At 73.6% G+C, this 57243-nt stretch carries 48 protein-coding genes (2 of these 48 cut by a window edge); 29 read left to right on the top strand and 19 right to left on the bottom strand.

Annotated features, from left to right (window positions below; translation table 11 throughout):
* From ACN27A_RS05285 to ACN27A_RS05275, 3 genes are all read right to left on the bottom strand, one after another.
* Window positions 1–2677, bottom strand: partial view of an ATP-binding protein gene (locus ACN27A_RS05285; protein ID WP_421450148.1) — the 5' portion only. 161 nt of this gene lie to the left of the window's left edge; only the first 2677 of its 2838 coding nucleotides appear in the window; its start codon is at window positions 2675–2677; its stop codon lies off the left edge, out of view.
* Window positions 2678–2850: 173 nt separating this feature from the next.
* Window positions 2851–3879, bottom strand: coding sequence for a T3SS (YopN, CesT) and YbjN peptide-binding chaperone 1 (locus tag ACN27A_RS05280; RefSeq protein ID WP_421450147.1), 1029 nt, complete (start codon window positions 3877–3879; stop codon window positions 2851–2853).
* Window positions 3866–4225 carry a hypothetical protein gene (locus ACN27A_RS05275; RefSeq protein ID WP_421450146.1) on the bottom strand — a complete coding sequence of 120 codons (360 nt, stop codon included), beginning with the start codon at window positions 4223–4225 and terminating at the stop codon, window positions 3866–3868. The genes ACN27A_RS05280 and ACN27A_RS05275 overlap by 14 nt, the downstream gene beginning before the upstream one ends.
* 205 nt (window positions 4226–4430) lie before the next feature.
* Here ACN27A_RS05275 and htpG point away from each other — a divergent pair, with 205 nt between their 5' ends.
* From htpG to ACN27A_RS05215, 12 genes are all read left to right on the top strand, one after another.
* Window positions 4431–6344: a molecular chaperone HtpG gene (htpG, locus tag ACN27A_RS05270; RefSeq protein ID WP_421450145.1), complete on the top strand. Its 1914-nt coding sequence runs from the start codon at window positions 4431–4433 to the stop codon at window positions 6342–6344.
* A gap of 670 nt (window positions 6345–7014) precedes the next feature.
* Window positions 7015–8286, top strand: a complete 1272-nt coding sequence (locus tag ACN27A_RS05265; protein WP_421450144.1) for a cytochrome P450 — start codon at window positions 7015–7017, stop codon at window positions 8284–8286.
* Between the two features lie 254 nt (window positions 8287–8540).
* Window positions 8541–9014, top strand: coding sequence for a helix-turn-helix transcriptional regulator (locus ACN27A_RS05260; RefSeq protein ID WP_421450143.1), 474 nt, complete (start codon window positions 8541–8543; stop codon window positions 9012–9014).
* 253 nt (window positions 9015–9267) lie between these two features.
* Complete coding sequence (locus ACN27A_RS05255) at window positions 9268–11667, top strand: nitrate- and nitrite sensing domain-containing protein (RefSeq protein WP_421450142.1); 2400 nt, start codon at window positions 9268–9270, stop codon at window positions 11665–11667.
* A 17-nt stretch (window positions 11668–11684) separates the two neighbouring features.
* Window positions 11685–12089 carry a roadblock/LC7 domain-containing protein gene (locus ACN27A_RS05250; RefSeq protein WP_091094994.1) on the top strand — a complete coding sequence of 135 codons (405 nt, stop codon included), beginning with the start codon at window positions 11685–11687 and terminating at the stop codon, window positions 12087–12089.
* 46 nt (window positions 12090–12135) lie between these two features.
* Window positions 12136–13329, top strand: coding sequence for an ABC transporter substrate-binding protein (locus ACN27A_RS05245; protein WP_421450141.1), 1194 nt, complete (start codon window positions 12136–12138; stop codon window positions 13327–13329).
* Window positions 13326–14219, top strand: a complete 894-nt coding sequence (locus ACN27A_RS05240; protein ID WP_421450140.1) for a branched-chain amino acid ABC transporter permease — start codon at window positions 13326–13328, stop codon at window positions 14217–14219. The genes ACN27A_RS05245 and ACN27A_RS05240 overlap by 4 nt, the downstream gene beginning before the upstream one ends.
* Window positions 14216–15229 carry a branched-chain amino acid ABC transporter permease gene (locus ACN27A_RS05235; protein ID WP_421450139.1) on the top strand — a complete coding sequence of 338 codons (1014 nt, stop codon included), beginning with the start codon at window positions 14216–14218 and terminating at the stop codon, window positions 15227–15229. Before ACN27A_RS05240 ends, ACN27A_RS05235 begins: the two co-directional genes overlap by 4 nt.
* Window positions 15226–15969 carry an ABC transporter ATP-binding protein gene (locus tag ACN27A_RS05230; protein ID WP_421450138.1) on the top strand — a complete coding sequence of 248 codons (744 nt, stop codon included), beginning with the start codon at window positions 15226–15228 and terminating at the stop codon, window positions 15967–15969. The genes ACN27A_RS05235 and ACN27A_RS05230 overlap by 4 nt, the downstream gene beginning before the upstream one ends.
* Window positions 15969–16742, top strand: coding sequence for an ABC transporter ATP-binding protein (locus ACN27A_RS05225; RefSeq protein ID WP_421458373.1), 774 nt, complete (start codon window positions 15969–15971; stop codon window positions 16740–16742). The genes ACN27A_RS05230 and ACN27A_RS05225 overlap by 1 nt, the downstream gene beginning before the upstream one ends.
* A gap of 30 nt (window positions 16743–16772) precedes the next feature.
* Entirely contained in the window at window positions 16773–17573 is an 801-nt protein-coding gene (locus ACN27A_RS05220) for a methyltransferase domain-containing protein (protein ID WP_421450137.1), read from the top strand.
* Window positions 17574–17648: 75 nt separating this feature from the next.
* Window positions 17649–18581: a diacylglycerol/lipid kinase family protein gene (locus tag ACN27A_RS05215; protein ID WP_421450136.1), complete on the top strand. Its 933-nt coding sequence runs from the start codon at window positions 17649–17651 to the stop codon at window positions 18579–18581.
* 72 nt (window positions 18582–18653) lie between these two features.
* Here ACN27A_RS05215 and ACN27A_RS05210 read toward each other — a convergent pair whose 3' ends face one another.
* Window positions 18654–19466, bottom strand: coding sequence for a helix-turn-helix domain-containing protein (locus ACN27A_RS05210; protein ID WP_421450135.1), 813 nt, complete (start codon window positions 19464–19466; stop codon window positions 18654–18656).
* Between the two features lie 35 nt (window positions 19467–19501).
* On the opposite strand from ACN27A_RS05210, the gene ACN27A_RS05205 reads away from it, so the two are divergent.
* Window positions 19502–19891: a nuclear transport factor 2 family protein gene (locus tag ACN27A_RS05205; protein ID WP_421450134.1), complete on the top strand. Its 390-nt coding sequence runs from the start codon at window positions 19502–19504 to the stop codon at window positions 19889–19891.
* 80 nt (window positions 19892–19971) lie between these two features.
* Here the strand turns inward: ACN27A_RS05205 and ACN27A_RS05200 are convergent, their stop codons facing one another.
* Genes ACN27A_RS05200 through ACN27A_RS05170 form a run of 7 tightly spaced genes read right to left on the bottom strand, consistent with a single transcriptional unit; the run spans window position 19972 to window position 27399 of the window.
* A complete protein-coding gene (locus ACN27A_RS05200) occupies window positions 19972–20667 on the bottom strand; it encodes an N-acetylmannosamine-6-phosphate 2-epimerase (RefSeq protein ID WP_421450133.1) in 696 nt (231 codons plus the stop codon).
* The gene (locus ACN27A_RS05195; RefSeq protein ID WP_421450132.1) at window positions 20664–21623 is read right to left on the bottom strand and encodes an ROK family protein; all 960 of its coding nucleotides are present in this window, start codon (window positions 21621–21623) and stop codon (window positions 20664–20666) included. The genes ACN27A_RS05200 and ACN27A_RS05195 overlap by 4 nt, the downstream gene beginning before the upstream one ends.
* On the bottom strand, window positions 21620–22462 hold the full coding sequence (locus ACN27A_RS05190; RefSeq protein WP_132239790.1) for a carbohydrate ABC transporter permease: 843 nt from the start codon (window positions 22460–22462) through the stop codon (window positions 21620–21622). Before ACN27A_RS05190 ends, ACN27A_RS05195 begins: the two co-directional genes overlap by 4 nt.
* The gene (locus ACN27A_RS05185; protein ID WP_421450131.1) at window positions 22452–23399 is read right to left on the bottom strand and encodes a carbohydrate ABC transporter permease; all 948 of its coding nucleotides are present in this window, start codon (window positions 23397–23399) and stop codon (window positions 22452–22454) included. The genes ACN27A_RS05190 and ACN27A_RS05185 overlap by 11 nt, the downstream gene beginning before the upstream one ends.
* A 12-nt stretch (window positions 23400–23411) precedes the next feature.
* Entirely contained in the window at window positions 23412–24695 is a 1284-nt protein-coding gene (locus ACN27A_RS05180; protein ID WP_421450130.1) for an ABC transporter substrate-binding protein, read from the bottom strand.
* 23 nt (window positions 24696–24718) lie between these two features.
* Complete coding sequence (locus ACN27A_RS05175; protein ID WP_421450129.1) at window positions 24719–26314, bottom strand: FAD-dependent oxidoreductase; 1596 nt, start codon at window positions 26312–26314, stop codon at window positions 24719–24721.
* Window positions 26315–26373: 59 nt separating this feature from the next.
* On the bottom strand, window positions 26374–27399 hold the full coding sequence (locus ACN27A_RS05170; RefSeq protein ID WP_421450128.1) for a LacI family DNA-binding transcriptional regulator: 1026 nt from the start codon (window positions 27397–27399) through the stop codon (window positions 26374–26376).
* 474 nt (window positions 27400–27873) lie between these two features.
* Between ACN27A_RS05170 and ACN27A_RS05165 the strand changes: the two genes are divergently transcribed.
* The 3 genes from ACN27A_RS05165 to ACN27A_RS05155 all read left to right on the top strand — a co-directional run bounded on the left by ACN27A_RS05165 (window position 27874) and on the right by ACN27A_RS05155 (window position 31570).
* Complete coding sequence (locus ACN27A_RS05165) at window positions 27874–29232, top strand: hypothetical protein (RefSeq protein WP_421450127.1); 1359 nt, start codon at window positions 27874–27876, stop codon at window positions 29230–29232.
* Between the two features lie 168 nt (window positions 29233–29400).
* Window positions 29401–30228: a DUF72 domain-containing protein gene (locus ACN27A_RS05160; protein ID WP_421458372.1), complete on the top strand. Its 828-nt coding sequence runs from the start codon at window positions 29401–29403 to the stop codon at window positions 30226–30228.
* 136 nt (window positions 30229–30364) lie between these two features.
* Complete coding sequence (locus tag ACN27A_RS05155; RefSeq protein ID WP_421450126.1) at window positions 30365–31570, top strand: peptidoglycan DD-metalloendopeptidase family protein; 1206 nt, start codon at window positions 30365–30367, stop codon at window positions 31568–31570.
* Window positions 31571–31658: 88 nt separating this feature from the next.
* Here the strand turns inward: ACN27A_RS05155 and ACN27A_RS05150 are convergent, their stop codons facing one another.
* Window positions 31659–32354, bottom strand: coding sequence for an ElyC/SanA/YdcF family protein (locus ACN27A_RS05150; RefSeq protein WP_421450125.1), 696 nt, complete (start codon window positions 32352–32354; stop codon window positions 31659–31661).
* 200 nt (window positions 32355–32554) lie between these two features.
* Here ACN27A_RS05150 and ACN27A_RS05145 point away from each other — a divergent pair, with 200 nt between their 5' ends.
* Window positions 32555–33715 carry an epoxide hydrolase family protein gene (locus ACN27A_RS05145; RefSeq protein WP_421450124.1) on the top strand — a complete coding sequence of 387 codons (1161 nt, stop codon included), beginning with the start codon at window positions 32555–32557 and terminating at the stop codon, window positions 33713–33715.
* Window positions 33716–33845: 130 nt separating this feature from the next.
* Window positions 33846–34937, top strand: a complete 1092-nt coding sequence (locus ACN27A_RS05140) for a hypothetical protein (RefSeq protein WP_421450123.1) — start codon at window positions 33846–33848, stop codon at window positions 34935–34937.
* On the opposite strand, the gene ACN27A_RS05135 is transcribed toward ACN27A_RS05140, so the two are convergent.
* Window positions 34921–35664, bottom strand: a complete 744-nt coding sequence (locus ACN27A_RS05135) for an N-acetyltransferase (protein ID WP_421450122.1) — start codon at window positions 35662–35664, stop codon at window positions 34921–34923. The genes ACN27A_RS05140 and ACN27A_RS05135 overlap by 17 nt on opposite strands.
* A 460-nt stretch (window positions 35665–36124) precedes the next feature.
* Between ACN27A_RS05135 and ACN27A_RS05130 the strand changes: the two genes are divergently transcribed.
* The gene (locus tag ACN27A_RS05130; protein WP_421450121.1) at window positions 36125–36487 is read left to right on the top strand and encodes a hypothetical protein; all 363 of its coding nucleotides are present in this window, start codon (window positions 36125–36127) and stop codon (window positions 36485–36487) included.
* A gap of 125 nt (window positions 36488–36612) precedes the next feature.
* Here ACN27A_RS05130 and ACN27A_RS05125 read toward each other — a convergent pair whose 3' ends face one another.
* On the bottom strand, window positions 36613–36885 hold the full coding sequence (locus ACN27A_RS05125; protein WP_121398573.1) for a GlsB/YeaQ/YmgE family stress response membrane protein: 273 nt from the start codon (window positions 36883–36885) through the stop codon (window positions 36613–36615).
* Window positions 36886–37072: 187 nt separating this feature from the next.
* The gene (locus ACN27A_RS05120; protein WP_421450120.1) at window positions 37073–38335 is read right to left on the bottom strand and encodes an NAD(P)/FAD-dependent oxidoreductase; all 1263 of its coding nucleotides are present in this window, start codon (window positions 38333–38335) and stop codon (window positions 37073–37075) included.
* A 135-nt stretch (window positions 38336–38470) separates the two neighbouring features.
* On the opposite strand from ACN27A_RS05120, the gene ACN27A_RS05115 reads away from it, so the two are divergent.
* Entirely contained in the window at window positions 38471–40033 is a 1563-nt protein-coding gene (locus ACN27A_RS05115; RefSeq protein WP_421450119.1) for a helix-turn-helix domain-containing protein, read from the top strand.
* A 52-nt stretch (window positions 40034–40085) separates the two neighbouring features.
* On the opposite strand, the gene ACN27A_RS05110 is transcribed toward ACN27A_RS05115, so the two are convergent.
* The 3 genes from ACN27A_RS05110 to ACN27A_RS05100 form a co-directional block, all read right to left on the bottom strand.
* On the bottom strand, window positions 40086–42290 hold the full coding sequence (locus ACN27A_RS05110) for an ATP-dependent RecD-like DNA helicase (RefSeq protein ID WP_421450118.1): 2205 nt from the start codon (window positions 42288–42290) through the stop codon (window positions 40086–40088).
* A gap of 133 nt (window positions 42291–42423) precedes the next feature.
* Window positions 42424–44772: an AbfB domain-containing protein gene (locus ACN27A_RS05105; protein ID WP_421450117.1), complete on the bottom strand. Its 2349-nt coding sequence runs from the start codon at window positions 44770–44772 to the stop codon at window positions 42424–42426.
* Window positions 44773–44901: 129 nt separating this feature from the next.
* Window positions 44902–48357, bottom strand: coding sequence for a discoidin domain-containing protein (locus ACN27A_RS05100; RefSeq protein WP_421450116.1), 3456 nt, complete (start codon window positions 48355–48357; stop codon window positions 44902–44904).
* Window positions 48358–48607: 250 nt separating this feature from the next.
* Here ACN27A_RS05100 and ACN27A_RS05095 point away from each other — a divergent pair, with 250 nt between their 5' ends.
* The 9 genes from ACN27A_RS05095 (at window position 48608) to ACN27A_RS05055 (ending at window position 56933) form a co-directional block, all read left to right on the top strand.
* Entirely contained in the window at window positions 48608–49096 is a 489-nt protein-coding gene (locus ACN27A_RS05095) for a GNAT family N-acetyltransferase (protein WP_421450115.1), read from the top strand.
* A 169-nt stretch (window positions 49097–49265) separates the two neighbouring features.
* Entirely contained in the window at window positions 49266–49448 is a 183-nt protein-coding gene (locus ACN27A_RS05090) for a hypothetical protein (RefSeq protein ID WP_421450114.1), read from the top strand.
* A 134-nt stretch (window positions 49449–49582) separates the two neighbouring features.
* Window positions 49583–51232 carry a glycoside hydrolase family 10 protein gene (locus ACN27A_RS05085; RefSeq protein WP_421450113.1) on the top strand — a complete coding sequence of 550 codons (1650 nt, stop codon included), beginning with the start codon at window positions 49583–49585 and terminating at the stop codon, window positions 51230–51232.
* A 46-nt stretch (window positions 51233–51278) separates the two neighbouring features.
* On the top strand, window positions 51279–51833 hold the full coding sequence (locus ACN27A_RS05080; RefSeq protein WP_421450112.1) for a hypothetical protein: 555 nt from the start codon (window positions 51279–51281) through the stop codon (window positions 51831–51833).
* 128 nt (window positions 51834–51961) lie between these two features.
* The gene (locus tag ACN27A_RS05075) at window positions 51962–52714 is read left to right on the top strand and encodes an alpha/beta hydrolase (protein WP_421450111.1); all 753 of its coding nucleotides are present in this window, start codon (window positions 51962–51964) and stop codon (window positions 52712–52714) included.
* 102 nt (window positions 52715–52816) lie between these two features.
* The gene (locus ACN27A_RS05070) at window positions 52817–54397 is read left to right on the top strand and encodes a phenylacetate--CoA ligase family protein (protein WP_421450110.1); all 1581 of its coding nucleotides are present in this window, start codon (window positions 52817–52819) and stop codon (window positions 54395–54397) included.
* 3 nt (window positions 54398–54400) lie between these two features.
* Window positions 54401–54841: a DUF4188 domain-containing protein gene (locus tag ACN27A_RS05065; RefSeq protein ID WP_132239827.1), complete on the top strand. Its 441-nt coding sequence runs from the start codon at window positions 54401–54403 to the stop codon at window positions 54839–54841.
* On the top strand, window positions 54838–55947 hold the full coding sequence (locus tag ACN27A_RS05060; RefSeq protein WP_421450109.1) for a hypothetical protein: 1110 nt from the start codon (window positions 54838–54840) through the stop codon (window positions 55945–55947). The genes ACN27A_RS05065 and ACN27A_RS05060 overlap by 4 nt, the downstream gene beginning before the upstream one ends.
* Window positions 55948–55949: 2 nt before the next feature.
* Window positions 55950–56933 (top strand): nitroreductase, encoded by a 984-nt coding sequence (locus ACN27A_RS05055; protein WP_421450108.1) that lies wholly within the window; start codon window positions 55950–55952, stop codon window positions 56931–56933.
* Window positions 56934–56998: 65 nt separating this feature from the next.
* Here ACN27A_RS05055 and ACN27A_RS05050 read toward each other — a convergent pair whose 3' ends face one another.
* Window positions 56999–57243 carry the final stretch of an MFS transporter gene (locus ACN27A_RS05050; RefSeq protein WP_421450107.1) on the bottom strand. The gene runs 1045 nt beyond the window's last position, so only the last 245 of its 1290 coding nucleotides appear in the window; its start codon lies off the right edge, out of view; the stop codon is at window positions 56999–57001.

Raw genomic sequence — 57243 nt, 5'->3', positions numbered from 1 at the left:
AGATCCGTACCGTGCCATCGGCCACCCGCAGTCGCACCCGCACCTCGGGGCGGGTGGGGCGTTGGGCGTGCTCGACGGCGTTGTTGACCGCCTCGGAGGCGGCCAGCAGGAGGTCGGCCACGGTGTCCGGATCGACGTCCAGGTCCTCCAGTGAGGCCCGCACGTCCCGGCGCATCGCGGCGGCGGAGGTGGGTTGTGCGGGGTACGTCCAGCCCGTTTCCAGCGCGGCCGGCTGCTCGGGAGCCGGCCGCCGGTCCCCGTCATGGGCGTACTCTCCGTCCCCGCCGACCGACGGTTCGGGGCCCGGCGCGGCAGGCGGGCCGCTCACCGGAGGGCCACCCGCGTCCACGGGACCGTCATCCGAGGCCGGTGACCTGGCCGGGACGGGGCCGTCCGCCCCGCGTGCCGTGTCGCCGGGGCCGTCCGCGTCGTCCCGGTGGTGCCGCCGGGTGCCGTGCAGGGCGGAGCGGACCCGGGCGATCAACTCGGCGGCGGCGAAGGGCTTGACGACGTAGTCGTCCGCGCCCAGGTCGAGTCCCTCCACGCTGGCGTCGCCGCCGGCGCGCGCCGAGAGCACCACCACCGGCAACGTGCGGGTGCCGGCCTGCCCACGCAGCCGACGGACCAGCTCGAAGCCGTCGATCCCGGGCATCATCACGTCGGTGAGCAGCAGGTCGGGCTGTTCCCGGCGGATCGCCTCCAGGGCCTGCCGGCCGTCGCCGACCGTCTCCACCCGCCAGCCCTGCTCGCCCAGCAACCGGGCCAGGTACGCGCGCATGTCGGCGTTGTCGTCGGCGACGAGGATCCGCGCGCGCCGCAGCGCGTCCGTGGCACCGTACGCCGGCACCGGCGGCCCGGCCGGCGCGGACGCCCCCGCCTGCGTCGGATCGGCCAGCCAGCCGACCGCCTCCTGGACGGCGGCCCGGGCCGCGTCCCCGGCCCCGGCCAGGTCCGCGGCCGGACCGGCGCGCCGCCCGGCGGCGGACCAGGGCAGCGCCACGGTGAACGTCGTTCCCGTCCCGATCCGGCTCTCCACCCGCACGTCGCCGCCTTCGAGGCGGGCCAGCTCGCGGACCAGGGCGAGCCCGATGCCGGTGCCCTCGTGGCTGCGCGACCGGGTGCCCTGCACCCGGTGGAAGCGTTCGAAGAGCCGGGGCAGATCCTCCTCGGCGATACCGATGCCCGTGTCGGCGACGGTCAGCCGTACCTCGTCGTCGTCGGCGGTCAGCCCGACCCGGATCCGGCCGACGAAGGTGTACTTCAGCGCGTTCGACAGCAGGTTGGTGACGATGCGTTCCCAGTTGACCGGGTCGACGGAGACCGCGCGGGGCAGGGGCGGGCAGTCGACCTCCAGGCGCAACCCGGCGCGTTCGACGGCTGCCCGGAAGACGCTCGCCAGCTCGGTGGTGAGCCCGGCCAGGTCGACCTCGCGCGCCTGGCTGTGTGCCTGCCCGGCCTCGAGGCTGGAGAAGGTGAGCAGGCTGTTGACGAGGGTGAGCAGTCGGGTGGCGTTGCGCCAGGCGGTGTCGACCCGTTCCCGCTGCGTCGCGGACAGGGGATGCTCGTTGTCGTTGAGGGCGTCGGCCAGCGGGCCGAGCATCAGCGTCAGCGGGGTCCGGAACTCGTGGCTGACGTTGGTGAAGAAGCCGGTCTTGACCCGGTCCAGCTCGGCGAGCGCCTCGGCCCGCCGGCGCTCCTCCTCGTACGCCTGCGCGTTGCGTACGGCGACGGCCACCTGCTGGGCCAGCAGCGCGTGGAACGACCGGTACGCCTCGTCCAGCCCCCGGCTCGGGCTGACCCCGAGCAGCAGCACCCCGAGGGGCTGGCCCGCCTCGGCGGACGGCAGTGGCAGGGCGCGGGCGGTGCCGACCGGGTCGCCCCACGGCCCGCCGGGCAGGGCAAGTCGCCGCTCGACGCCGGCCACGTCGGTCGTCGTGCCGCCGGCGGCGGCCGCCAGCCCCCACTCGTGCTCCTCGCCCGCCGGCAGCGTGGCGGGCAGGGCCGCGGCCACCGGCTCCCCGCCGACGTGGGCGGCGCGGCGCAGCAGCGCGCCCTCGCGCAGGTAGATCGCGGCGAAGGGGACGTCCAGCGGGTGCCCGCCGATGGCCTCCGCGAGCCGGGCGCAGGTGCTCCGCACGTCGACGGTCCGCCCGTCGCCGCCGACGGACAGGTCGCGCAGCAGGCGCAGCCGGCGCTCACCGACGACCTGCTCGGTGACCTCGCTGCACACGGTGAGCACCCCCACCGTGCGTCCCTCGTCGTCGCGGGCGGGGGCGTGCGAGACGCTGAAGTACGCCTCCTCGCGGTATCCGGCGCGGTCGAGCAGCAGTCGCAGGGCCGGCACCCAGCTGGCGACCCCGGTCGCCATCGCCTCGTCGATCAGCGGGCCCAGCACGTCCCAGCCCTCGGCCAGGGTGACCCGCACGTCGCCGCCGAGCGCGTCGGGGTGTTTGTCGCCGATCAGGGCGGAGTACGCGTCGTTGTACAGCTGGGTGAAGCGGTCCCCCCACAGCAGCAGCATCGGGTAGCGGGAGGAGAGGACCATCCGGACGGCGGCGCGCAGGCTCTGCGGCCAGCCGTCGACCGGGCCGAGCGGGGTGGCGGCCCAGTCGAGGCGCGCCATCAGCCGCCCGGTCCCACCGCCGTCGGCGAACGGGTCCCCCGTGGGCCGTGTCACCCTCGGTCGCACCTCATCGCAGCCCTCACTTCCGGGCCCGACGACCCTTGCTGGTGTTACCCCGCACATCCTGGCACCCAGCTTCAGCTGCACGTCCGCCGGCACCCCAGCGCGTGTCTGTACCCAGGCCTGCGCATCTCCACACCTCCACCCACCAGATCGGGTGGGCGGCGTCAGCCCTCGGCCGCCCGGCGGCGCAGCAGCTCGACCGCCTCGTCGACCAGGCCGCCTTCGGTGAGCAGCGTCAGCAGCAGCGGCAGGTGCCGCCAGTCGCCGCCGTCCACCGCCTGCCGCAGCAGGCCGACCGCCTCGGCGTGCCGGCCCCGGGCGGCCAGCAGCGCGGCCAGCTCGTCGCGGGCGCGCGGATCGCCCTGCTCGGCGGCGATCCGCCAGTACCGTTCGGCCTCGTCGGTGCGGCCCTCCCCGGCGAGCAGCGCGGCGAGCCGGGCGGCGGCGTGCCAGTCGCCGTGCTCGGCACGGATCCGCAGCTCCTCCGTCCGCCCCCGGTCCGCCAGCAGGTCGACCAGGACGCTGCCCGCCCCGTTCGCGCCGGCCCGGTCGAGATCGCGCAGGTAGCCGGTCGGGTCGGGCACCGCCACCAGCCCGGCGGACTCCGGGCCGAAGAAGCGGCTGCCGCCGAACTCGCGCCGGAGCTGGTCGTCGAGGTCGTCGGCGAGCGCGATCATGGCCCGCAGGGCCAGCAGCAGGTGGGTGGGCGCGAAGTCCTGCCCGAAGACGGGGATGGACGCCCAGACCGTGTCGCCGGTGCAGTAGACGCGCCCGACCACGAGCCCGTTGGTGAGGTCGGAGAGCCGCCGGTACAGGGACTCGGTCGGGTTGACGCCGGTGAGCAGCGGAGAGAACACGTCGACCAGCGGCGGGTCGTCCTGCGCCCGTACGAAGATCATGGCCGAGCCGGCGCGGATGCCGACGTCGCCGTCGGCGTCGACGCGCAACTGGTCCGTGGTGACGCCGAGGAGGTCGGCGAGCACGGCCCTGACCCGGTGGGTCAGCTTCCCGCCGTCGTCGTCCTCGGCGCCGGGATCAGGGAGCGGGCCGGTGCTGCGGGCGGCGACCGGCCGTGCGGCCAGCGCGGCGGCGAGCCGCGTCCGGGCCGGCACGGGAACGGCCGTGGCGGTGGTGGCCGGGCGGGCGGCCAGCGCGGCGACGAACCTGCCCAGCAGGTTCTCACGCGGCGTCATCGTGCTCGCCGCTCGTGCCGTCCCGGCCGCTGCCGGCCGGTGGTTCCGTCACCCGGACCTGGTCGAACATCTTGGCGATCACCAGTGGCGCCGCGACCCCGAAGGTGAAGCTGGCGAAGGCCGTGGTGGCCAGGCCACCCGCCCCGGCCGCGGCGGCGAGGCCGGTGCCGGCCACGGTCCTGAGCAGCACCGCGAACACGACGATCGGGGCGTCCCGCCGGTCCCGCCACGGCCACTGCCACCGGCCCCCGGACTCGCTGGTCGGGCGCATCATCCCGGAGAGGTTCAGCGCCTCGGCCACCGCGCTGCCGACCAGTCCCCACATCGCGGCCATCCATAGAGACACATCCCTACCGTACTGACCGCCCGCCGCGGCGGTCGCACCAGCCCTCGGCTTCTCCGGCGACCACGTCGACGCCATCTGCGACGGTAGGGCGCGGGGGCAACGCGACGCCAGCCGACGTTGCGCGGTCCCGTCGTCTCGCCGTCGGCGACGGCTCGTATCCTTTCCGCGAACCTTCGGTGGGCTTTCGAGGATGAAAGGACACGGTGTGAGCAACCGGGCCGAGACGTTGGAGTTCCAGGCCGAGGCGCGTCAGCTGCTCCAGCTGATGGTCCACTCGATCTATTCGAACAAGGACGTCTTCCTGCGTGAACTGATCTCGAACGCCTCGGACGCGCTGGACAAGCTGCGCCTGGCGTCGATGGTCGACAAGGAGCTGGAGGCCGACACCTCCGACCTGCACATCGAGATCGAGGTCGACAAGGCGGCGCGCACGCTGACCGTCCGGGACAACGGCATCGGCATGTCCCGCGACGAGGTGGTCCAGGTGATCGGCACGATCGCCAAGTCCGGGACCGCCGAGCTGCTGCGCAAGCTGCGCGAGTCCTCCGACGCCGGGGCGCGGCAGGAGCTGATCGGCCAGTTCGGCGTGGGCTTCTACGCGGCGTTCATGGTCGCCGACCGGGTGGAGCTGGTGACCCGCCGGGCGGGGGAGAGCGGCGGCACCCGGTGGGAGTCGGCCGGTGAGGGCACGTACTCCGTCGAGTCGGTCGAGGAGGCGCCGCAGGGCACGTCGGTGACCCTGCACCTCAAGCCGGCCGACGACGAGGACAACCTGCACGACTACACCGCCGACTGGACGGTCCGGGAGATCGTCAAGCGCTACTCGGACTTCATCGCCTGGCCGATCCGGATGACCGTCGAGCGCCCCGGCGAGGGCGACGAGACGAGCACCGAGACCCAGACGCTCAACTCGATGAAGGCGCTCTGGGCCCGCTCCCGCGACGAGGTCGACGAGGCCGAGTACAAGGAGTTCTACAAGCACGTCAGCCACGACTGGGCCGACCCGCTGGACATCGTGCACATGCGGGGCGAGGGCACCTTCGAGTACGAGGCCCTGCTGTTCATCCCGTCGCACGCGCCGCTGGACCTGTTCGCTCCGCAGGGCCGCCGCGGCGTGCAGCTCTACGTCAAGCGCGTCTTCATCATGGACGACTGCGAAGCGCTCATGCCGAACTACCTGCGCTTCGTCAAGGGCGTCGTGGACGCGCACGACCTGTCGCTGAACATCTCCCGGGAGATCCTCCAGCAGGACCGGCAGATCCAGGTCGTCCGCCGTCGGCTGGTCAAGAAGATCCTGTCCACCGTCAAGGACATGAAGGCCAACCACGCCGAGCGTTACCGGACCTTCTGGACGGAGTTCGGGGCCGCCGTCAAGGAGGGCCTGATCGACGACACGGAGAACCGGGACACGCTCCTGGAGATCCTGTCGGTCGCCTCCACCCACGATCCGGCCGAGCCCACCGACCTCGCCGGCTATGTCGGCCGGATGAAGGACGGGCAGAGCGACATCTACTACGCCACCGGCGACTCGCGCACGATGATCGAGAACTCGCCGCACATGGAGGCGTTCCGCGCCAAGGGCTACGAGGTGCTGCTGCTCACCGACCCGGTCGACGAGGTGTGGATCGAGCGCGTCGGCCAGTACGACGGCCGGACGCTGCGCTCCATCGCCAAGGGCCAGGTGGACCTGGACACCGAGGAGGAGAAGAAGGAGGCCGAGGCCGAGCGCGAGCAGCAGCGCAAGGACTTCGCCGACCTGCTCACCTGGATGGGCGCCACGCTCGCCGACTCCGTCAAGGAGGTCCGCCTCTCCTCCCGGCTGACCACCTCGCCCGCCTGCGTCGTCGGCGACGCCCACGACATCACCCCCACGCTGGAGAAGATGTACCGGGCGATGGGGCACGAGGTGCCGACGGTCAAGCGGATCCTGGAACTCAACCCCGGCCACCCGCTGGTCACCGGCCTGCGCAAGGCGCACGAGCAGGGCGGCACGGAGGAGTCGCTGAAGGAGACCGCCGAGCTGCTCCACGGCCTGGCGCTGCTCGCCGAGGGTGGGGAACTTGCCGACCCGTCCCGGTTCACCCGCATGCTCGCCGACCGGCTCGCCCGTACCCTCTAGCCGCACGCACGGGTCGGCCGGCGGGGCGCCGCCGGCCGACCCGTGACCGGTCGGCTCGCACACCGGGCCGTCCCCCGGTTCGTCGGGGACCCATCGCGGGGTCGTCCTCGGCCAGGTGTCGTCGACCACCGGCCATGCCGGCGTGGGGGCGGGCCGACCCGAGCGTCCTTCTGCTCGAAGACCCCACCCGCCGCCTGCGTCGCGTCCCCCGCATGGACCCGAGCCGTCCGCCGGAACCCGCCGCGCCCCTGCCCGGAAAACTCCTGCGGGTAATCGGTCGTCCGTTCACGGAACGGGTCGTGATTCGTGTTTCTGGTGCGCGTACGAGAGTCGGTCTTTCACGGCCCGATCCTCGGCCGATCCACACCGCCTTTCCGCCCGGCCGCCCGGGACACGCGGGGCCGTGGTCGCAAGGGAGTGCGGGTCGCCGGCCGCTGCGTCGTCTACCGTGGTCAACGTCGTGACCAGCGGGCAAGGAACATCCCGCAACTTGCAGGGTGACGTGGTGCGCGCGCGGCCGAAGACGTGGAAATTGCGCGGCAGCGCATTGAAGAACGCCGATATTGACTTGCTCCCGAAATGGGCGCACCGTGAAGCGTGCGGCGGTAACCGGAGTCCCGGGAGTCGTTCGGCGATTCCGTTCGTTGCCATGGCGATCGAGGAGGCGGTCATGCGATTGGATCCGTTCGCAGGGACGTATCTCACGGATCCGGCGCAGGTGTGGCGGCGGCTCCTCGACGAGCCCGAGGGGGTGCGCCACGACCCGGACCTGGGGCTGTGGCTGATCACCCGGCACGCCGACGTGCGCCGCGCGCTGGGTGACGCGGAGGCATTCGGCAACGCCCTCACCCTCGCCCCGATCTACGACGTCTGCCCCGAGGCGATGGAGTTCATCGCCCGCATCGACGCGCCGCCCACCACCGCCGCCGCCGACCCCCCGGTGCACCCCCGAACCCGCCGGGCACTGCGGGCGACCTTCGCCAACACCGCCGAACGCGTCGAGCGCCGGTACGGTGCGATCGTCGAGCGCCGGGTCGACGAACTGGTGTCCCGGCTGGTCGACCGCGCCGACGGGCGGGCGGACCTCGTCGGCGAGTTCACCACCGAACTGCCCCTGCTGGTCCTGCTCGACATCCTCGGCGTGCCGGAGGGGGACGTCGGGCGGGTCAGGGCCTGGGGGGACGGCCAGATCGCGTTGCTCTGGGGGCAGCCGGACCCGGCCGAGCAGGTCCGGCTGGCCCGGGACCTGTGGGAGTTCTGGCGCTACTGCGAGCGGTTGGTCGGCGCCCGACTCGACGGTGGCCGGCACGGCGACGACTACGTCAGCCAACTGCTGGCGTACCGCGACGGCGACGACGAGGTGCTCACGGTGGCCGAGGTGTCGAGCATCGTGTTCAACCTCCTGGTCGCCGGGCACGAGACCACGGCCGGGCTGCTCGCCCACGCGCTCGACCAGGCGCTGTCGGGCCCGGGCCGGTGGCGGCAGCTCGGCGAGGACCCGCGCCGGATACCCGCGTTCCTGACCGAGACGCTGCGTTTCGCGCCCGCCATCGACGGTTGGCTGCGGGTGACCCGCCGACCCGTCACCCTGGGCGGCGTCACCATTCCGGCGGGTGTGCGCTGCCTGCTGCTGATCGGCGCCGCCAACCGGGACCCGGCGGTGTTCGCCCGGCCGGAGCAATTCGATCCGCACCGGTCCGACGCGGACGGGCACCTCTCGTTCGGGCACGGGCCGCACTTCTGCATCGGCGCGGCGCTGGCGCGGCTGGAGGCGGAAATGGCGCTGACCCGGCTCTGCCGAGCGGTTCCCGGACTGCGTCTGGCCCCCGGCCATCGCCGCTCGTACAAGGTCAACATCGCCTTCCGCGCGCACCGGAGCCTGCCGGTGGTCCTCGACACGACGGTGCCGTCCGGTGCTCCGGCGGCGCCCGTCGCCGGGTGACCAGCCGTCCCGTGGCGGCGCCGGTCCTGTTCTGCGGGCGGGTGCGTCGGCGGCGCCAGACCGGCTGCGCGCGGACCCGTGGGGTCGCCGCGGCCGGGCCGGCGCACCCCGACGGGCGACTACGCTCCGAAGTCACGTCTTCACACCCGTCGACCGATGGGTTAAGAATTGTCCCCTGCGAATGCCCATTCATCGCCCAATGTCTATTGATGCCGACGCCGATGCCGGCCGGTCGGCGTCACGAAGGTGAACACATGGATCGCACGCCCCCGTCGAGCGCCCAGCGCTCCGGTGCCATCCACCGGTTCCGCTCCGAACTGCGCACCTGGCGCACCCGCCAGGGGCTGACCCAGCGGGCGCTCGCGGAGCGGGTGCGGTTCAGCCGCGAGACGGTCGCCGCGGTCGAGTCCGGTCGCCGGTACGGCAGTCACGAGTTCGCCGTCCGCTGCGACGAGGTGCTCGGCACCGGCGGTTGCCTGGCGGCGTTGTGGCCGCAGGTCGCGGCGGAGCAGTTGGCGGCGGACGGCCGCCGCGGCCCCCGGTTCGGAACGGTGGCAGGGCTCGACCCGGCCCCCGCGCCGCCGGCCGCGCGGCGGGACGCGCGCGACCCGGAGGCGGTCGTGGCGGCGATCGACGAGCTGCGGGAGCTGATCGGCCAGGTGCTCGGCGGGCCGCCGGAGGCGGACCTCCCCCCGCACCCGTCAGGCGGCCGGCCCGGGCGCTCCTGACCTGCGCGGGATCGGAGTCGCGAGGCGGGACGGGCGCTGCTGACGCTGGGTACAGATGCCGGTACGGGCCGTTTGTACCACCGTCAGGTCTTCTCTGCGGGCGCTGGGTCCGGCGGAATGAGACGTGCAAACGGCAAGGTGCGCATTGGCCGTCTTGGATGAGTCGCGGGAGTCAGTCTTGGCGTCGAGCACGAGGTCCCACGCGGCCCGACCCTACCCGACCGGCCGCCGTGGCTGGAAGATCGGCACCCGGATGCGCCTCATCGTGGCGGCTCCGCTGGTCGCCGTGATGGGGTTCGCCGGCCTCGCCCTGACCGAGAGCGTCCGCCAGACGACCCGCGCGAGCGATCTCGGACTCCTGGCGCACCTCGGCGCCGACGCGGGCGACCTGGCCCACCGGCTGCAACGCGAGCGCGTCGTCGCCGCCGACCTGCTCAGCCGGGGCGCGGCCGAGCAGCAGGAGGCCTTCGCGGACGCTACCGGGAGCACCGACGACGCCGTCGCCCGCTACCGCCGGCAGCGGGCCCTCGTGCCTCCCGGACCCGCCGCCGGGCAGAGCGCGCTCCAACGGATCGACCTGGCGCTGGAGGGCCTGGCGCCGCTGCGCGCGCAGGTGCGTACGGCGGCGCACGCCTCGGTGTCGGCGATGACCTTCAGCTACCGGATCGTGATCGCCGACCTGCTCAGCCTCCGGGAGAGCGTCACCCTCGGCGCGGTCAACGCCCGGATCACGGACGGCATGCGGGCCTCGGCGGCGCTGTCCAAGGCGGCCGAGGCGGCCGGCCAGCAGCAGGTCGCCGTCCTGCGCGCGGTCGCGGCCGACCAGTTGACCCCCGCCATGCAGCAGGACATCACCGCCGCCCGGTCCGGCTTCACCGAATCCAGCCTGTCCTTCCTGGCCCTCGCCCGACCCGCCTGGCGGGGCTGGTGGGAGCAGGCGGGCAGCGGCCAGGACGCCCTGCTGCTGCAACGGCTGCAGGACGAGGTGTCGAGGACCCGGGCGGGGAGCCGGTTGCGGCTGGACCCCGGCGCCTGGGTCGCCGCGACCCAGCAGTGGTCCGCCCGCCTGGCCGAGCTGCGGCAACGGGTCGACGCGGCGGTGCTCGACGACATCCGGTCCGCCCACGCCGACCAGCGGCGGCGCACGGCGTTCGAGGCGGCCGCCGTGGCGGTGGCCCTGCTGCTCACCGCGCTGGTCACCTGGGCGGTGGCCCGGCAGATCACGCGGCGCCTGCGCCGGCTGCGCGACGCCGCGAACGCCGTCGCCTTCGAACGGCTGCCGCAGGTGGTGGCCCGGCTCCAGCACCCGGACAGCTCGTCGGTGGACCCGGACGAGCTGGCCCGCCAGCAGTCCGCGGAGGCCCTGGAGCCGTCGCACGGCGACGAGATCGGCGAGTTGGGTGAGGCGTTCGCGGCCGTGCACCGGGCGGCCGTGCGTACGGCGGCCGAGCAGGCGGTCATGCGGGCCAACACGGCCGACATCTTCATCCACCTCAGTCGCCGGGAGCAGCGGCTGGTCGACGCGGTGCTGGCACAGGTCGACAAGGTCGAGCGGGACGAGACCGACCCCGAACGGCTGGACCAGCTCTACACGCTGGACAACCTGGCCACCCGGATGGGACGGATCAACGCCAGCCTGCTGGTGCTGGGCGGGGTGGGGGTCGGGCGGGTACGCCAGCACGACGTACCCCTGCAACAGGTGCTCCAGGCCGCGCAGAGCCAGATCGAGCACTACGCCAGGATCCGCCTCGGCATGGTCGACGGGGACGTCGCCGTCGCGGCCGACGCCGTCGACGAGGTCGTGCACCTGCTGGCCGAGCTGATGGACAACGCCACCGGCTACTCCGCGCCGGGTACCGAGGCGTGGGTGACCGGCCGCAGCCTCGGCGACCGGGTGATCGTCCAGGTCAGCGACGAGGGCGTCGGGTTGTCCCCGCAGCGTCGGCAACAGCTCAACGACCTGCTGGCCCACCCGCCCGCCATCGACGTCGCGGCCGTACGGGCGATGGGGCTGGTCGTCGTGGGACAGCTCGCCGCCCGGCTGGGCGCGGCCGTCCAGCTCCGTCCGGGCCCCCGACGCGGCACCATCGCCGAGGCGGCCTTCCCGGGGGCGATCATCCGACCGCTGCCCCCGCAGGAGTTCCTGCTCACGCCCGGCAGGCCGTCGCGGCGCGCGGCGCGGACCACCCTCGCGCCGCCGGCGTACGCCACGGCCCCGCAGCCGTGGGCCGGGAGCCCGGTGCAGCCGTGGACGGGCGGGCCGGCGCCCGAGCGGGCACTGCCGGTGGCGCCGGTGTTCCGGCCCGCACCGGCGCCGGCCGGTGCAGGTGACGAGCCCACCCAGGAACTCGTCATCTTCGAGGAGGTCAACCACTGGTTCCAGGCCGGCCACGACGACGCCACGAACGCGGGGCCGTGGTCCAGCCCCGCCGACGAGGCCTGGCGGACCGCCGCCCGGGCCGACGCGCCCGAGGTCGCCGCCACCACCACGTCCGGCCTGCCGAGGCGTCAGCCGCGACAGCACCTCGTCCCGGGCGGCGTCACCGTGCCGCAGCAGCGCTCCGCGCACCGCGACCCGACCCAGGTGGCCACCGCGATGGCCGCGTACGCGCGGGGCGTCGCGGGCCGCCGGACCAACCTGATCACCAACTGACCCGACAGGGAGAGCACGTGACCGACCAACAGGATCTCGGCTGGCTGCTGGACGCCTTCGCCGAGCGCGCCACCGAGGTCAGCCATGCGATCGCGATCTCCAGCGACGGCCTGATGGTCGCCGCCACGAGGGGCCTCCCGCCGGACCGGGCGGACCAGCTCGCGGCGACCGGCAGCGGGCTGGTGAGCCTGCTCCGCGGCGCGGCGGCCTTCTTCGACGCCGGCGCGGTGATCTCCAACGTGACCCAGCTCGAGGGCGGCTTCATGTTCTCGATGGCCTTCAACGACGGCGCGTCCCTGCTCGTGCTCGCCGACCCGCAGTGCGACGTCGGCAAGGTCTCCTACGAGATGACCGAGCTGGCGAACCGCATCGGCGACGCGCTGACCCCGGCGGCGCGGGCGGCACTGAGCCGCAGCCGCTGACACCCCGGCACCCCACGCCGGAACCCCCATCCCTCCTGGAGAAGACATGCCTCTGACCATGCCCCGGCGCAGCCGTGCCCGCACCGCGGCCCTGCTCGCCCTCGTCCTGTTCGCCGCGACCGCCTGTGCCGACGGCGGGCGGGGCGGCGGCGCCGCCGGATCGATCAAGATCGGCCTGCTGGCGTCGCTGTCCGGCACCTACCAGTCGGTCGGCAAGGAGATCCGCGCCGGCTTCGAGCTCTACCTGGCCACCCACGACGGCAGGCTCGGCGGGCGACAGGTGGAACTCGTCGTCGCCGACGAGGGCAACGGCGCCGCGACCGCGGTGCCCGCCGCGACGAAGCTGCTCAAGCAGGACCGGGTGGCCGCGCTCACCGGGATCGTCGGTGGTGGCTCGGTGGCCGCCGTCTATCCGTTGCTCAACGAGACGAAGGTGCCGTTCGTCGGCTCGAACGGTCGCCCGGAGCTGAAGGACGTGTCCCGGATCTGGCACACCTCGTACCTCTCCGACGAGCCGGGGGAGGCGATCGCCCGCCACGTGCGCGACAACGTCGAGGGCAGCGTCTACGCCATCGGCCCGGACTACCAGGGTGGCTGGGACGAGCTGCGCGGCTTCACCGACGCCTTCGTCAAAGAGGGCGGCAGGCTCGCCAACGCCGACGGCAAGACCACCTTCACCCCGTTCCCGACGACCACCAACTTCACCCCGTACTTCGCCCGGATCAAGGCCTCCGGCGCGGACGCCGTCTACACGTTCTACGCCGGCAGCGCGGCCGTCGACTTCGTCAAGCAGTACGCGCAGTCGGAGATCAGCGACCTGCCGCTCTACGCCGCCGGGTTCCTCACCGAGGGCGGGGTGCTCGACGCCCAGGGCGAGGCGGCCCGCGACGTCTACTCGGTGCTGAACTACTCGCCGGACCTGGACAACGCCGAGAACCGCGCCTTCGTGGCCGCCTGGAAGGCGAAGAACGACGGCTCCCCGACCACGTACGCCATGGCCTCCTACGACGCCGCGGCCGTCCTGGACCGGGCCATCGAGGCGGCCGGGGACGACCCGAGCCCGGAGAGCATCAACGCGGCCATCGGCCAGCTGGGCCAGATCGCCAGCCCGCGCGGCACCTGGCAGTTCTCGCCGAGCACGCACGCGCCGGTGCAGAAGTGGTACCTACGCCAGGTGCGCCAGGACGGCCGGGCGCTGTCCAACACCGTCGTGGGTGACCTCGCCACCGTCGGCGGGTGAACGGCGTGCCGGTCGACATCCGGATCGACCCGTACCTGGTCCCGGCCCTGGACGGGGTGGCCTACGGGCTGCTGGTCTTCGTCGCCGCGGCGGGGCTGGTGTTCTGCTTCGGCGTCGCCGGCATCCTGAACCTGGCGCACGGCACCCTGTACGCCATCGGCGGGTACACCGCCGCCGCGCTGCTGGACGGCGGCTGGCCGAGCCTGGTGCTGGCGCTGGCCGTCGGGACCGTCGCCGCCACCGCCGCCGGCGCGCTGGTCGCCGGGCTGCTCACCCGCGTCGCCGCGCGCAGCCATCTCACCCAGGCGCTGCTGACCTTCGGGGTGGCGCTGGCCGGGGGCAGCCTGCTCGCGGGCGCGTTCGGGCCGGACGACCCGCCGGTACGCGTGCCGGCGGCGCTGGACGGGTCGGTGGTCGTGGCAGGGCACCGCTACGCGGCGTACCGGCTGGTCTTCATCGTCGTCGCCGCCGTGCTCGCCGGCCTGCTCCACGTCGCGGTGCGCCGCACCCGGGCCGGGATGCTGGTCCGCGCGGCCGTCGACGACGCCGAGATGGTGGCCGTCCTCGGCGTGAACCCGGCGTGGATCCGCGTCGGCGTGCTCGCCGCCGCCGGGGCGCTGGCCGGCGCCGCGGGCGTGCTCGGCGCGCCGATCATCGGCCCGGGGCCGGACACCGCCGACGCGGTGCTGCTGCTGTCGCTGGTGGTCGTCGTCCTCGGCGGGCTCGGGTCGATGACCGGCACGCTGCTCGCGGCCCTGGCGGTCGGGCAGATCCAGACCCTCGGGGTGGCGCTCGCCCCGTCGGCCGCCCCGTTCCTGCTCTTCGCCGCCATGGCCGCCGTGCTCGCGGTGCGGGCGCGGGGCCTGGCCACGACCCGGAGGACGTCGTGAGGGACGAGGCGGTACGCGCGCTGCGACGCGGCGTCGCCGTGCTCGTCCTCGCCGGCCTGGTGCTGGCGCCGTGGGCGGTAGACGACTACACCGTGGCGCTGCTGGCCCGTACCCTCGCGCTGGGCCTGGTGGGGGTGAGCGTCGCCCTGCTCACCGGCGTCGCGGGGCTGCCCACCCTGGGGCAGACCGCGCCCTACGCGGCGGGCGCGTACGCCAGCGCGGTGGTCGGCAGCCGGCTCTCCGACGTGGCGGTGGTGCACCTGGTCGTCGCGGCGGCGGCCGGGGCGGCGCTGGCCGCGGCGACCGTCCCGCTCGTGGTGTACGCGCGCGGCGTGATCGTCCTGATGATCACCCTGGCGATCGGCGAGCTCGTGGTGACGGTCGTCGGGCGTTGGCGGTCGGTGACCGGCGGCACCGACGGGCTCGCCGGGGTGCCGCCGGTGCGTCCCCTGTGGGGGCTGCCGGTGCTGGCCACCGACCGGGCGCGCTACCTGTACGCCCTGGTGGTCGTCGCCGTGCTGGTCGGCGCGGTGCTGCTGGTGCTGCGCACCCGGGCCGGCCTGCTGCTGCGGGCCGGCCGGGACGACGAGGCGCGGCTGCGGGCCAGCGGCCACCGGGTGACGGCCCACGTGGCGGCCGTGCACGTGGCCGCGGGGGCGGTCGCGGGTGCCGCGGGATCCCTGCTGGTGGTCGCCCAGCAGTTCATCTCGCCGGCCGACTTCGGCTTCGACACCTCCGCCCTGCTGCTGCTCGGGGTGGTGGTCGGCGGCGTCGCGTCCGTGGGCGGCGCACTGGTGGGCGCCGCGATCGTGATCGCCGGCCGGGACTGGCTGTTCGGCGTGCTCCCCGGGCACGCGCCCCTGGTGCTGGGGGTGGCGTTCGTCGTCACCGTCCACCTGCTGCCCGGCGACGGGCGCCGGCCGGCGGGCGTGCGGGGCCGGCTCCTGCCGGGACTGCCGGCGGGCCCCGCGGCCGAGGAACGACCGGCGCCGACGGGGGCACGCGCATGACGCCGCTGCTCTCCGCCCGGGGCGTCACGGTCCGCTACGGCTCGCTGGCCGCGCTGGACGGGGTCGACCTGCGGATCGACCACGGTCAGCGGCACGCCCTGATCGGGCCCAACGGCGCCGGCAAGAGCACGCTGCTCGACGTGCTCGGCGGGGCGACCCCGGCGGGCGGCGGCCGGGTGCTCCTCGCCGGTCGTGACGTCACCCGGCTCGGCCCCGCCGCCCGGGCCCGGCGGGGCATCGGCCGGATCCACCAGCGTCCCGCCGTGTGGTCGAGCCTGACCGCCGCCGAGAACGTGCTGGTCGCCGCGCTGCCCCACGCGGTGGGGCCCGGCCGGTGGCGGCCCGGCGCGAGGCGGTGCGCCGCCGAGCGTACGGCGGGTGCGTGGCTGGACCGGCTGGGCCTGCGCGACGTCGGCGCGACTCCCGCCGGTCAGCTCGCCCACGGGCAGCGGCGGCAACTCGAGATCGCCATGGCCCTGGCCGGTCGCCCGCGGCTGCTGCTGCTCGACGAGCCGGCCGCCGGCCTGTCCGCCGTCGAGGTCGGTCGGCTGGTGGAGTTCCTGCGGGCCCTGCCGCGCGCCGTGGCGGTGCTGCTGGTCGAGCACCGGCTGGACCTGGTGTACGCGATCTGCGACCAGGTGACCGTGCTCCGGGACGGCCGGACGGTCGCCACCGGGACGCCGGCCGAGATCCGCGCCTCCGGCCCGGTCCGGCAGGCCTACGCGGAGGGGGTGTCGTGATGCTGCGGACGGAGCGGCTCTGCGCCGGCTACGGCGGCGGAATCGTGCTGCACGAGGTCACCCTCGACGTGGCGGCCGGCGCCGTGCAGGCGGTGGTGGGCCGCAACGGCGCCGGCAAGAGCACCCTCGTGCACGCCGTCGCCGGGCTGGTGCGGCCCTGCGGGGGGCGGATCGAGGTCGACGGCGTGCCGGTCGCCGGCCGGCAGCCGCACCGGATCGCCCGGTGCGGGGTGGGCCTCGTCCCGCAGGGCCGGCGGGTCTTCTCCCGGTTGACCGTGGCCGAGCACCTCGCCCTGGCGGCGGTGCCGTGGCGCGCCGCGACGCCGGGGGGCGAGGGGTGGACCGTCGCGCGGGTGCTGGAGCTGCTGCCCCGGCTGGCGGCCCGGCTGCGCCATCGCGGCGACCAGCTCTCCGGCGGCGAGCAGCAGATGCTGGCGATCGCCCGGGCCCTGCTCGGCCAGCCCCGGGTGCTGCTGCTCGACGAGCCGTGCGAAGGGCTGGCGCCCGGCCTGGCCGCCCGGGTACGCGACCTCGTCGGCACCCTGGCCAGGACCGGGCTGGCCGTGCTCCTCGTCGAGCAGCAGCTCCAGCACGCCGTCGAGATCGCGGACCGGATCGCGGTGCTCGAGTACGGCCGGGTGGTCTACGACCGCCCGGCGGACGAGGCCCGGGCCGAGCCGGGCCGCCTAGCGGCGATGCTCAGCGTCGCCGCCGTCGCGGAGCTGCCGGCTCCCCGACCGGTGCCCGGTGCCGGGCCGGTCCCGCGCACCTGACCCGACCGCCTACGACAGGAACGAGCCACGATGCCGACAGACACCGAGTACACCTTCGACAACGGATCCCCCGAGGCGGTGCCCCAGCTGCGGGCGCTGGAGTCCTTCCTGGACCCGATCACCGCGGCCCGGATCGGCGCCCCGGTGCTCACCCCGGGCGGCGTGTGCTGGGAGGTCGGCGCCGGCGGGGGCTCGGTCGCCCGGAGCATGGCCGGGGCGGTCGGCCCGGCGGGACGGGTGCTGGCGACCGACATCGACGTCGCCCACCTCGCCCCCGCGGGCAACCTCGACGTCCGTCGGCACGACGTGCGCAGCGAGCCGCCGCCCGGCGACGCCTTCGACCTCGTCCACGCCCGGCTGGTGCTGCTCCACCTGCCGGAGCGGCGGCGCGTGCTGGCCTCGCTGGCCGGCGCGCTGGCCCCGGGCGGGTGGTTGGTGGTCGAGGAGTTCGACTGCACGGCCCCGCTGCGCGTGCTGACCGCGCCGAGCGACGACGCGGCGAAGCTCTTCACCCACGTGACGGACGCGATGCTCGGCGTCCTGCAGAGCCACGGCGCGGACCTGGCCTGGGCGCAGGACGTGCACGCCCACCTCGCGTCGGCGGGACTCATCGAGGTCGACACGGTCACCCACTCCGAGAGCTGGCCCGGTGGCTCGCTCGGCGCGTCGCTGTACGCGACGAACTCCCGGCAGTTGGCGCCGGAGCTGATCGAGGCGGGTGTGTCGCCCGGCCAGCTGGAGGCGTTCCGTCGGCTCCTGCGCGACCCCGGGTTCGTCGTGATGTCGTACCAGTTCGTGTCGACGCGGGGGCGGCGTCCGGCCCGGCGGTGAGGCGGTTCCCCCCGCCCCTACCGCCGCCGCGCCGGTCGGGCGTGGAGACCGCGCCGGCCGGGTACCACGGCGGTCATGGGCACGAGCAGCACGGTCGGCGACGAGCCGGCGACCGCCGTCCGGGTGGGCACGGTCGCGGTCGTCGCCCACCGGAAGAAGACCCTCGGCGGCGGCCTCGACGAGCTGCGCGCGGAGCTGGCGGGTGCGGGCGTCGAGGACCTCGTCTGGTACGAGGTGCCGAAGAGCCGCAAGGCGCCGAAGAAGGTCCGCAAGGCGCTGAAGAAGGGCGCCGAGCTGGTCTTCGTGTGGGGCGGCGACGGCATGGTGCAGCGCTGCGCCGACACCCTCGCCGGCTCCGGCGTCCCGATGGCGATCGTGCCCGCCGGCACCGCCAACCTCTTCGCCGCCAACCTGGGCATCCCGGAGGACCTCCCCGCGGCCGTCCGCATCGGCCTGCACGGCCGGCGCCGCTGTCTCGACCTGGGCCGGCTCAACGGCGAGCACTTCGCCGTGATGGCCGGTGCCGGCTTCGACGGCGACCTGATCCGCGAGGCGGACCGTACGCTGAAGGGCAAGTTCGGTCGCCTCGCCTACATGTGGACGGGGCTGCGGCACGTCCGGGGCGAACTGGTCGGCACGCGGATCACCGTCGACGGCACGGAGTGGTTCGACGGCGACGCGAGCTGCGTGCTGTTCGGCAACGTCGGCACGATCACCGGCGGCATCCCGGCGTTCGACGACGCCCGCCCCGACGACGGCTGCCTGGAGGTCGGGGTGTCGACCGCCGACGGCGCGGTCGACTGGGCGCGCACCCTCGGCCGGATGGCCGCCGGCCGCTCGGAGGAGTCGCCGTTCGTGCGGATCACCCGGGGCCGCAGGATCAAGGTCCGGCTCGCCGCGCCCCGCACGTACGAGCTGGACGGCGGCGCCCGGGGGGAGGTCACCAAGCTCAAGGTGCGGGTGGTGCCCGGGGCGCTGACGGTCTGCTGCCCCGGGCCCGTTCCCTGATCACGGTGCGGGTCGTCAGAGGCGGGCGCCGTCCGGGCTGCCAGCGCGCACTCCGGACGGCAGGACGGTGTGCTACCCCGTGAAGTAGGCGGCGCTCTCCGGGTCCGCCGGGTAGTAGGACTCGATCGCGATCTCGTCGATCGTGATGTCCATCGGGGTGCCGAAGGTGGTGATGGTCGAGAACAGTCGCAGCTCTCGTCCGCCGATCTGGAGGATCATCGGGATCACCACGTCGCCGTCGACCCGTTGGCCCGTCGGTTCTTCGGGCAGAGGGTTCAGCAGTTCGTCGTAGAGTGCGGTGAGTTCCGCGTCGGGAGCGGTGGCGAGCTGGCGCGAGATCCGGTTGCGGAACACCGCACGCACGTCTGCCAGGTTGACGACCAGGGGAGCGAGCCCGCGCGGGTCCAGGCCCAGGCGAACGAGGTTCACCGGTGGCCGCAACAGGTCGGGCGCGACTTGCGCGAAGAACGGATCGACCCCGCGGTTGGTCATCACGATGTTCCACCGGCGGTCGAAGACCAGCGCCGGATACGGCTCGTGCGCCTGGAGCACCCTGCGGACCGCTTCGAGGGCAGCCGACAGAGCGGTGCCGTCGAGCGGACGCTCCGCGTACCGGGGGGCGAAGCCGGCGGCGAGCAGCAGCCGATTGCGATCACGCAGTGGCACATGGAGCTGATCGGCAAGCCGGAGGATCATGTCCGCGCTCGGCCTGGACTTGCCAGTCTCAACCAGGCTGACGTGACGAGCCGAGACATCCGCGGCGATCGCCAGGTGCAGTTGGCTGAGCCCTCGGCGTTGCCGCCACTGCCGCAGGAGTTCCCCGACCGTAGACACGATCATGAGCGTACTCATCGTCGCGGCGGGCGCCATGAAGTGCGAGTTCATCGACAACCGAACGGGCCGGGGAAACACTCGGGCCCATGACCAAGAAGAACAAAAGCATCGTCCAACGAGCGCTGGCGGGGCTGATCGAGACGGGCGACGTCGACACGCTCGCCTCGTTCCTCAGCGAGGAGTTCGTCCACCACCGGCCGGATTCGACAACCGCGACCAGGACGCAATGGCTCGCCGCCGTCCGCGCTGCGCTGGGCCCGACCGCCGGCATGCGGGTCGAAGTCCTACACCTGCTGGCCGACGGTGACCACGTCGTGGTGCACTCGCGACGCAGGCTACCCGACGCGGGACCGGAGATCGTGGCCGTCGACGTCCTGCGTGTCGCCGACGGGCTCATCGCAGAGGTATGGGAGATCATCGAACCGGTGGCCCACGCCGCGGCCAATGCGTCGTGGTGGGAACCTGCTCATCATTGACCGGGCGGTCTGGTCACGACGACTCCTGATCAGGTCAGGTGGTGCGACGACCGCTGGAACCCGGGCCCGCTCCGGCGGCGTCAGGTGAGTCGGGCGCCCGCCGGGGTGGCCGGCACCAGGCGACGGGTGAGCCACAGCGGCGAGGTGACCGCGTTGCCCATCACCACCGAGTGGGCGCCCGCCGCGAACGCCTGCCCGATCTGCTCGGCGCTGCGGTAGCGGCCCTCGGCGATCACCGGCACCGCCAGCAGGTCGGCGAGCCGGGCCACCAGCGTCAGGTCCGGCCCGTCGGTCGGCGGGCTGGCCGGGGTGTAGCCGGAGAGGGTGGTCGCGACGGCGTCCGCACCGGCCCGCACGGCGGCCACGCCCTCCTCGACGGTGGAGACGTCGGCGAGGACCAGCGCGTCGGTCCGCTCGTGGACCGCCCGGACGGTGTCGGCGAAGCTGCGCCCGTCCGGACGGGGACGGTCGGTGGCGTCGACGGCGACGATGTGCGCCCCGGCGGCGGCCACGTCGAGCGCGTGCGCCGCCGTCGGGGTGATGAAGACCCCCTCGACGCCCTGCTTGTGCAGTCCGATGACCGGCACGTCGACGGCGGCGCGGATGGCCCGGACGTCGGCGGTGCCGTTGGCCCGGACGGCGACCGCGCCGCCCCGTACCACCGCCGCGGCCACGCGGGCCTGCACGTACGGGTCGCGCATCGGGTCGTCCGGGTCGTCGAGCACCGGCTGGCAGGAGACCACGAGGCCGCCGGCCAGCGCGTCGAACACACTCACGTTCTCGTCCTCTCGTCGGTGACCACGGCGGCGCTGCCGGCCGCCTGCGGGCCGGGGCTTGGGAGGCCCGCCAGCCGGGCGGCGCCCACGACGACCGCGTCCGCGCCGAGCGCCGCCGGGAGCAGGGACACGTCCGCCCAGGCCGCGGGCAGTTCGGCGGTGAAGGCGGCGCGGGCGCCGGGGAACAGGGCGTCGGCCGCCCCGCCCGCGAGCACCACCGCCTGCGGATCGAGCAGGGCGACCAGCCCCGCGAGCGCCCGGCCGAGGGCCGTGGCGGCGCGGTCCACGACCCCCCGGGCGACAGGTTCACCGGCCGCCGCCCGCTCGGCCACGGCCCGCCCGGTGATCCGCTCACCGGTCTCGAGGGCGTACGCGCCGGACAGTCCCGTGCCCGAGGCGATGCCCTCCAGGTGCCCGTACCGGCCGCACCCGCAGCGCAGCCGCTCGGCGCCGGGAGCCGGGAGGTGCCCCACCTCGCCGGCGCCGCCCCGGGCACCGGTGGAGATCCGGCCGTGCTGGAGCATCGCGCCGCCCAGGCCCGTGCCGACCGCGACCAGCACCAGGTCCCGCCGGTCCCGGCCCGCGCCGACCCAGCTCTCGCCGAGCGCGGCGGCGTTCACGTCGTTGGTGACCCGGACCGGTCGGGACAGTCGCGCGGCCAACTCGTCGGCGACCGGCGTGCCGGCCCAGCCGGGCAGGCTGTCGGTGGCGTACCGGATGGTGCCGGTGGTCGGATCGACCGTGCCCGCGGTGCCCACGCCGACCGGGCCGGCGCCGCCCGCGTCGAGCAGTTCCCGGACGAGCCCCGCGGCGGTGTCCAGCACCGCCGTCGGCCCCGACCCGGCGGGGGTGGGCGCCAGGCGACGCCCGAGCACCCGCCCGTCTCCTCCGACCAGCGCCGCCGCCGTCTTGGTGCCGCCGATGTCGAGGCCCACCAGGGCCGCCGGCACCGTCATCCCTTGAGCCCGGTGTGCGCCAGGCCCTCGACGAACTGCTTCTGCGCGATGACGAAGACCACCAGGACCGGCAGCGCGGTCATCGACGCCGCGGCGAGCTGGACGTTCCACATCGGGCCGCCGTAGGCGTCGACGAACTGGGTGAGCGCCTGCGGCAGGGTGAACTTCTCCGGCGAGGAGAGGAACACGATCGGTTCCAGGTAGAGGTTCCAGCTGTGCAGGAAGGTGAAGATGGCGACCGCGCCCAGCGCGGGCCGGGACAGCGGCAGGGCGATCTTCCAGAAGGTGGCGAACCGCCCCAGCCCGTCCACCCGGGCCGCCTCCTCCAACTCGCCGGGGAGGCTGATGAAGAACTGCCGCATGATGAAGGTCGCCAGCACGCTCGGCGCGCCGAGGATCGGCACCAGGATCAGCGGCCAGTGGGTGTCGACCAGGCCCAGCTTGAAGAACATCTGGAACAGCGGCACGATCGTCACCTCGCTCGGGATGAGCAGGCCGGCGAGGATCACCAGGAAGAGCACGTTCTGGCCACGGAAGCGGATCCGGGCGAAGGCGTACCCGGCCAGCGCCGCCACCGCCAGGGTGCCGACGGTGACCACCAGCGCGATGTAGAGGCTGTTCAGGTACTGCTGACCGAACGGCTGCAACTCGAACACCCGCCGGTACGCGTCCAGCTCCGCGTCGACCGGCAGCAGTTTCGGCGGGAAGGCGAAGATGTCCGCCACCGGCTTCAGCGACGAGGTGACCATCCACCAGGTCGGGAAGACGAACGGGACCGCCAGGACCATGAGCACCCCGTAGAGCACCAGCTTGGTCCGGCGCGACAGCTCACGACTCATGGTGGACCCACCTCTTACGCATCTGCCACTGGAGCACGGTGAGCGCGAGCACGATGACGAACAGGACGATCGACAGGGTGGCGCCGTAACCGAAGTGGTGGAACTGGAACGCCTGCTGGTACAGGTAGTAGACGAGCACCGTGGTCGAGGTGCCGGGGCCGCCCTGGGTGAGCACCGCGATCTGCGCGAAGACCTGCAACGAGCCGACCACCGTGATGATCGACGTGAGCAGGATGGTCGGGCTGATCATCGGTACGGTGATCCGCCAGAACTGACGCAGCCGGCTGGCCCCGTCCACCTCGGCGGCCTCGTACAGCTCGGCCGGCACGCCCTGGAGGGCGGCCAGGAAGAGCACCATGTTCAGGCCGACGTTCTTGAACACCTGCACCACGACGACCGAGAGCATGGCGGTGCCCTCACCGCGCAGCCAGTTCGGCCCGTCCACGCCGACCGTGTCGAGCAGGCCGTTCACGCCGCCGTTGTCCTGCAGCAGGAACCCCCACACGATGGTCCAGGCGACCAGCGAGACGACCACGGGGGAGAAGAACAGGGTGCGGAACACGATCGTCCCGCGCAGCTTCTGGTTGAGCAGTACGGCGAGCAGCAGGGCCAGGCCGAGGTTGAACACCACCAGCCCGACCGAGAAGAGGCCGGTGGCCCGCAGCACCGAGCCGAGGTTGGTGTCGTCGGCGAGGTTCGCGTAGTTCTCGGTGCCGACGAACTCGAACGTGCCGGCCAGCACGTTCCACTCGTGCAGGCTGTACCAGACCACCAGGATCAGCGGCAGGATCACGAAGACGACGCTGCCGAGCAGTTGGGGAGCGATGAACAGGTAACCGGTGAGCTGGTCGCGGCGGCGGCTGGTCCAGTACGGCCGCGACCGGTCCCGGGTGGGCGGGGCCTCGACCCCGCCCACCGTCGTGTCCGTCTGGGACATGGTCAGGCTGCCCTACTTCGCCAGCAACGGCTGGATCTTGGTGCAGACACCCTCGAGGACGGCCTTGACGTCCGCGTCGGCCTTCCAGAGCGGGTCGAGCCCGGCGCGCACCTGCTGGCTCAGTTCGGCCTGCCCGGCGTGACTGGGCTTGACCACGCCGTTGGTGATGCCGTCGATGACGACCTTCTGCAACTGCTCGGGCTTGAGCGTCGGGTTCGTCTTGGCCAGCGTCTCCGCGGTGAGCTGCGACTGGCGCGGCGGCGGGAAGAACTGGGCCAGCTTGGCCGAGTTGGTGGGGTTCGTCAGGAAGGCGAGGAAGTCCGCCGCCGCGTCCGCGTGCTTGCTCTTCTTCATCACGCCGACGCCGGCCTGGCCGACCACCGAGTAGCTGCCCTTCGGCCCGGCCGGCAGCGGCACCAGGTCCCAGCCGAAGCCGTCCGGCTTCAGCAGCGAGGCGCGGGAGATCTGGGTGACCGTCATGGCGGCGTCACCGGCGAAGAAGTCGGCGGTCGTACCCGGGCCGGGCAGCGCCTTGCCGGTGAAGATCGCCTTGTGCAGGGTGGTCATCGCCTCGACCATCTCCGGGGCGGCGAAGCCGCAGGACTTGCCGTCCTCGCTCCACGCCTGGGCGCCCCAACCCGTCCAGAGGGTCGACAGGTTGTCCCAGCCCTTGTAGTCGAAGTCGCGGATCACCAGGCCGGCCTTGCCGCTCGACGCGGCGGTGGCGCCGGCGACGGTCAGCGCGGTGTCCCAGTTCCACTGCCCGGCGGCGATCAGCTCGGCCGGGGTCTTCTGCCCGGCCTTCTTGAGCATGTCGGTGTTGACGAAGACGCCGAACGGCGAGGTGGAGAACGGGTACGCGTACAGCTTGCCCCCGTCCTGCCAGAGCTTGAGGGTGGCGGGGGAGATGTCGTCGTACTGGTAGCCCTCGGTCTTCTTGAGCTTCTCGTCCAGCGGCAGCAGCGCGCCGGAGGCGACGAAGTCGGGGGCCGAGTTCTCGAACACCCAGGCCAGGTCGGGCGCGTTGCCGCCGGCGATCTGGGTGGTCAGCGTCGTGGTGTAGTTCTCGAACGGCAGTGGGTCGAACGTGATGGACGCGACGTCCGGGTGGCTCTTGCGGTACTCGTCGGCGATCTCGTTGAACAGCTTGAGGTGCGCCTCGTTGGCCGACCAGACGGTCATCCGCAGGTTGGCCGGACCCTTGTCCGCGGCGTCGTCACCGCCGCCGCAGGCGGACAGCGCGAGGACGCCGGCCAGTGTCGCCGCGACACCGCGCACAGCCTTTCCCAATCTCATGATCTTCTCCTTCTCGGGGGTGTTCAGTAGCCCGCGACCTGGGGCCAGCGCAGTTCCACGCCGGCCGCCGAGAGGCGGTCCTGGAAGTCGGCCAGCAGGCGGGGGGTGCCGCGGACCGCGCGCGGGGACTCGCCCCGGGTCAGACAGAAGTCGGCGAGCAGGCCGGCGACCTCGCCGACGTTCCACTCGACCGGGTGCAGCCGGTAGCTGCCGTTGGTGATGTGGGTGGTGCCGATGTTCTTGCCGGCCGGGAGCAGGTTCTCGACCCGCTGCGGGATCAGCGCGCCCAACGGGATCTCGAACGGGCACGACCCGACGTCGATGTAGTTGTCGCCGCCGGTGGAGGGGTGCAGGTCGATGCGGTACATCCCGACGCCGATCGAGTCCGGGTAGGCGACCGCGCCGTGCTCGCCGCGCACGGCCAGCGACAGGTCCTGCTCCACGACCGTGTACTCGGCCCGGATGCGGCGTGACTCCCGGATGTAGGGCGCCTGCGCCAGGCCGTCGCGGCTGCCGGTCACGTCGCCGCGCAGGCGCAGGCCGGGGAAGCCGGTCCCGCCGTCCGGCCGGGGCGCCTCGGTCTGCATCCAGTAGAGCACCGAGTACGACAGCTCGCGGGCCTTGCTCAGGTGCCACGACGCGTTCGGCACGTCGATGACCGGACCCTCGAAGTAGTCGATCATCGGCCAGTTCACCAGCGTGATGTCGCTGTCGTACGCGCCGTCGGTGAAGTTGCGCCGGGCGGCGATGCGCCGGAACGTCCAGAGGTTGCCGTCGCCGGGGTTGAGCCGCTGGTCGGCGTTGACGGCCAGCGGGTCGTCGTCCGGGTTGGGCGTGAAGCTGCGCTCGACGATCTCCAGGGTGCGCGGGTGCGGCGACCGCCAGGACAGCAGCCGGTCACCCCAGAAGTCGGGCTTGTAGTCGCGCCAGAAGTCGTAGTTCGCCGGCCGCTCGATGGTGTGGTCGCCGTCGACGTGGTCGAGGGCGAAGCAGACGGAGACGGCCTGCATGTTCATCGGCTGCGCCTCGGCCGGCGCGCTGGGCTCGCCGGTGTCGGCCTGCGACTCGAAGCCGGTGACGTACTCGGTGCCGGTCAGCGGCAGCAGCTCGCCGGTCTCCGTCGCGTCCAGGATGTACGGCGCGACGAGGTCGATCCGCTCGTCCCGGTCGCGGTGCGCGACGGTCACCCCGACCACCCGGTCCCCGTCGGTCTCCGCGGCGACCGGCCGGTACGGCTGGAGCACGGTCAGCCGGCCGGAGCCGAGGAAGGGCGCCAGCATCTGCTCGATGACGGCGACGGCCACCCGGGGCTCGTGGCAGACCCGGCTCACCCAGCCGGCTCCCGGGTTGAGGTCGGTCCAGGCCCGCGACCGCTCGGTGAGCGGGTAGTGCCGGCGGTAGTAGTCGCGGATCCCGGTGCGCAGGGCCCGGTAGCTCGCGGTGGCGCCGAACTGTTCGATCCAGGAGTGCTCGTCCGGCGGGACGGCCTGGCTGGTGAGCTGCCCGCCGAGCCAGTCGAACTCCTCGGTCAGGATGACCGACCGGCCGGCCCGGGCCGCGGCGAGCGCTGCCGCCACCCCGCCCAGCCCGCCCCCGACGACGAGGACGTCCGCACGCATCTGTACCACTTGCTTCCTTCCGGTTGCACGGTCACCGCGAAGCCGCGGTCGACCGCCGATCAGGGGGCGCCGAGGGTGTCGCCCTCGACGAGTTCGCAGGGGAGCAGCCGTTGCTGCACGCCGTCGGCGCTGCCGTCGATGACGCCGGCCAGCACCTCGACGGACTGCCGGCCCATCTCCTCGCGCGGAATCAGGAACCCGGTGAACGCGAGGTCGGTGGGGACCGGGACCGTCGGGTCGCCGAGGGTCAGGATCGACAGGGCGCCGGGCACGCTCAGCCCGCGTCGGCGGGTGGCCAGCTCCAGCGCCACGGCGAAGGCGAAGTCCTCCACGAAGGCGACGGTGGTGCCGTCGGCCAGCAGGTCGTCGAGGATCGCGTCGGCGTCCTGGGCGACCGTGCTCAGGTGGCGGGCGTTCTCCGCCGCCGTCGTGGCCTCGGCGAACCCGCGCCGCCGGTCGGCCGAGGACTCCGCGGTGATGTCGGTGCGCAGGTAGGCCAGGCGCCGATGGCCCCGGGCGAGGGCCAGGCCGACCAGCTCGCGCACCGCCGCGGCGTAGTCGGCGCCGACGTACGGCACCGGGCCGCCGGCGTCGTCGCGACGGCCGACGGCGACGTACGGGAAGCCGTCGCGGTTGAGCCGGTGCAGCTCCGCGGCGTCGATCTCCTGCCCGAGCAGGATGCAGCCGTCGGCGAGGCGGAGCCGGTTGTCCTGGTGGAAGATGCGGCGCCGACCGTCGACCACCGGGGCGCTGGTGAACAGCAGCAGGTCGCAGCCGGCCCGCTCCGCGTACTCCTCGATGCCCAGCAGGAAGGGGTGGAAGAAGTCGCGGCTGCCGCTGGGGAAGGCGGGCTCGTAGGTGAAGACGCCGATGATCCGGTTGAACCGTGCGGCGAGCCGGCGGGCGACGGGATCGGCGGCGTACCCGGTCTCCGCGATGGTCCGCAGCACGCGGTCACGGGTCTCGGGCGCGATGCGGACGTCGGCGTCGGCCCGGTTGTTGAGCACCAGCGACACGGTCGCCTGACTGACGCCAGCCAGCCGCGCGATATCACGCTGCGTGACGCGTCGGGGTGTAGAGGGCACCACAGGTCCTTCCGGTGCGGCTAATGCGTATTAGCGCTCGGCGTTGGGGAGGAGCCTGGCGGGCCGACCGGGTTTGTGTCAAGAGGGGGGCGGAGAGATTTCTTGGAGATGAAGTCCCTGGAGTAATGCGGATTAGCTCCGGGCGGGCCGCGCCGCCCCTCGTGACCGGTGGGCTCCCGCCGAGGCCGGCGGCCGTCCCCTTGACAAGACCCGCCCGGGTCGAGCAGCATTCGAGAAGGATTGATGGTAATACGTATTAGCACCTGGCTCGGGCGGCCTGCTCACCCTCGCGGTGGCCGACCGTCTCACGCAGCGTGACTCCGTGCCGCCCTGCGGCGTGCTGCGCGGCGTCCACAGTCGTCACCGGCGTACCCGTCCCCACCTCCTGGCTCCTCCGTCGGCGGCCCCGTACGTCGACGGCCCGCCCGGGATGGTGGGGGAGCCCCACCATCCCCCGACAGAGCAGGAACAGCGATGACGAAAGCACCCGTCCGAGTGCCCGGTCGCGCCGCCGTGGCGGCAGCCGGCGCGGGCATGCTGGTGACCGCGCTGGCCGGTACGGCTCCGGCCGCCGCCGATCCGGCCTTCGACTTCCCGCGCTTCACCTACGCGGGCACCGCGTTCGACAAGAGCGCCCTGACCTACAACCCGACGAACGAGTTCATCTTCCCGAGCGTCATCCGGGCCGCCGACTACTTCCCCAACCCGCTGGGCACCTACTACCTGTACTACGCACCCCACGAGCGGCCCGGCGGGATCGCCCTGGCGTACGCGGACTCGATCAACGGCCCGTGGACCGAGTACCGGGCCAACCCGCTGATCGGCAACACCTGGCTGCCCCACTACTCCACGGTCAGCCACATCTCCTCCCCGCACGCCGTCTGGGTGGAGGGCGAGCGCAAGCTGTTCCTCTACTTCCACGGCGAGAACTCGATCACCCGGTACGCCACCTCCGAGGACGGCATCCACTTCGACTACGGCGGGACGGCGATCAGCCGCGACGACAGCACCGGCGGGGAGACCTCCTACGCCCGGGTGTTCGAGCACGCCGTGCCGCGGCTGGGCAGCCTTTACCTGATGCTCTTCATGGACAACCCGACCGCCGCGCCGCCCGGGCCGACCGGGCCGGTGTCCCGGCGGATCCGCTGGGCGGTCTCCCCGGACGCGCGCACCTGGACGATCCAGCCCGAACCGATCGTGACCCCGCAGGGCATCCAGGGCCCGAACGCCTCCGGCCCGTTCTTCCTGCGCTGGAACGGCCGCAACCTGGTGATCTTCCACGCGGCCGACGGCAACATGCACGCCGTGGACGTCGGCGAGAACTTCGACCGGGAGGTCCACCTCGGCGTCGTGCACGACTCGATGGTCGCCGCGCCCGACCTGGGGCGCTCGGCCGCGCCGACGTTCTACTTCGAGGGGCGCACCGCGCACATGTACTACGAGGCCGGCGGACGGCTCACCGCGACGATCGGCCATGCCGTCGCCACCCTGGACCGGCCGGTGCCCACCCGTGAGGTGGACTGCGTGGTGGACCGGCCGGTGCTGTGGCCGCCGAACCACCAGATGGTCGACGTCACCGTGACGGCGGACCTGCGCGACGGGGTGCTCGGCCCGTACGCGCTCAACCTGACGGCGGTGACCGGCGGCGACGCCGCGGACGTCAGCGGCTTCACCGTCGGCACCCCGGACACCAGCGGCCGGCTGCGGGCCGAACGCGACGGCGCCGGTGGGGACAGGGTCTACTCCCTGACGTACGCGGGGCACGACGAGATCGGCCGCCCGGTCGGCTGCACCGTGACGGTCACCGTGCCGCACGACCAGGGCCGCGACTGACGGAGCAGGGACCGCTGGGCGCCGGCCGTACCGCACGGGCACGGCCGGCGCCCGCGCCTGGGCTCGCCGCCGCCGGCGCGGCCGGATACCGTACCCGCGGCGCGGGTCACCCCGCGTCGGGCCGTCGAGCGGTGGGAGGATCCGATGCGCCTGCACGTGGGGTGCGCGATGTGGACGCACAAGTCGTGGCAGGGGCGCTTCCTGGCGCATCCGCTGCCGGCCCACGAGCGGCTGCGCGCGTACGCCGGCTGGTGTACGGCGGTCGAGGGGAACACCACCTTCTACGCCACCCCGGCCCGGGAGACGGTCGACTCCTGGGCGGAGCAGACCGACCCCGACTTCCGGTTCCTGCCCAAGCTGCCGAAGGTCGTCACGCACGAGCGCCGGCTCACCGGCGCCGACGAGGAACTCCGCGCCTTCCTGCACGCCGTCGAACCCCTCGGCCCACGGGCCCACGCCCTCTGGATCCAGCTGCCGGGCTCGTTCGGCCCGCCCGACGTGCCCGCGCTGGCCCGCTTCCTGCGCGGGCTGCCCACCGCCCACCGGTACGCCGTGGAGGTCCGGCACCCCGCGTTCTTCGACGACCCCCGGGCGGCACGGACGCTGGAGGAGGCGCTCGCCACCGTCGGCGCCGAGTGGGTGCCCTTCGACACGACCGCGTTCTTCCGCACCCCGCCGACCAGCGACGCGGAACGCGAGGCGTGGACCAGGAAGCCGCGCACCCCGCTGCGCACCCGCGCGCTGACCGACCGGCCGATCGTCCGCTACCTCGGCCGCGACGACCCCGCACGTACGGTCGAGGGCTGGCAGCCGTGGCTCGACGTGGTGACCGGGTGGCTGCGCGAGGGCCGGTCGCCGACGATCTTCGTGCACACCCCCGACAACGCCGACGCGCCCGAGCTGGCCCGCCGGTTCCACGACGAGGTGCGGACGCGCCTGCCCGGGGTCGAGCCGCTGCCCGAGCCGGAGCCGGTCGGACCGTCGACGCTGTTCTGACCGGAACCGCCCTGCCGACCGGCCCCGCGCCGAAACATACCTTCATTGCCGGCGGGTCAACATGTAGACAATCTTCCTCATTCTGTCTATCGTCAGCACAACTTAGCGATGTCCTTCGATTTGAAAGAGGTCGTCAATGGTGCAAGTCAGACGATGGGTCGGCATCGCCACAGCCCTGCTGGCGACGGAGGTCCTGGTCGCGGGCACCGCCGCGCACGCCGCCGCGCCAACCCCCGACCCGGTCCGGGTGAGCGTCGAGGACGTGGTCACCGCCAAGCTGCGCGGGCAGGCCCAGGCTGCGGCGGCGGAGCACGCCGACAGCCCCGCGGCGGAGCACGCCGAGAGCTCCGAGACCCGCGTGACCGTCACCCGCCGCAACGGCCAGTGGGCCTTCGGCACCGCGGTGGCCGTCACCTCCCACGAGAAGGACGTCCACCCGACCGGGGCGATCTTCATCGCCCGTGCCGAGGCCGGCACCTGGCGGGTGAACTTCGACGGCGAAGCCGGCTTCGGCGAGCTGGCCGCCGCGTCGCCCCTGGTGAACAAGCAGGAGAAGGCGGTCTTCACGCGCACCCCGAGCACCATGCTGGCGGGCGGCGACTACCGGACCGGGATGGCCCTGCCCTTCGCGGTCGGCCAGACCTGGACGCTGACCGGCGGCCCGCACGGCTGGGGCGGCTCCGAGACGCCGTACAGCTCGATCGACCTGGCCGGCGGCGACCAGGTGGTCCGCGCGGCGCGGGCCGGCACGGCGTACACGATGTGCACGGGGTGGATCCGGGTGATCCACGACCGGGGCTACTCCACCGACTACTACCACCTGTGGAGCAGCATCTCGGTCAACGGCGCCGCCGTCGGCCAGGGCGCGTACCTGGGCTACACGGGCACCGACGTCACCTGCGGCGGGGCGGCCTCCGGCCGGCACGTCCACTTCGGGCTGCGGCAGAACAGCGCGTACGTCTCCATCGGCGGGCACGGCCTCGGCAAGTGGACGTTCGAGAACGGCGCCGGCCCCTACCAGGGCGGCGCGCGGCACGGCTCGACCTGGCGGGGTGCCGGCGGCGCCCTCTACAACTACGGGGCGCTGGGCTTCAACCAGGCGGTGGTCGACGCCAACGGCGGGGGCACGGTGAACAAGCGGGGTGGTCCCGGCACCGGGTACGCCCTGCGGGGGTCGGTGGGCGACGGCGCGACCGTCACCGTCTCCTGCTCCGCCAACGGCACCTCCCACGCCGGCCGGTACGGCACCACGGCGCTGTGGAACCGGTTGAGCGACGGCACCTGGGTGTCCGACGCCTACCTGTGGACCGGAGTGAACGGCCCGATCAACGGCTGGTGCTGACCGGCACCCGACCGAGGGTCGGCGCAGGGGCCCCGCCACTTCGGCGGGCCCCTGCGCCTCGTGGGCCGCCGGGGGCGTGCCGGGCGGGTCAGCCCGGGGCGCCGACGAGGAGGGACCCGTGGCGGCTCCACAGCCACCGGAGGTACTGCTGGAGTTCCCCGAGGGTGGCGACCTGGTCCTCGTCCATGTAGGTGAGGATCCGTTTCACCTCCCCCGGCACGAGGTCGTAGGCGGTGGCCCCGGTCTCCGGGACCGGCGTGTCCGGGGAGACGGCCACGGGGACGGGAATGACGGGCAGGCGGAGGTCCTTCCTGTCCAGCGCCTTGAGGACCGTGAGGTAGGCGCGGGTCAGGTGGTAGGGGGAGACGACGAGCGCGAGGCTCGCGACGCCGAGGCCCCGCACCCGGTCGGCGATCCAGGCGGCCTGCCGGCCGGTGTGCGGGGCGGGTCCGGCCTGGAGGCAGACCCCCTCGACGCGCCGGAGGCCGAGGCCGCGCAGGTGGTCGAGCGTGAGGTCGACGTACGTCTCCTCGGCCGGGTTCCCGTTCGCCACCAGGAGGTGACGCAGCCCCGGGTTCGCCTCCCAACTGCGGATGGCGTGGCGGAGTCGCCACTCCTCGCCCTGGCCGGTGACCACGACGAGGGCGTCGACGTGCTCGGCGGCCGACCGGGGCAGCGTGAGGATCGCCGTGAGGGCCTTCAGCACGTCCAGGAACTGGCCGGCGGTGAAGCCGGCGAGGTCCGCCTCCCTGACGATCCGAGGGGTTCCTCCGTGGGGGTTCACCGCGTGTTCCGCCTCGTCCGCATCGGGCGACGATACTGCGGGGTCCCGGCGTGACCCCGCAGAGCTCCGACGCGGCGGCCCACCGCGACTGAGCCTGCCGGGTGCCCGCGCGGCAGACCGCACGGCGGAAGGTGCGCGTCCCCGCGTACGCCGTCAAGGATGTGAATCTCGCGCGAGCCGTGACCCTGGAGGGCGCTGGGATGAAGCCGTTCCGCATCGAGATACCGCAGGCCGACATCGACGACCTGCGCCGACGACTGGCCGACACCCGCTGGCCGCACGAGCCGGGCGCGGACGGCTGGGAACGCGGCGTGCCGCAGTCCTACCTGCGGGAGCTGGCCGACTACTGGGGCAGCGGGTACGACTGGCGGGCGGCCGAGGCGCGGCTGAACGAGTACCCCCAGTTCGTCACGGAGATCGACGGCGCCACGGTGCACTTCCTGCACGTACGGTCCCCGGAGCCGGACGCGACGCCGCTCGTCCTCACCCACGGCTGGCCGGGCAGCTTCCTGGAGTACGTCGACCTCGTCGGGCCGCTGACCGATCCGCGCGCCCACGGGGGCGACCCCGCGGACGCCTTCCACGTGGTGGTCCCGTCCCTGCCCGGGTACGGCTTCTCCGGCCCGCTCACCGGGACCGGCTGGGGCGTGCCGCGCATCGCCGGGGCGTGGGCCGAGCTGATGGACCGGCTCGGTTACGACCGCTACCTGGCGCAGGGCACCGACTTCGGCTCCTGGGTGACGGTCGCGCTCGCGGCGGCGGACGCCGGGCACGCGATCGGGGCGCACGTCAACTTCCTCATCACGCCGCCCCCCGGCGACCCGCGCGAGCTGGGCGCGCTCGACGAGGACACCGGCCGGCGGCTCGCCCGGCTGGCCCGCTTCGTCGACGACGAGTCCGGCTACATGAAGATCCAGGCCACCCGCCCGGTGACGCTCTCGTACGCCCTGACCGACTCCCCGGTCGGGCAGCTCGCGTGGATCGTGGAGAAGTTCAAGGAGTGGACCGACTCCGGCAAGAGCCCCGAGGACGCCGTGGACCGGGACCGCCTGCTCACCAACGTGTCGCTCTACTGGTTCACCCGGACCGCGGGCTCCTCCGCCCAGCTCTACCACGAGACGGCCGACATGCTCCCGGTCAGCGCCGCGCCGCGACAGCAGCCCCCGGTGCCGGTGCCGCTCGGGGTGTCGGTCTTCCCGCACGACCCCTCGCAGCCCGTCCGGGCCTGGGCCGACCAGGCCTTCCCGAACATCGTGCAGTGGACCGAACACGACCGCGGGGGGCACTTCCCGGGGCTGGAGCAGCCCGGGCTCCTGGTCGACGACATCCGCCGGTTCGCCCGGACCCTCGGCGGGGCCTGAGCCCAGGGCCGCCGGGCCGGGAAGGGCGTCCAGTGGTCCGGGGCGGGGGTCGAACCGCCCCTACCGGCAGCAATGGGAAGTATCGACCGGCGCCAGTTTCCTCCTCGACCGGCCGGTGGTTGTACGAGGCGTGACGGCAGCCTCGTACTCCATCATGGCGATCCCGGCGTCCGCGCAGCCCGCCTGGCGGATCAGGTGGGCCGAACGCGAGAACGACCGGCGGCGGCGCGCGTACGACGCGCGGTTCGCGGCCTGGCAGCGGCACCACGACCACCTGGTCCGGCTGCGGATCGAGGCGGCCGGGTTCCTCGGCTGCACGCAGCCGCGTGCCGGCCTGCCGGTGGCCCTCGACGACGACGAGGTCGTCTACCGCGTGCTGCCGGTCGCGGACCTGGTCGAGGTGGACGCGCGGCACGGCGCCGGGCTGCCCGCCCCGGGCCTGACCGTCGCCACGGACGCCGTCGCCGGGCGCGCGCTGCCGAGGGGCGTGCGGGCCCTCGACACGGGGATGGCCGTCGTGACCAGCCGCCGCGTCGCCTTCTCCTCGCGGCGCGGGCGGCGGCACGAGTGGAGGTACGCGGACCTGGTGGGGCCCGCGCACCATCCGGCGCTCCCGCTGACCCTGCTGCACGCCACCGACGGGCGGCGGCTCGCCGGGCTGCGGGTGCCCGCCGCCGCGACCGTGAACTTCCGCTTCTACCTCACCCTCGCCTGCGCCGCCGCCACCGGCGAACGGGCCGCCGTCGCCGCGCAGCTCGAGGCGGTCCTGGCCGCCCACCGGCGGGCGCGGCCGGTGCCACCGCTGCCGGTCCAACCCGATCAGGCCCCGTCGAGCGGGCTGCGTGCCGGCCCTCGCGCGGCCCTCGCCGCCGCCGTCGTCGCGGTGGCGTTCGTGACGCTGACCGCCGTCGGCACGGCCGCGCCGGAGCGGGGCGGCCCGCCGTACCGGGCGGACGAGGGCGCACGCAGCGGCCTCCCCGCCGCCGCGCCGCCGACCCCCACCGGCGCTACCGCCCCGGCCGTCCCCGGCGGGCCGGTGGCGCGCGGGACGGGCGCGGCGACGTCGGGGGCCGCAGCGCTGGTGCCACCGGTGCCGTGGCTCGCCTGCCCACGCGGCGAGCCGCGCCCGCGACCGGGTGACGCGTGCGTGCACGTCTCCCCGGGCGGCCCGCGTCCGGCCCGCGCCCGGACGCCGCGCGACCCGCCTAGAGGCGGTGCCTGACCCAGACGTTGGGCTCGACGTAGACGGCGTGGTCGTGCGCCACGTCGCAGTGCACCGGCACGAGGGCCCCCGGCACGTGGACCGGCCCGCTGGTGTCGAACGGCAGGCCCGTCCAGCGACGCCAGTCGGCGAGGGTCCCGGCGATCGTCATCGACCGGGTGGCGACGCGCTCGACGCGTCCGCCCGCGCGGACGTGCACGCGCAGCCAGGGGTCGACCGGCAGGCCGTCCTCGCGGACCTGCGCCGCGTACTGCGCCATCGGCAGCTCGGGCCGGGTGTGCTTGCCGCTCGGCCGGACCGGCGCGACGAGCGTGTCGTAGCCCAGGTCCGCGACGGCCTTCCGCATGGCGGCCAGCATCACGGCGGACAGCCCGGTGCCGCGCCGGTCGGGCCGGATGCAGATCTCCAACGCCGAGACCATGTTCGTGTCGGCGCCGGTCAGGCGGTTGACGGTGGCCCGCTGGATCACCCGGTCCCAGCCGCCGTCGGGAAGCTCGGACTCGGTCCAGCGCAACGGCACCGCGTACGCCCGGGCGACCGCGCGGGCGGGGTCGGCGGGGTCGACCGCGGCGAACACGAACTCGGGATACAGGTCGTGGGCGACGCCGTAGTACACCGTGCCCATCGGGTCCCACAGCATGAACGGCGGCCACGCCCCGTCGAAGTCCTCGTCGAGCGAACGGCCGAGGTCGGGGCGGTCCGCCAGGCGCACGATGTCGAGGGTCACGGCGGAAACCTAGAGCGCCGGATCGTCACGCGCACGTCGATTTCGGGGCCTGTGCGGCGGGTCACGGCCGCCGCGACCGATCCGGCAACCCCACGTCGGGGCCCCGGGGCGCCGGACGCTGGCCGGTACGCGGGCGTTCGGTCTATGGTGGCGCCGTGACCGCCCCCGGCCCCTCCCGGCAGCCCCGCACCGCGGCGTACCAGGAGCTTTCCGTCCCGTCGCGGACGACCGCGACCACCGGGCCGCGGGTCCACCTCGTCGCGGGTGCGATCACCCGTCGCCTCGTCGTGCCGTCGGTCGCCATCGTCCGGCGGGGCGCCGTCGCGCCGCCGACCCGGCGGGCGCCTCGTCAGCGCCGCCCGCCGCCACCCGTCCGAGATCCACAGGACCGGCACCGGCGGGCGGAGCGCATCAGCGCTCCGCCCTTTCTTTTCGTTCCGAGCAGGGAGAAGGACCGATCGTGTACGTCGTGAACAGGCAGGCCGAGCTGGGGGTGCTCCGGATCGTCCTGGAGGAGCAGTACGAGCGGCACAGCATCCAGTTGGCGCTGCTGGACCGGCAGGCCCGACGGATGCGCTCCGACGGCGCCGATCTCGAGGCGGCCGCCGCGTTGACCGCCGCCACGCGAGGGGCCCTGGGTGACATCGCCCGCGCACTGCACTACCTGGAACAGGGCCGCTACGGCACCTGTGGAGGGTGCGACCGCGACATCCCGATCGAGGAATTGGCGCATCGCCCGTCGACCCGGCTCTGCGCCACCTGCCAGCCGGAGCCTCGTCGGGGTGCGGACAGCGGCCGCAGCGGTTGCGACTGTCGCCGGTAGGGCCGCCACCTGTCGTCGGCGCTCCGTCGAGGGACACGGGCGGCGCGGCGGGTTCGGCGGCACCTCGGCGGACAGGACGGCGCCGGCCCGCCGCGAGGGCGGGCCGGCGCCGTGGGACGTGCAGGTCAGCGGATGCGTCGGCGACCGTAGGCGCCGGCGGCGATGGCGACGCCGATCGCGGCGAAGACGACCTGGAGGGCCAGCTCGATCCAGTCGATCCCTCGGGTGTCGTCGACGCCGAGGGCCCCGGCGACGAGGGTGCCGAGGATCGCCGCCACCACACCGATGAGCAGTGTGAGCCAGATCGGGATGTTCTGTTTGCCCGGCACGACCAGGCGGCCCAACGCCCCGATGATCAGGCCGATGATGATGGCAGTGAAGAAACCGGTGACTTCCACGTGGAGCCGTCCTTCCGGAGAGTTGTCGTCGCGCTGGGTGTTGCCCCCGCCGGAAGGGCGGCGAAACCAGTCCCGGGCACTTCCACAGCTTCTTCATACAACTGTCATGGGGCCGGGTACGAAACGTCATGGGGCGTCATCCGCCGCACGCCGCGCCGGCCGCTCCTCGACCCCGGGCGGACGCCCGTCAGCGCAGCGGGTCGAACGGGCGCAGCTCGACGGGCTGCCCACCGCCCGTGATCTGCTCGGCGAGCAGCTCGCCGGTGAGCGGGCCGAGGGTGATGCCCCACATGCCGTGGCCGCCGGCGGCGAAGACGCGCGGCGACCTGGTCCGACCGATCAGGGGCAGGCCGTCCGGGGTGCAGGGCCGCGAGCCGACCCACTCGTCGGTGCGGGTGTCCAGGTCGGCGCCCCGCAGCAGCGGTCGGGCGGCCTCGGCGATGGCCGAGACGCGACGCCGGTCCAGCGGCGCCTCGGCGCTGCGGAACTCCATCATGCCGGCGACGCGCAGCCGGTCGCCCAGCGGCGTGCAGGCCACGCGCTGCGCGGGGAAGTAGACCGGGCCGGCCGGCAGGTGCTCGATGGCGACGCTGAAGCTGTAGCCGCGGCCGGCCTGCACGACGGTGCGGACGCCGAAGCGTCGGGCCAACTGGCCGAGCCAGGTGCCGGTCGCCAGCACCACCGCGTCGTAGCGCTCGTCGGTGCCGGCGGAGGTCACCACCCGGACACCGGTCGCCTCGTCGCGGACGTCCAGGACGTCCACGCCGGCCCTGACCGCGCCGCCCCGCGCGCGGACCGAGTCGGCCAGGGCGTGCACGTACTGGCCCGGGTTGACGTAGCGCTGGTCGTGCAGGCGGATGGCGGCGCCGATCGTGTCCGACAGCGAGGGCTCCACCTCCCGGGCCTCGGCCCCGGTGAGGACGTCGAACTCGATCCCCTGGCCCGCGGAGTGGATGTGCGCCAGTTCGTCGAGCAGGACCGACCGCTCGGCCTCGGTCCGGTACGCGGCGAGGAACGACTTCGCCTCGTGCGTCGGCGCCGCGACCCCACCGGCGGTCAGCGCGTCGAACGCCTCCAACGCCCGCCGGTTCATCGGGATGAGGGCCCGCATCGCGCTCTGCCACTTCGACGCCGTGCTGTGCCGCGCGAAGCCGGCCAGGAACCGCAGCAACCGGGCGTCCGCGCGCGGCGGCACGTAGACCGGCGAGGAGGGGCTCAGCACGGCGCGTACCCCGTACCGCAGCACCGCCGGCTCCGGCAGGGGAGTGGTGATGCCGGGGGTGAGCCAGCCCGCGTTGCCCCACGACGCGCCCGCCGCGACCCCCGTACGGTCGAGCACGGTGACCCGGACCCCCCGCTCCTGCAGGAACCAGGCGGTGGCCAGCCCGACCATCCCCGCGCCGACGACGGCGACGTGCTGGGGGGCGGGCACTGACTCGACGGGGGACATGGCGTCTTCTCCTTCGGGCGCGACAGGGACCGCGGCCAATCCTGTCCCCACCGGGCCGGCAGGTCATTGTCCGTTCCGGCCAAGGATCGCCCAGGTCATTGGCCCTGCCGGACAAGATCAGGGCACAATCGCGGCATGCTCACCGTGGCTGGCGTGGTGGACGCGGCCGGCGCCGCGTTGCTCAAGGTCGTCGTCCCCGCCGACGAGGCGGAGGTACGCGACGTGACCCTCGCCGACGACGCCACGACCGGCCAGAGCGGTGACCTCGTCCTCGGCGCGGGCGTCGCGACCCCGGAACAGGCCCTCGCCGTCGTCGCGCGCTGCCAGGAGGCCGGGGCGGCCGGCCTGGTGCTCAAGCCTCCGCTGGCCGCGCACCCCGACGTGACGTCGGCCGCCGCCGAACGGCGCCTCACCCTGGTCGAGCTTCAACGTCACGGCTCCTGGGCCCAGCTCGTCTGGCTGCTCCGCGGGATGATCGACCGGGCCGTCGCGCCCGGCTCGCCGGAGACCGGGGAGCCCGGCGTCTACGACGAGCTGTTCGCCCTCGCCGACGCGACCGCCGCCGTCGTCGACGCGCCGGTGACGATCGAGGACGCCCAGTCCCGGATGCTGGCCTACTCGTCGCGCCAGGACCGCACCGACCCGGCGCGCGTGTCGACGATCGTGGGCCGTCGCGCCCCCGGCAACGTCATCGCCCACTTCCGTTCCCGTGGCGTCTTCCGCAAGCTCGCGACGGGCAGCGAGCTGATCTTCGTACCGCAGGGCCCGGACGGGACGTTGCCCCGCCTCGTCGTCCCGATCCGCGCCGGCGGCGAGCTGCTCGGCTCGATCTGGGCCGTCGTCGAGGGCCCGGTGCCGGAGGGGCGGCTGCGCGACCTCCAGGGCACGGCGTCCGTGCTGGCCCTGCACCTGCTCCGCCTGCGCGTGCAGGCCGACGTCGCGCGCCGGGTGTCGGCCGACCGCCTGCGGGCGGCCCTGCGGGCCACCGGGGGGACGGGCCGGGAGGAGCTGGCCCTGCCCGAGGGACCGTGGCGGGTCGTCGCCCTCGGCGGGACGGGGGAGATGGTCGACAACCTCGCGCTGTGGGAGTCGATCACCCGCCGGCACGGCTGGCGTCAGCCGCTGCTCGCGGACGTCGGGGACGTCCTGTTCGCCGTCCTGGTGGACGAGGGCGCCGCGCCCGGTTCGCGGCGGTGGATGGAGAAGCTGATCCACGACGTCGCCGTGCAGGACCCGGGCCTGTACGCCGCGTCCGGCGGCGTCGCCCGGACTCTGGCGGACCTGCCGCGCTCGCGCGCCGAGGCGGCGGAGCTGCTCGCGTTGCGCGGCCCGACCGGGCAGCGGGGCCCGGTGCTGCGGTTCGAGGACCACTGGGCGGAGCTGGTCGTGCACCGGGTGGTCGGCGCCGTGCCGGGCGTCGACCTGCTGGTGGGCGGCCCCCTGCCCGGTCTCGTGGCCCACGACCGGGAGCACGGCACCGACTACGTCGCCACCGTCGCCGCCTGGCTCGACCAGCAGGGCGACCCGCAGCGGGCCGCCCGGCAGCTGCACGTGCACCCCAACACGCTCCGGTACCGGTTGCGTCGCCTCACCGAGGTCGTCGCCGTGGATCTCGACTCGCCGCGTACGCGGCTGGCGTTGCAGATCCAGCTCGCGGCGCTGCGCCCCGCACCGACCGCGCCCCGTCCGGTGGCGTAGGGGTCCGCCCGGCGGGGACCGGCGGCCCCGGCGTGCGGCGGCCGCGAGGCGTTCAGGCGAGGCGGTGGTCGAGGGCGGTGTGGCGGCGCCCGGCCCCGACGGTACGGACGGCGGCGGCGAGGGCGCGGCGGGAACCGACCAGGACGACGAGCTTCTTGGCGCGGGTGACGGCGGTGTAGAGCAGGTTGCGTTGCAGCATCATCCAGGCGCTGGTGGTCAGCGGGATGACCACGGCGGGATACTCGGATCCCTGCGAGCGGTGGATCGTCATGGCGTACGCGTGGGCCAGCTCGTCGAGTTCGTCGAAGTCGTAGTCGATGCTCTCGTCCTCGTCGGTGCGTACCGTCAGGGTCTGCTCGTCGGTGCTGAGAGCGGTGACGATGCCGACGGTGCCGTTGAAGACGCCGGCCTGGCCCTTGTCGTAGTTGTTGCGGATCTGGGTGACCTTGTCGCCGACGCGGAACACCCGTCCGCCCAGTCGGCGCTCGGGTTGCCCCTCGCGTGCCGGGGTGAGCCGCTGCTGGAGCAGCGTGTTCAGGGCCGCCGCGCCGGCCGGGCCGCGGTGCATGGGGGTGAGGACCTGGACGTCGCGGCGCGGGTCGAGGCCGAAGCGGGCGGGGATCCGGGTGCAGGCGACGTCGACGGTCAGGGCGGCGGTGGCGTCGGTGTCGTCGCTGGCGAACAGGAAGAAGTCGCTGAGGCCCTGGAGCAGGGGCGGCTTGCCGGCGTTGATGCGGTGGGCGTTGGTGACGACCCCGGACTCCGCGGCCTGGCGGAAGACCTGCGTCAGCCGGACCCGGGGGATGGCCGGGGCGGCGAGCAGGTCCCGCAGGACCTCGCCGGCGCCGACGGAGGGGAGCTGGTCGACGTCGCCGACGAGCAGCAGGTGCGCGCCGGGCGGGACGGCCTTGACGAGCTTGTTGGCCAGGATCAGGTCGAGCATGGAGGCCTCGTCGACGACGAGCAGGTCGACGTCGAGGGGATTGTCCCGGTCGTGGCTGGCCTCCCCGCCGGGGCGCAGCTGCAACAGCCGGTGCACGGTGGCCGCCGGGTGCCCGGTCAGCTCCGACAGCCGCTTGGCGGCGCGGCCCGTCGGCGCGACGAGGGTGACCTTGGCCTGCTTCGCCGCGGCGAGTTCGACGATCGAGCGTACGGTGAAGCTCTTGCCGCAGCCGGGGCCACCGGTCAGCACGGCGACCCTGGAGGTGAGGGCGAGGCGGACGGCCTGTTCCTGTTCGGGGGCGAGGTCGGTGCCGGTGCGGGCCTTCAGCCAGGCCAGCGCCCGGCCCCAGTCGACGCCGGTGAAGTGGGGCAGCCGGTCGGCGCGGTCGCGCAGCAGCCGCAGCAGGGATCCGGCGAGGGACTGCTCGGCGCGGTGGAACGGCACCAGGTAGACCGCCGCCGTCGGCTCGCCGTCCGGGCCGGGCAGCGTCTCGCGGACCACCCCCTCCTCGCCGACGAGCCCGTCCAGGCAGGTGGTGACGAGGTCGGCGGGCACGTCGAGGATCCTGGTGGCGTCGGCGACCAACTGACCGTCGGGCAGGTAGCAGTGCCCGTTGTCGGTGGCCTCGGAGAGCGTGTACTGCAGGCCGGCCTTGACCCGCTGGGGGCTGTCGTGGGGGATCCCGACGGCCTGGGCGATGGTGTCGGCGGTCCTGAAGCCGATGCCCCACACGTCGGCCGCCAGCCGGTACGGCTCGTTCCTGACCACCGTGATGGAGGCGTCGCCGTACTGCTTGAAGATCCGCACGGCCAGGGAGGTGGACACGCCGACGCCCTGGAGGAAGACCATCACCTCCTTGATGGCCTTCTGCTCCTCCCACGCCGCGGTGATCTTCGCGGTGCGCTTCGGCCCCAGGCCGGGCACCTCGACCAGGCGGGCGGGCTCCTCCTCGATCACGTGGAGGGTGTCGAGGCCGAAGTGGGCGACGATCCGCTCGGCGAACACCGGACCGATGCCCTTGACCAACCCGGAGCCGAGGTATCGGCGGATGCCCTGGATCGTGGCCGGCAGGACGGTCGTGTACGAGTGCACCTCGAACTGCCGGCCGTACTGCGGGTGCGACGACCACCGACCGGACAGGCGCAGGCTTTCCCCCGGCTGGGCCCCCAGCAGCGCGCCGACCACCGTGAGCAGGTCGCTGCCGTGGTCGGTGGCCACCCGGGCGACGGTGTAGCCGGTCTCCTCGTTGACGTAGGTCAACCGTTCGAGCACCGCGTCCAGGACGGCCGACGGCGGGCGGGTGGGGGCAGTCACCCGCCCATCCTGCCTCCCGCCGACGCGACGGCGCCCTCGGCCCGGCCGTGTGCCCGGCCCGACCGGGATGCGGGCGGCGGTGCCCGGATCCACCGCCACCCGGGCGGCGGTGCGCCGGCTCGCGGTCCGGTCCTCACGGCGCCCAGGGCGCGGCGACGTTCCAGGTGCTGTCCGCGCTCCAGAGGATGGGCGTGTCGTACGCCGCGCCGCCGGCGCCGTTGCTGAGCCACACCTCCGAGTTGAAGTGGCGCAGGAACGAGCCCCGGAAGTTGTACGACTCCAGGGAGACCCCGCCGCCGGTCAGCCCGGTGCGGGCGCACCAGGTGGCGTCGGCGCGCATCAGCGCCGAGCCGTCGTTCGGCGAGTTGCGGACCCGGGACGCGGCGTGCCGGAGGTACTGCCCCGGGAAGTTGACCGACTCGAAGGAGTAGCAGGTGGCGTCGGCCAGCCCCGCGCGGATCGTGTAGGTGGCGTCGTTCTTGAGCAGCGCCGTGCTGCCCGAGTCGACGACCTCGGTGTAGGCGAGGCTGTCCTGGTGCCGCAGGTACCGCTGCGTGTGTCCGGGCGTGGTCACCTGCAACGACCGGCGCGTGTTCAGCGGCAGTGCGACCGGCTGGTTGTCGCCGAGCGACCTGGACGCGTCGACGAGCGCCTGGTTGGCCGCCCGGACCCGGGCCTCGACCATCTTGACGATCCGGCGGTCGTAGGTGAGGAAGCCGTTCAGCTCGCCTTCGACGTCGGTGATCTCCGTGTAGACCGAGGCGCTGAGGCCCTTGCCGAGCATCAGGTTCCGGGTGCCCTGCACCAGCCCCACGTACCGGTCGGTGAGGGCGGTGGAGTTCGGCTGCCACTCGTAGGCGAAGAAGCTGCCGTTGGGGCTGTACTCGTGCCCCGGCGTCCGCAGGCCCAGGCCGCCGAACTCACCGAGTACGGCGACCCGGGAGGCCGACGGGCTCGGCGAGGCGGGGCCGAGGTACATGTGCCAGTCGTCGATGTCCCCGTTGCCCGGGTCGCCGAGGGACTGGCAGCAGTTGTGGCCGCTGTGCACGTTCACCAGCCGGGTCGGGTCCTGGTTCTTCACGTTCTGGCCGACCCGCCGGGTGTCGGCGAGCGCGCGTTCGCCCCACCCCTCGTTGTAGACGGTGTAGGCGACCACCGAGGGGGAGCTGCGGTGTTCGTCGACGATCTCCCTCGCCTCGGCCTCGAACTGTGCCTGCTGGGCGTTGTCGGCGTTGATGTCCTGCGCGGTCATCGAGGGGACGTCCTGCCACACCAGCAGGCCGAGGCGGTCGGCGTGGTAGAACCACCGCTGCGGTTCGACCTTGATGTGCTTGCGGACCATGTTGAACCCGAGGTCCTTGTGTTTCTGCAGGTCGAAGGCGAGTGCCGCGTCGGTGGGGGCGGTGTGCAGCCCGTCCGGCCAGTACCCCTGGTCGAGGGTGCCGACCTGGAACACGAACTGGCCGTTGAGCTTCGGGCGCAGCACCCCGCCGACCATCCCGGTGGTGATCTCCCGCATGCCGAAGTAGTGCGTCGTCCGGTCCGCCTGGGCGCCGCCCGGGTCGCGCAGCGTCACCCGTAGGCCGTAGAGGAACGGATCGTCCGGGGACCACCGGCGGGCGTTCGGCACCGGCACGCTGAAGTCGGTGAAGCCACCGGTGGCCGAGCCGACCAGCGTGCTCCCGTTCAGCGCCTCGGCCAGCACGCTGTGACCGGTGACGTTGCCCCTGGTGGACACCCGCACCCGTAGCGTGTTGGTGGACAGGTTCGGATGGACGTCGACGCCGCTGATCGACGCGGTCGGCACCGGCTCCAACCAGACGGTCTGCCAGATGCCGGAGCTGGGGGTGTAGAAGATCCCACCCGGGGTCCTGGTCTGCTTGCCGATCGGCGGGAGGCTGCCGTTCTGCCGGCTGTCCGTCGGATCCCACACCTTCACCACGATCTCGTTCGTGCCGCCGTTGAGATGAGGCGTGACGTCGAACGTGAAGGCGTCGTAGCCCCCGGTGTGCCCGCCGACCTGCGCGCCGTTGACCCACACGGTGCTCTGCCAGTCGACCGCCCCGAAGTGCAGCAGGGTCCGGCGGCCGGACCAGTCGGCCGGCACGGTGAAGGTGCGTCGGTAGAACAGGTAGTGGCGGTTGTCGTTCGCGGCGCGCCCCACGCCGGACAGGGCGCTCTCCACCGGGAAGGGCACGTTCACCCGCTCGGGGAGGTTCGTGCCGAACTGCGGGGCGTCGTCGGTGGCGGACTGGCGCAACTGCCACTCGCCGTTGAGGTTGAGCCAGTCGGGCCGGGTCATCTGCGGTCGGGGGTACTCCGGCAGGGGCGTGCCCGTGAGGGCCTGACTGGTCCACGGCGTGGTCAGCGGGGGCGTCTTCGCGGGCGCCGCCCGGGCCGGGGACACCGGCGTGAGCAGGGCGGCCAGCAGGGTGAGGGCGGCCGCCAGCGGCAGGGTGCGGATGCGGGCGCGACGTGTCATGCCGTCTCCGATGTGGACGGGTCGGCGCGGGCGCGGGGCCCGTGCGACGGACGGGGGTTCTTCAGGCCTGCGCGGGGTGAGGGCCGGGGCGGGGCGACCCGCGCGGGTCGCCCCGCCCCGGGCGTACGGTCAGCTCGTCGGCTCGACCCAGATGTTGCGGTAGTGGACGTTGAGGCCCGGGTCGCCGTGGTCCTGCAGCCGGATCGGCCCCACCGAGGGTCCCTCCGGGGCGCCGTTGCCGGTGGGCCCGTTGATCACCGCGTTGTCGTGGACGGTGACGCCGTTCCACACGACCGTGACCCGGGCGTTCTCCGTCTTGACCCCGGCGCTGTCGAAGCGGGCCGCCCGGAAGGTGACGTCGTAGGTCTGCCACGTCTCCGGCGCGCTGGCCGCGTTGACCGATGGCGCGATCTTTCCGTAGATGGCGCCGCCCTCGTCGTTGGCCGGGGTGGTGTCGCCGTAGGAGTCCAGGACCTGGAGCTCGTAGCGGTCCTGGAGGTAGATCCCGCTGTTGGCGCGGGCCTGGCCGGTGACGTCCGGCGGGAGGTTGGGCAGCCAGAACTCGACGTGCAGCCGGAAGTCACCGAACGCGCGCCGGCTGCGGATGTCGCCGCCGAGGACCTCCACGCCACCCATGGCCAGCGGCCACGTGGCCGGGGTGCCGTTGGTGCTCTCGAAGTTGTCGAGGTGGGACCCGTCGAGGAGCGTGACGCGGCCGGTGTCGCCTGCGGGGCCGTGGGCCTCGAACTCGTAGATCCGGGCCGCGTTGTCGGCGGTGCTGGTGGCCTTGGTGACGTTGAGCCGGACGTATCTGGCCTGGGCGGGGGAGATGTCGTGGGTGGTGGTGTTGGCCGTGTTGGCGGCGACGTTCGTCGTGGTCGTCCAGGAGGTGCCGTTGGTGCTGGTCTGGATGGTGAAGTCGCGGGTGTTCCAGGCGGTGTTCTCGCCGCCGGCGCCGGCGTGGCGTACGACGAAGCGGTTCACGCTGCGGGTGGTGCCCAGGTCGACCTGCAGCCACTTGGTGGTGCCCGTCGAACACCACTTGTCACTGTTCCCGCCGGACACGCTGCCGTTCACGGCCCTGGCCGGGCCCTCGGTGGCCGAGCAGGAACTGTCGGCCGTCGCCGCCCTGCCCAGCGCGAGGTTCCCGGTCGCGGGCTGCCCGCCGTAGGCCTCGAACTCGTAGATCCGGGCCGCGTTGTCGGCGGTGCTGGTGGCCTTGGTGACGTTCAGTCGGACGTATCTGGCCTGGGTGGGCGAGATGTCGTGGGTGGTGGTGTTGGCCGTGTTGGCGGTGACGTTCGTCGTGGTCGTCCAGGAGGTGCCGTTGGTGCTGGTCTGGATAGTGAAGTCGCGGGTGTTCCAGGCGGTGTTCTCGCCGCCGGCGCCGGCGTGGCGTACGACGAAGCGGTTCAGGCTCTGGGTGGCACCCAGGTCGACCTGCAACCACTTGGTCGCGCCCGTCGAACACCACTTGTCGAGGTTGCCGCTGGTGGTCGTCCCGTTGACGGCCCTGGCCGGGCCCTCGGTGGGCGAGCACGAGCTGTCGGCGGTCGCCGCCCTGCCGAGCGCGAGGTTGACGGGCGGCTGCTGACCGGGGATGGCGTTGAGCGTGTACCAGACCTCGGTGCTCCAGAGGGACTGGCCGTTGCTGGCCGAGAACGGCCGGGGCGAGCGGACGTGCACGACCCGGCCGGGCTTGAGGCCGTTGATCGCCAACGTGACGGTCTTCCCGTCGGCCGACAGGGTGGCCGAGGTGACCGACAGCGTCTCCTCGTCGACCTTCGGCCCGCCGTACGCGGCCGTCGCCACGTAGCGCCACTGCTTGACCCGGTACTTGCTGGCCAGCGCGGTGGCGGTCGTCGCCGACAGGGGCTGGGTGTACTCGATCTGGAAGCCGTTGGGGGTGGCCCGCATCGCCAGCATGTCGAAGTTGTTGCCGCCGTTGGGGCTGATCTTCTGCAGTCCGTAGCTGAGCTTGCCCTCCTGTCCCCAGTTGCCGCCGCCGTGCAGGCCGCCGGTGTAGATGGCGCCGTCGGGCCCGACGGACACCTCGGACACCCCCGCCTCCAGGCCCTGGGTCATCCGGAACAGCGCGCCCTGGTACTCGCCGTTGACCTTCTCCAGGTACGCGCGCTGGAGCCCGCCGTAGGTGACGTCGCCGATGACCATCTGCCCGGCGAACGGGCCCTGGTTGAGCATGACCGGGGTGCTCGGCGAGTTGCCGATCTCGTTCTGCGGCAGCCAGAGGACCGGCGGGGTGACCGGGTTGTTGTCGAACGGGCCGGCCGGGTTCATGTAGTGGTTGAAGAAGCGCCCCTGCTTGACGTGCACGAGCTTCGACGACGGCAGCCAGCCGCCCTGGTTGTCGGTGACGAAGATGTCGCCCTCCGGGCCCCAGCCGATGCCGTGCGGGGTGCGCAGGCCGCCGGCCACGTAGTCGATCGCGCCGGTGCTCCGGTTCACCCGGATGGTGGTGCCCCGGTTCGGGGCCGGCTGCGGGTCGGTCGTGGCGCCGCCGTAGTTGATCGAGACCGAGAGGTTCAGGTAGAAGTAGCCGTCCCGGTACAGCAGGCCGAACCCGAACTCGTGGAAGTTGCTGCCGAACGGCCAGGTGGCGACCGTACGGTACTGGTCGGTCACCCCGTCGCCGTTGGTGTCGTTGAGCTCGGTGAGCTTCGCCTTCTCCGAGACGTAGATCTTCCCGTCGACGATCTTGAGCCCCATCGGCTCCTGGAGCCCGGTCGCGACCCGCTGCCGGGTCACCTGGCCGGGGCTGGTGCTGCCGGTGACGTTGCCGAGGATCCACACCTCGCCCACGGTGGTCAGTGAGCCGCCCCAGGTGGCCACGGCCAGCCGGCCGTCGGGGAACCAGTCGAACCCGGTGACCTGCGGCTGGAAGCCGCTCGGGCGCAGGTTGGTCAGGGTGTAGTTCGGGTGCACCGAGGTCAGCGGCAGCCCGTCGCCGGGGGAGTCGCCGCTGGCCTCGCACTCCTTGCGGCCGGGCGCGGTCACCCGGACGACGCCGGCGTCGGTGCTCAGCGCCGAGGTGGGGACGGTCACGAACGTGCTGGAGCCCGGCGTACGCCACTGCAACGTGAGCTGCTGGCCGCCCGTACGCTCGAAGTGCTCGATGCGCAGGGAGTGGTATCCGGTGGTCAGGTCGACGGCGCCGTCCTTCGGTTCCGGGCCGTGCGCGCCGTCGTGGTCGACGATCAGCGTGTCGTCGATCAGCAGGCGGGAGCCGTCGTCGCTGATGAGCCGGAAGGTGTAGCTGCCGGCCTGGGTGATGTTGACGTTGCCGAGGACGTGGACCAGGAAGTGGTCCTCGATGCCGAAGTCGGCCGCGCTCGTCCAGTCGACCGTCGGCATGAGCTTGTCGACGTTCGGTGTCTGGCCGGCCTTCAGGGTGCAGAGGTTGTTGAGCGGCACCTGCAGGTCGAAGACGCGCAGGGTGACACCGGGCTCCTGCGGCGGAGGAGCCGCACCCGCGCTCGGCGGGGACAGCCACAGGCCGGCGAGGGTGACGACAGCGGTGAGGGCGCTTGCGAGGGGCACGCGTGCTCGTCGGGACGATCCGAGCATTCTCTCCTCCAGGGGAGCGGGACAACGACGTACGTCGTCGCGCGGCGCTCGGGCTCAGCGGCGGGCCCGGACATCGAACGGACATCGTTGTCATGTCCTGATGGTTGGCCTGGCACGCCGCTGCCTGGTGAGGGCAACACTATGATTCTTAAATCTAAATGTCTAGATGTTTGTGCGAGATCGTCTGAACTTTTGTCCGGACGGTCAAAAGTCGACACGACGTACCCGCGCGGTGATCTACCGTGCCAGCATGCTGCTCACTCTCCGGCCGCTCAGGCTCGACGACACCGCAGCCGTCCACGACTGGGCGCGCCTGCCGGAGTCGTGTCGCTACCAGGCATGGGGACCCAACACCCCCGAGCAGACACAGGCGTACGTGCGGGCCGCCGTGGCGGCACCCCCGGACCGGCTGGTCTTCGGGGTGCTCCTCGACGGCGAGGTCGTGGGCAGCGCCGAGCTGAAACTGCACGGTTCGAGCACCGCCGAGATCGCGTACGCGATCCATCCACGGCGGTGGGGGCAGGGCATCGCCACGGCCGCGGCGCAGGAGCTGCTGCGACGGGGCTTCAGCGAACACGGGCGCCACCGCATCTTCGGCACGTGCGATCCCCGCAACCTGGCCTCGGCGGCGGTGCTGCGCAGGATCGGCATGCGGTACGAGGGCCGGATGCGTGGCACCGCCCACATCCGCGACGGCTGGCGCGACTCGGACCTGTACGCCGTCCTCGCCGATGACTGAGACCCGGTCCGCCCCGACCGCACCGCCCGTGCGGGGCGTACGTGGCAGTAGGCTGTCCGAAGCGGGTATGCGACGGCCCATGACGCGCCCCGACCACCCGCGTTCCCGCCCGGCTCGCAGCTGCCACCGAAGACGTTGCGCGCCGCCCTGTGAAATCTTGGAGTACGTCTTGGCAGATCTGACGCCGCCCACCCTGAATCCCTTCGAGTCAGAGGGAGACAGGGACACCGACCGCGAACGCGGGCGAGCGGTGGACGTGAGCGCGGCCGCGATGACCCGCATGCGCACCCCGTTCGTCCCGGCGGACGGCGATCACGGCACCGCCGACGAGAGGCAGGCGTCGCGTTCCTGACGCGCCGCTGCGGAGCATTCGAGTGCGACGACCCGGCCTGATCCGCCACGGCCTCGGCGTCCGGCCCTCGGCCGACCGTCCGCTCACGGTCCAACCGGGTCGCCAGGTGGGGCCGGACTGGGCAGACTGGGGCGATGCCCGCCGCTGAGTCGCCCGCCCGCCGCCGTCGTACCCAGGCATCCGTCGCGGTGGTCGCCGCGCTCGCCGTGGCGGCCGCGCTCGGCGCCTGGTCGCTGCGGGACCGGGTCGACGGCGGACGCGCGGTGCCGGAGCAGGGCGCCGTGACCCCCTTCGGGGCCGCCCCGGCGGATCGCACCCCCGCCTGCGCCGGCCGACCGACCGAGGCACCCCGCGAGTTGCGGGGCATGTGGATCACGACGGTCAACAACATCGACTGGCCGAGCCGGCGGGGGCTGTCGGCCGAGGCGGCGCGGGCGGAGTTCCGGGGCTGGCTGGACCTGGCGGTGCGCCACCACCACAACGCGGTCTTCGTGCACGTGCGCCCGAGCGGGGACGCGCTCTGGCCGTCGGCGTACGCGCCGTGGTCGGAGTGGCTGACCGGGCGCCGCGACGGCCGCGATCCGGGCTGGGACCCGATGGAGTTCATGGTCGCCGAGGCGCACGCCCGCAACCTGGAGTTCCACGCCTGGTTCAACCCGTACCGGGGCGGGCAGCCGGCCACGGTGGGCGGGCCCGGCCCGAGGCTGGACCGGCTCGCGCCGACGCACCCGCTGCGGCGGCACCGCGACTGGGTGGTGACCTACCCCAGCGCCGACCGGCCCGGCAGCCGCCTCTACTTCAACCCCGGCATCCCCGAGGCGCGCGCGTTCGTCGAGGACTCGATGCTGGAGGCGGTCCAGCGGTACGACGTCGACGGGGTGCACTTCGACGACTTCTTCTACCCGTACCCGGAGGCCGGACAGGACTTCCCGGACGACGCGACGTTCGCCCGCTACGGCCGGGGGTTCGCCGACAAGCACGCCTGGCGCCGGGACAACGTGAACACGCTGGTCCGCGAGATGAGCGAGCGGATCAAGGCGATCAAGCCCTGGGTCAAGTTCGGCATCAGCCCGTTCGGCATCTGGCGCAACGAGCGCACCGACCCGGCCGGCTCGGCGACCGCGGGGTTGCAGAGCTACGACGACATCTACGCCGACACCCGACTCTGGGTACGGCGGCAGTGGCTGGACTACGTCGTGCCGCAGCTGTACTGGCACATCGGTTTCGGCAAGGCCGACTACGCCACGCTGCTGCCGTGGTGGGCGGCCACGGTGCGGGGCACCCGGGTGCAGCTCTACATCGGCCAGGCCGACTACCGGGTGGGCGAGCGCGGCGCCTGGCGCGACCCGGCCGAGCTGGACCGCCAGCTCGCCCTCAACCGCCGGCACGGCGCGAGCGGAAGCGTGCACTTCAGCGCCAGGCAGGTACGCGCCGACAAGCTCGGCGCGGTCAGCCGGTACCGCGCGGCCCACTACGCCGGGCCGGCGCTGGTGCCCGCGATGGCACAGCTACCGGCGACGCCGCCGCCCGCCCCCACGGTCACCGACGCGCGGCGGGCGGGCGGCGGCGGGGTGACGCTGACCTGGCGCGGGGACGGCGCCACGAGCTTCGCCGTCTACCGCGTCGACGGCGACACGGCCCGGCTCGTCGGCACCGCCCGGGGCACCGGCTGGGTCGATCGCGCCGCCCCGGCCGGCCGTCCGCTGTCCTACTGCGTCTCCGGCCTGGACCGCAGCGGCAACGAGGGCCGCCTGAGCGCGCCGGTGGCCGTCGCGGCGCCGTAGGAGGGGGGTTGCCGGAACGTCCGGTGGCGCCGGTTACCCTGCGGCGGTGGTGGTCGGCGAGGACGGGGAGCGGCTGGCGACGTCGCTGGCCGACCGGCTCGACGCGGTCACCTTCACCGACCTGACCACGGACCAGGTCACCGCCCGGCTGATCGACGCGGTGGTCGGCTGGGCGGGGGAGCGGGGCTGGCGGGTCTACCGGCGGGCGTCCAGCGTGTTGCCGCTGCCGCCGCCGATGTCCGCGCAGCAGTCGGTGCTCGACGTGGCCTGTGCCCGCCCGCACGGACCGCCGGTCGTCGTCGAGGTCGATCACGGTACGCGCCGCCGCACCTGGGAGAAGCTGCTCGCCGAGGCCGACGCGGGGCGCATCCCGCTCTGGGTGCGCTGGGGTGCCGGCCGGTTCACCGCGCCGCCGGCGCCGATCCTGATGGTGGCCTGCGAGGTGAGCGGGCGGCCGGATCCGACCGGCCGGGGCCGGGTGCACAGTCGTTCGCCGCGGGCCGACAAGCTGCCGCCGGCGCATTCGGCCGTGCGGGTCGCGACGGTGGACGCCGTCGAGTTGCCGCTGCCGCCGCCCGGGTCGCCCGACACCGGGGCCTGAGCCGTACGGCGACGGCCGCCGCCCGCCTCGCGAGGGACCGCCCCGGCGCGTGGGTGCCGGCGGGCGGTCGACGGTGCGCCGCCCGGCAGGGGCACCACAGAGTGGCCGAGCCGTGCCAGACTGCGATCATGGACGAGACGCCGAGCTTCCTCCGCCCCTTCGTGCTGACGCCGACGGCACGTCAGCCCGAGCGGGAGGCGAACCTCGACTGGTACGTGCCGGACGGCGCCGGCCCGCACCCCGCCGTGGTCCTCGTCCACGGTGGACCGCTACCACCTGACCTGCCATCGGGGCCCCGCGACTGGCCGGTCTTCCGCGGCTACGGCTGCCTTCTCGCCGACCTCGGTCTCCTGGCCGTCACCGTCGAGCACCGGATGGGCGTCGTCGTCGGTCCGCAGGGCCCCGCCACCGACTGCGCGACGGCCGCCCTCGACGTCGCCTCGGCCGTGGAGCGGGTCCGCGCCGACCCGCGCGTCGACGGCGGGCGGATCGCCCTCTGGTTCTTCTCCGGCGGGGGACTGCTGAGCACGGACTGGCTGCGGGACCGGCCTTCCTGGTTGCGGGCGGTGGCGCTGACGTATCCGCTCCTCGCGCCGCTGCCGGGTTGGGGTGTCGACCCGCGCTTCGCGCCGGGCGCGGCGATCGGCGAGGCGGGTGGGCCCGTACCGCCGCTGCTGCTCACCCGGGTCGGCCGGGAACGGGAGGAGATCGCCGGGACGGTCGCGGCGTTCCTCGACGCGGCGGGCGACGCCGGCGCACGGGTGGAGGTGATCGACGTACCGGGCGGGCAGCACGGGTTCGACATGCTGGACCACACCGACGAGTCCCGGCGGGCGGTCGAGCAGGCGGCCGACTGGGTCTCGCAGCGACTGGCCCCGTGACCGGGTAGGGGCCGGCGCCCGGATCGGGCTGGGTGCGGGTACTCAGCGCCGGCCGGTGCGACAGCTCAGGCCTCCTCGGCCGGCGGCGCCGAGGATTCTGACATGGCCGAGACGCTGCATCGATACGCTGATCCGTCCTTTCTCACGGCACCACGTCTGACGGCCGGCGAGCGCTGGCGACGGGCACGTCTGACGATCTCCTGTCGGTTGATCGGGGCGGCGGTGCGGCTCGCCGGCAGCCATCCCGCCGCGTGGCGGTGGTCGGCCCGGCGGCACCACCGGGCACTGGACCTGCTCGCGGCGGCGAACGCGCGCGCCGGTTGCGCGCTCGCCGCGCTGGACGTCCCGGCGTACCGCGCCTTCCTGCGCGCCCGGCCGGCCGGGGTCCGCCGCCGGCTGCGGGACTTCCCGGAGACCGACAAGGTGAGCTACGTCGTCCCCTTCGACGCGGCCCGGCGCTGCCGGGGCGGACGACTGCCGGAGCGGGGCGTGGTGGTCGACGAATCGGCCGGCTCGTCGGGCCGGCCCTTCAACTGGCCCCGGGGCGAGCGCGAGCTGCGCGCGGTGCACCGCGACATCGTCGGCTACACCAGCCTGGTCTTCCCCATGCGTCGCCCCTTCGTCATCAACGCCTACTCGATGGGCGCGTGGGCTACCGGGACGACGACCGGCGCCGCGATGGCCCGGATCGCGGTGGTCAAGAACACCGGCCCGGACCTCGGCAAGATCGTCGACACGCTTCGCGAGTTCGGCCCGGACTTCGACTACCTGGTGACCGCGTACCCGCCGTTCCTCAAGCACCTGCGCGACCGGCTCGACGCCGAGGGCTTCGACTGGTCGCGCCACCGCCTCTTCGCCAGCTGCGGGGGAGAGGCGATGACGGAGGCGCTGCGCGCCTATCTGGAGGAGCGTTTCCTGCGGGTCCGGTCGGCGTACGGCGCCTCGGACCTCACCATCGGCATCGGCGCGGAGACCCGGTTCACCGTGTGGCTGCGGCGACGCCTGCGTGACGACCCCGAGCTGCGGGCGGCACTGCTCGGCGCCGACGAGCAGCGGTTGCCGATGGCGTTCCAGTACAACCCGCTGGCCACCTACCTGGAGACCAACGAGCGCCGGGAACTGCTCTGCACGATCACCGGTCCCGACGTCCTGCAACCGCGGCTGCGGTACAACGTCGGCGACGAGGCGCTGCTCGTCGGGTACCGACGGATCCTCGACCTCATCCGCGGCGACCCGCGGCGCTGGGCCGAGTGCCGCGCGGCGCTGGCCAGCGAGCGGATGACCCTGCCGGTGCTGCTGCTGTTCGGCCGGCGTGACTCGACGGTGTCGTACCTGGGCGCCAACCTCTATCCCCAGGACGTGGAGTACGGCCTCTACGCCGACAACCCGTACGCGGCCGAGATCAGCCGGTTCTGCCTGTCGCTGGCCGAGGACGCCGCGCTGGAGACCCGACCCGTGGTCCACCTGGAACTGCGCCGCCCACTGTCCGGCTCGGACCGCGAGGCTCTCGCCGCCGCCTGCCGCAGCGGGGTACTCCGGCATTTGGCGGCCGTCTCCCGCGACTTCGCGCAGTCGCTGACCGAGGACCCGACCGCCGGCGACCTCCGCATCGCGCTGCACGAACCGGGCGCCGGCCCCTTCGCCGGACAGCAGAAGATCAAGAACGTCTACCTGAAGGGCTGAGCGATGCGTACCCGTGACTTCTCCCGTGCCCCCGCGCGGGCCCAGGCCGGCGCCATGTTCTTCGGCGCCACGCGCTACCGGGGGCCGCTGGCGATCCTGCGGCTCTTCCCGGCCTGGCGCCGGATGGTCCGCGACATGCGCCGCATGTCCGGATACCGCTGGCACCGGGTGTACTGGGAGTTCCCGTTCACCCTCGGCACCGTCGCGTTCTTCACCGACCGCGAGGCACTGATGCGCTTCGCCCGCTCCCGTCACCACCGCAAGCTGATGGTCTGGCTCACCGACGGTGACCGCAACGCCACCGCGGGCTTCATCCGGCTCTTCACCGCCGAACCCGACGGCTACTCCAACGGCCTGTGGCGGGCCGAGTCCACCGAGTTGGGGCACATCGAGACGTTCACTCCGCTGGGCTCGGAGACGGTGGGACCGGCGGTGCGGCGATGACCGCCCCGGGCGGCCTGGAGCGGGTCGTCGACCGGCGCGGCCTGCGCGAGTTCCTGGCGCTCACCGACCGGGTGTACGCCGGCGAGCCGCGCTTCGTGCCGCCGACGCGCCAGCAGGTGCGGCGGTGGTGGCGCGACGGCGTGCCGATGTACGTGCTGCGCGACGGCGGAACCGGTGCCGTCGTCGCGCGCACCACCCTGCACACCGACGCCGCCCTCGACGCCAAGCTCGGCCGCCGGTGTCAGCTCTTCGGGCTCACCGAGTTCACCGAGGCGGCGGCGCGACCGCTGTTCGAGGCGATCGTCGCCGCCGCCCGCGCCGCCGGCGACCGGGACGCACTCTTCGGGCCGGTGGCGTTGCTGCCCAACCAGGCGGGCGGCGTCATCACCTCCGGCTACGCCGACCGGGGCTTCATCGACAGCGCCTGGAACCCGCCCCGGTACGTGGCCGCCTACGAGTCGTACGGGTTCCGCCGGCGGTTCGAGTCGGACACCTGGATCTGCCCGGTCCCCGCCGCCCCTCGCGGCATCGACGAGCCCGGCGCCGACCAGCCCGGCACCGACGCCGACGGCGCGGAGCTGCGGGTGCACCGGGGCGACGTCCGGCGCCTCGCCGAGCAGCTCGAACTGCTGCGCGGGATGCTCAACGCGTCCTTCGCCCAGCTCGGCTACTACACCGAGATCTCCGCCGCGCAGCTGCGCCGGCAGACCGACGGTCTCGCGTACCTGCTGGACGAGTCGCTGCTGCTCTACCTGACCAGGGCGGGGCAACCGGTGGCGTTCGTGCTCTGCGTGCCGGACATCAGCGAGTTCGTCGTCCGCGTCCGGGGCGACCTCAACCTGTTCCACCAGCTCCGGCTGCTGGCGGTCCGCCGCCGGTACCGGCGGGAGGCGGTGCTGATCGTCAAGGGCGTGCTGCCCGAGTACCAGGGGCGCGGATACCAGCGGCTGCTCTCCGGCGCGCTGCGCCGCAACCTGCACGCCGGCGGGTACACCACGCTGCGCAGCACCTACGTCGGCCGGGACAACCCGGCCTCGGCCGCGCAGTACCGGGCGTCGGGCGGCCGGCCGCTGCACGGGTACACCTTCTACGAGAAGGCGCTGTAGCCATGGACCTCGCGGCGTTCCGTGCCCTGGCGCCGCTCTGCTGGCGGGCGCCGAGCGCGCACAACACCCAGCCGTGGCGCCTCGACCATCAGCCCGATGCGGTCCGGGTCGGCTGGGAGCCGGCGCACACCCTGCCGGCGGCCGATCCGTCCGGCCGGGACCTGCGACTGTCCCTGGGCGCCTTCGTCGAGACCTGCCTGGTCGTCGCCGCCGACGCCGGGCTCAGGCTGCGCTTCGTCGCCGACCACTGTGCCGCCGACCGCCGGGCGGGCTGGCTGCGGGCGTCCCCGCACCGCTACGACACCCCGTTCGACGCGGCGCAGGTGCTCACCCGTCGCACCCACCGGGGCCGGTTCTCAGCCGGCCCGGACGCCGAGGTGCTGGCCGCCGCCGACGCCGTCGCGCGGGCGTCGGGCGGGACCGTCCGGGCCGTCCCGGACGCCGGCCGGCTGGCCCGCCTGCTGAGGGCCGCCGACCGGCAGACGTACGCGGATCCCGCCGTGGTCGCCGAGCTGCGGTCGTGGCTGCGGCTCACGCCGGCGCACCCGGACTACCACGCCGACGGGCTCACCGACCGGTGCCTGGGCCTGTCCGGGCACGAGGCGACCGCGTTGCGGGCGGCGCTGGCGGCGTACCCGGTCCTGCGCCCGCTGGGCCTGCCCCGGCTCCTCGCGGCGGCGTCCGGCAACCCGCTCGCACGCGGTGGCGCCGTGATCGTCCTGATCAGACCGTCCGGTACGGACGACGCGACACATGTCGAATTCGGTCGGGTGCTCGCGCGCGTGTGGTTGACCCTGCACGCGGCCGGGCTGGCGGCGCACCCGCTGAGCCAGTTGATCGACACGGCCGCCACCCGAGACGCCCTCGGCTCGCTGCTGGGCGTGGCGCCGGAGCGCCTGCTGCACGTGGCCCGGGTCGGCCGGCCGGTGGGCCCGGCGGCACCCTCGGCGCGCCGGCTCGGCGGCTCCGGGCAGGGCTTGCGTTGACCCCCGGCGATGGTGGCGGCACGTGCGGGGCGGGGCCCCCGGCGTGCGGGTGGCACGTGCCAGGGTCACGACGCCTGGCTGGTCGCGGGCCGCTGGAGCACCGCCGGGCGGGCCGCCGGCTCCGAGCCGGCGCGGCGGATCGGGGTGAACAGCCCGCCGACCGCGACCAGGAGACACCCCGCTCCGGCGACGACAGTGACCGCGGTGACGCCGTAGCGGCCCGCCGCCCAGGTCAGCACGGCGGCGCCGGCCGGGCCGAGCGCGTAGTGCGTGCTCCAGAACGCCGAGGTGACCCGCCCGAGCAGGTGGT

Origin of the sequence: Micromonospora sp. WMMD737 (genome assembly GCF_049179055.1) — a bacterium.
GTDB lineage: Bacteria > Actinomycetota > Actinomycetes > Mycobacteriales > Micromonosporaceae > Micromonospora > Micromonospora reichwaldensis.
This window is presented reverse-complemented; position numbering and strand designations above follow the sequence as displayed.

Excerpts from the sequence above, each read along its gene's own strand:
- ACN27A_RS05280 (WP_421450147.1), bottom strand. The coding sequence starts at position 3,879 with ATGACGCCGCGTGAGAACCTGCTGGGCAGGTTCGTCGCCGCGCTGGCC.
- ACN27A_RS05265 (WP_421450144.1), top strand. The coding sequence starts at position 7,015 with ATGCGATTGGATCCGTTCGCAGGGACGTATCTCACGGATCCGGCGCAG.
- ACN27A_RS05260 (WP_421450143.1), top strand. The coding sequence starts at position 8,541 with ATGGATCGCACGCCCCCGTCGAGCGCCCAGCGCTCCGGTGCCATCCAC.
- ACN27A_RS05255 (WP_421450142.1), top strand. The coding sequence starts at position 9,268 with ATGCGCCTCATCGTGGCGGCTCCGCTGGTCGCCGTGATGGGGTTCGCC.
- ACN27A_RS05245 (WP_421450141.1), top strand. The coding sequence starts at position 12,136 with ATGCCTCTGACCATGCCCCGGCGCAGCCGTGCCCGCACCGCGGCCCTG.
- ACN27A_RS05230 (WP_421450138.1), top strand. The coding sequence starts at position 15,226 with ATGACGCCGCTGCTCTCCGCCCGGGGCGTCACGGTCCGCTACGGCTCG.
- ACN27A_RS05225 (WP_421458373.1), top strand. The coding sequence starts at position 15,969 with ATGCTGCGGACGGAGCGGCTCTGCGCCGGCTACGGCGGCGGAATCGTG.
- ACN27A_RS05220 (WP_421450137.1), top strand. The coding sequence starts at position 16,773 with ATGCCGACAGACACCGAGTACACCTTCGACAACGGATCCCCCGAGGCG.
- ACN27A_RS05215 (WP_421450136.1), top strand. The coding sequence starts at position 17,649 with ATGGGCACGAGCAGCACGGTCGGCGACGAGCCGGCGACCGCCGTCCGG.
- ACN27A_RS05210 (WP_421450135.1), bottom strand. The coding sequence starts at position 19,466 with ATGAACTCGCACTTCATGGCGCCCGCCGCGACGATGAGTACGCTCATG.
- ACN27A_RS05205 (WP_421450134.1), top strand. The coding sequence starts at position 19,502 with ATGACCAAGAAGAACAAAAGCATCGTCCAACGAGCGCTGGCGGGGCTG.
- ACN27A_RS05195 (WP_421450132.1), bottom strand. The coding sequence starts at position 21,623 with ATGACGGTGCCGGCGGCCCTGGTGGGCCTCGACATCGGCGGCACCAAG.
- ACN27A_RS05190 (WP_132239790.1), bottom strand. The coding sequence starts at position 22,462 with ATGAGTCGTGAGCTGTCGCGCCGGACCAAGCTGGTGCTCTACGGGGTG.
- ACN27A_RS05185 (WP_421450131.1), bottom strand. The coding sequence starts at position 23,399 with ATGTCCCAGACGGACACGACGGTGGGCGGGGTCGAGGCCCCGCCCACC.
- ACN27A_RS05180 (WP_421450130.1), bottom strand. The coding sequence starts at position 24,695 with ATGAGATTGGGAAAGGCTGTGCGCGGTGTCGCGGCGACACTGGCCGGC.
- ACN27A_RS05175 (WP_421450129.1), bottom strand. The coding sequence starts at position 26,314 with ATGCGTGCGGACGTCCTCGTCGTCGGGGGCGGGCTGGGCGGGGTGGCG.
- ACN27A_RS05165 (WP_421450127.1), top strand. The coding sequence starts at position 27,874 with ATGACGAAAGCACCCGTCCGAGTGCCCGGTCGCGCCGCCGTGGCGGCA.
- ACN27A_RS05160 (WP_421458372.1), top strand. The coding sequence starts at position 29,401 with ATGTGGACGCACAAGTCGTGGCAGGGGCGCTTCCTGGCGCATCCGCTG.
- ACN27A_RS05155 (WP_421450126.1), top strand. The coding sequence starts at position 30,365 with ATGGTGCAAGTCAGACGATGGGTCGGCATCGCCACAGCCCTGCTGGCG.
- ACN27A_RS05145 (WP_421450124.1), top strand. The coding sequence starts at position 32,555 with ATGAAGCCGTTCCGCATCGAGATACCGCAGGCCGACATCGACGACCTG.
- ACN27A_RS05120 (WP_421450120.1), bottom strand. The coding sequence starts at position 38,335 with ATGTCCCCCGTCGAGTCAGTGCCCGCCCCCCAGCACGTCGCCGTCGTC.
- ACN27A_RS05115 (WP_421450119.1), top strand. The coding sequence starts at position 38,471 with ATGCTCACCGTGGCTGGCGTGGTGGACGCGGCCGGCGCCGCGTTGCTC.
- ACN27A_RS05105 (WP_421450117.1), bottom strand. The coding sequence starts at position 44,772 with ATGACACGTCGCGCCCGCATCCGCACCCTGCCGCTGGCGGCCGCCCTC.
- ACN27A_RS05100 (WP_421450116.1), bottom strand. The coding sequence starts at position 48,357 with ATGCTCGGATCGTCCCGACGAGCACGCGTGCCCCTCGCAAGCGCCCTC.
- ACN27A_RS05095 (WP_421450115.1), top strand. The coding sequence starts at position 48,608 with ATGCTGCTCACTCTCCGGCCGCTCAGGCTCGACGACACCGCAGCCGTC.
- ACN27A_RS05085 (WP_421450113.1), top strand. The coding sequence starts at position 49,583 with ATGCCCGCCGCTGAGTCGCCCGCCCGCCGCCGTCGTACCCAGGCATCC.
- ACN27A_RS05075 (WP_421450111.1), top strand. The coding sequence starts at position 51,962 with ATGGACGAGACGCCGAGCTTCCTCCGCCCCTTCGTGCTGACGCCGACG.
- ACN27A_RS05070 (WP_421450110.1), top strand. The coding sequence starts at position 52,817 with ATGGCCGAGACGCTGCATCGATACGCTGATCCGTCCTTTCTCACGGCA.
- ACN27A_RS05065 (WP_132239827.1), top strand. The coding sequence starts at position 54,401 with ATGCGTACCCGTGACTTCTCCCGTGCCCCCGCGCGGGCCCAGGCCGGC.
- ACN27A_RS05060 (WP_421450109.1), top strand. The coding sequence starts at position 54,838 with ATGACCGCCCCGGGCGGCCTGGAGCGGGTCGTCGACCGGCGCGGCCTG.
- ACN27A_RS05055 (WP_421450108.1), top strand. The coding sequence starts at position 55,950 with ATGGACCTCGCGGCGTTCCGTGCCCTGGCGCCGCTCTGCTGGCGGGCG.